Source organism: Shinella sp. OV683 (genome assembly GCF_057787725.1).
In genome coordinates this window covers 794,513-848,008 of sequence record NZ_CM173543.1, presented here as the reverse complement: position 1 = coordinate 848,008, position 53,496 = coordinate 794,513, and the positions used below count along the sequence as shown (strand labels likewise).

61 protein-coding genes and 2 tRNA genes (2 of these 63 only partly in view) are annotated in these 53,496 nt (G+C 59.6%); 29 read left to right on the top strand and 34 right to left on the bottom strand.

Annotated elements, in window-relative coordinates; translation table 11 throughout:
- The 3 genes from ACXHRN_RS04180 to ACXHRN_RS04170 form a co-directional block, all read right to left on the bottom strand.
- Window positions 1-91 carry the beginning of a Re/Si-specific NAD(P)(+) transhydrogenase subunit alpha gene (locus ACXHRN_RS04180; protein WP_488640085.1) on the bottom strand. 1,070 nt of this gene lie to the left of the window's left edge, so 91 of the gene's 1,161 nt are visible here — the first part of the coding sequence; its start codon is at window positions 89-91; its stop codon lies off the left edge, out of view.
- Window positions 92-185: 94 nt separating this feature from the next.
- Window positions 186-407 carry an aa3-type cytochrome c oxidase subunit IV gene (locus ACXHRN_RS04175; RefSeq protein ID WP_488640084.1) on the bottom strand — a complete coding sequence of 74 codons (222 nt, stop codon included), beginning with the start codon at window positions 405-407 and terminating at the stop codon, window positions 186-188.
- Window positions 408-647: 240 nt separating this feature from the next.
- On the bottom strand, window positions 648-1,754 hold the full coding sequence (locus tag ACXHRN_RS04170) for a TRAP transporter substrate-binding protein (protein WP_488640083.1): 1,107 nt from the start codon (window positions 1,752-1,754) through the stop codon (window positions 648-650).
- 358 nt (window positions 1,755-2,112) lie between these two features.
- Between ACXHRN_RS04170 and ACXHRN_RS04165 the strand changes: the two genes are divergently transcribed.
- Window positions 2,113-2,862 (top strand): gamma-glutamyl-gamma-aminobutyrate hydrolase family protein, encoded by a 750-nt coding sequence (locus tag ACXHRN_RS04165; protein WP_488640082.1) that lies wholly within the window; start codon window positions 2,113-2,115, stop codon window positions 2,860-2,862.
- Here ACXHRN_RS04165 and msrQ read toward each other — a convergent pair.
- The 8 genes from msrQ to ACXHRN_RS04125 all read right to left on the bottom strand — a co-directional run bounded on the left by msrQ (window position 2,844) and on the right by ACXHRN_RS04125 (window position 7,791).
- Window positions 2,844-3,497, bottom strand: coding sequence for a protein-methionine-sulfoxide reductase heme-binding subunit MsrQ (gene msrQ / locus ACXHRN_RS04160; RefSeq protein WP_488640081.1), 654 nt, complete (start codon window positions 3,495-3,497; stop codon window positions 2,844-2,846). The two genes, ACXHRN_RS04165 and msrQ, sit on opposite strands and share 19 nt — an antisense overlap.
- Window positions 3,497-4,447, bottom strand: coding sequence for a protein-methionine-sulfoxide reductase catalytic subunit MsrP (gene msrP, locus ACXHRN_RS04155; protein ID WP_488640080.1), 951 nt, complete (start codon window positions 4,445-4,447; stop codon window positions 3,497-3,499). Before msrP ends, msrQ begins: the two co-directional genes overlap by 1 nt.
- A 144-nt stretch (window positions 4,448-4,591) precedes the next feature.
- Window positions 4,592-4,795, bottom strand: a complete 204-nt coding sequence (locus tag ACXHRN_RS04150) for a hypothetical protein (RefSeq protein WP_488640079.1) — start codon at window positions 4,793-4,795, stop codon at window positions 4,592-4,594.
- A complete protein-coding gene (locus ACXHRN_RS04145; RefSeq protein WP_488640078.1) occupies window positions 4,792-5,484 on the bottom strand; it encodes a GNAT family N-acetyltransferase in 693 nt (230 codons plus the stop codon). The genes ACXHRN_RS04150 and ACXHRN_RS04145 overlap by 4 nt, the downstream gene beginning before the upstream one ends.
- An 85-nt stretch (window positions 5,485-5,569) precedes the next feature.
- A complete protein-coding gene (locus ACXHRN_RS04140; protein WP_488640077.1) occupies window positions 5,570-6,283 on the bottom strand; it encodes a tellurite resistance TerB family protein in 714 nt (237 codons plus the stop codon).
- Between the two features lie 93 nt (window positions 6,284-6,376).
- A complete protein-coding gene (locus tag ACXHRN_RS04135; RefSeq protein WP_488640076.1) occupies window positions 6,377-6,802 on the bottom strand; it encodes a PIN domain-containing protein in 426 nt (141 codons plus the stop codon).
- Window positions 6,799-7,089, bottom strand: coding sequence for a hypothetical protein (locus ACXHRN_RS04130; RefSeq protein WP_488640075.1), 291 nt, complete (start codon window positions 7,087-7,089; stop codon window positions 6,799-6,801). Before ACXHRN_RS04130 ends, ACXHRN_RS04135 begins: the two co-directional genes overlap by 4 nt.
- Before the next feature lie 63 nt (window positions 7,090-7,152).
- Window positions 7,153-7,791 carry a 2-dehydro-3-deoxy-phosphogluconate aldolase gene (locus ACXHRN_RS04125; protein WP_488640074.1) on the bottom strand — a complete coding sequence of 213 codons (639 nt, stop codon included), beginning with the start codon at window positions 7,789-7,791 and terminating at the stop codon, window positions 7,153-7,155.
- Between the two features lie 164 nt (window positions 7,792-7,955).
- On the opposite strand from ACXHRN_RS04125, the gene ACXHRN_RS04120 reads away from it, so the two are divergent.
- The 3 genes from ACXHRN_RS04120 to ACXHRN_RS04110 are packed head-to-tail and all read left to right on the top strand — an operon-like array spanning window position 7,956 to window position 9,511.
- The gene (locus tag ACXHRN_RS04120; protein ID WP_488640073.1) at window positions 7,956-8,663 is read left to right on the top strand and encodes a helix-turn-helix transcriptional regulator; all 708 of its coding nucleotides are present in this window, start codon (window positions 7,956-7,958) and stop codon (window positions 8,661-8,663) included.
- A gap of 60 nt (window positions 8,664-8,723) precedes the next feature.
- A complete protein-coding gene (locus ACXHRN_RS04115) occupies window positions 8,724-9,098 on the top strand; it encodes a VOC family protein (protein WP_488640072.1) in 375 nt (124 codons plus the stop codon).
- Entirely contained in the window at window positions 9,095-9,511 is a 417-nt protein-coding gene (locus tag ACXHRN_RS04110) for an EVE domain-containing protein (protein WP_488640071.1), read from the top strand. Before ACXHRN_RS04115 ends, ACXHRN_RS04110 begins: the two co-directional genes overlap by 4 nt.
- Window positions 9,512-9,538: 27 nt before the next feature.
- On the opposite strand, the gene ACXHRN_RS04105 is transcribed toward ACXHRN_RS04110, so the two are convergent.
- Window positions 9,539-9,988 carry an RrF2 family transcriptional regulator gene (locus tag ACXHRN_RS04105; RefSeq protein ID WP_488640070.1) on the bottom strand — a complete coding sequence of 150 codons (450 nt, stop codon included), beginning with the start codon at window positions 9,986-9,988 and terminating at the stop codon, window positions 9,539-9,541.
- Window positions 9,989-10,372: 384 nt separating this feature from the next.
- Window positions 10,373-10,447, bottom strand: a tRNA-Gly gene (locus ACXHRN_RS04100).
- 251 nt (window positions 10,448-10,698) lie between these two features.
- On the opposite strand from ACXHRN_RS04100, the gene ACXHRN_RS04095 reads away from it, so the two are divergent.
- Genes ACXHRN_RS04095 through ACXHRN_RS04080 form a run of 4 tightly spaced genes read left to right on the top strand, consistent with a single transcriptional unit; the run spans window position 10,699 to window position 13,132 of the window.
- Window positions 10,699-11,208 carry a prolyl-tRNA synthetase associated domain-containing protein gene (locus ACXHRN_RS04095; RefSeq protein WP_488640069.1) on the top strand — a complete coding sequence of 170 codons (510 nt, stop codon included), beginning with the start codon at window positions 10,699-10,701 and terminating at the stop codon, window positions 11,206-11,208.
- Window positions 11,209-11,247: 39 nt separating this feature from the next.
- The gene (trxA, locus tag ACXHRN_RS04090) at window positions 11,248-12,210 is read left to right on the top strand and encodes a thioredoxin (protein WP_488640068.1); all 963 of its coding nucleotides are present in this window, start codon (window positions 11,248-11,250) and stop codon (window positions 12,208-12,210) included.
- Window positions 12,211-12,255: 45 nt separating this feature from the next.
- Window positions 12,256-12,933, top strand: coding sequence for an LON peptidase substrate-binding domain-containing protein (locus tag ACXHRN_RS04085; protein ID WP_488640067.1), 678 nt, complete (start codon window positions 12,256-12,258; stop codon window positions 12,931-12,933).
- Between the two features lie 10 nt (window positions 12,934-12,943).
- Window positions 12,944-13,132 carry a Trm112 family protein gene (locus tag ACXHRN_RS04080; protein WP_488640066.1) on the top strand — a complete coding sequence of 63 codons (189 nt, stop codon included), beginning with the start codon at window positions 12,944-12,946 and terminating at the stop codon, window positions 13,130-13,132.
- On the opposite strand, the gene ACXHRN_RS04075 is transcribed toward ACXHRN_RS04080, so the two are convergent.
- From ACXHRN_RS04075 to obgE, 4 genes are read right to left on the bottom strand one after another with little or no spacing between them, the layout of a single operon-like run.
- Window positions 13,129-13,725, bottom strand: coding sequence for a nicotinate-nucleotide adenylyltransferase (locus ACXHRN_RS04075; protein ID WP_488641821.1), 597 nt, complete (start codon window positions 13,723-13,725; stop codon window positions 13,129-13,131). The genes ACXHRN_RS04080 and ACXHRN_RS04075 overlap by 4 nt on opposite strands.
- Before the next feature lie 44 nt (window positions 13,726-13,769).
- Window positions 13,770-15,047, bottom strand: a complete 1,278-nt coding sequence (locus ACXHRN_RS04070) for a glutamate-5-semialdehyde dehydrogenase (protein WP_488640065.1) — start codon at window positions 15,045-15,047, stop codon at window positions 13,770-13,772.
- Window positions 15,040-16,197, bottom strand: coding sequence for a glutamate 5-kinase (proB, locus tag ACXHRN_RS04065; protein WP_488640064.1), 1,158 nt, complete (start codon window positions 16,195-16,197; stop codon window positions 15,040-15,042). The genes ACXHRN_RS04070 and proB overlap by 8 nt, the downstream gene beginning before the upstream one ends.
- The gene (gene obgE, locus ACXHRN_RS04060) at window positions 16,187-17,290 is read right to left on the bottom strand and encodes a GTPase ObgE (protein ID WP_488640063.1); all 1,104 of its coding nucleotides are present in this window, start codon (window positions 17,288-17,290) and stop codon (window positions 16,187-16,189) included. The genes proB and obgE overlap by 11 nt, the downstream gene beginning before the upstream one ends.
- Before the next feature lie 87 nt (window positions 17,291-17,377).
- Between obgE and ACXHRN_RS04055 the strand changes: the two genes are divergently transcribed.
- Window positions 17,378-18,238 carry an endonuclease/exonuclease/phosphatase family protein gene (locus ACXHRN_RS04055; protein WP_488640062.1) on the top strand — a complete coding sequence of 287 codons (861 nt, stop codon included), beginning with the start codon at window positions 17,378-17,380 and terminating at the stop codon, window positions 18,236-18,238.
- A gap of 29 nt (window positions 18,239-18,267) precedes the next feature.
- On the opposite strand, the gene ACXHRN_RS04050 is transcribed toward ACXHRN_RS04055, so the two are convergent.
- The 4 genes from ACXHRN_RS04050 to rplU form a co-directional block, all read right to left on the bottom strand.
- The gene (locus tag ACXHRN_RS04050) at window positions 18,268-18,945 is read right to left on the bottom strand and encodes a GNAT family N-acetyltransferase (protein ID WP_488640061.1); all 678 of its coding nucleotides are present in this window, start codon (window positions 18,943-18,945) and stop codon (window positions 18,268-18,270) included.
- Window positions 18,942-19,577, bottom strand: a complete 636-nt coding sequence (locus ACXHRN_RS04045) for a GNAT family N-acetyltransferase (protein ID WP_488640060.1) — start codon at window positions 19,575-19,577, stop codon at window positions 18,942-18,944. Before ACXHRN_RS04045 ends, ACXHRN_RS04050 begins: the two co-directional genes overlap by 4 nt.
- A 134-nt stretch (window positions 19,578-19,711) precedes the next feature.
- Window positions 19,712-19,984, bottom strand: coding sequence for a 50S ribosomal protein L27 (rpmA, locus tag ACXHRN_RS04040; RefSeq protein WP_488640059.1), 273 nt, complete (start codon window positions 19,982-19,984; stop codon window positions 19,712-19,714).
- 31 nt (window positions 19,985-20,015) lie between these two features.
- Window positions 20,016-20,327, bottom strand: coding sequence for a 50S ribosomal protein L21 (gene rplU, locus ACXHRN_RS04035; protein WP_488640058.1), 312 nt, complete (start codon window positions 20,325-20,327; stop codon window positions 20,016-20,018).
- A gap of 327 nt (window positions 20,328-20,654) precedes the next feature.
- On the opposite strand from rplU, the gene ACXHRN_RS04030 reads away from it, so the two are divergent.
- A tRNA-Ser gene (locus ACXHRN_RS04030) sits at window positions 20,655-20,744 on the top strand.
- Between the two features lie 454 nt (window positions 20,745-21,198).
- The gene (locus tag ACXHRN_RS04025) at window positions 21,199-22,398 is read left to right on the top strand and encodes an IS256 family transposase (RefSeq protein ID WP_488638174.1); all 1,200 of its coding nucleotides are present in this window, start codon (window positions 21,199-21,201) and stop codon (window positions 22,396-22,398) included.
- A 67-nt stretch (window positions 22,399-22,465) separates the two neighbouring features.
- Here ACXHRN_RS04025 and ACXHRN_RS04020 read toward each other — a convergent pair whose 3' ends face one another.
- The 3 genes from ACXHRN_RS04020 to ACXHRN_RS04010 all read right to left on the bottom strand — a co-directional run bounded on the left by ACXHRN_RS04020 (window position 22,466) and on the right by ACXHRN_RS04010 (window position 23,999).
- Complete coding sequence (locus tag ACXHRN_RS04020) at window positions 22,466-22,918, bottom strand: hypothetical protein (protein ID WP_488640057.1); 453 nt, start codon at window positions 22,916-22,918, stop codon at window positions 22,466-22,468.
- A gap of 343 nt (window positions 22,919-23,261) precedes the next feature.
- The gene (locus ACXHRN_RS04015; RefSeq protein WP_488640056.1) at window positions 23,262-23,618 is read right to left on the bottom strand and encodes an Arm DNA-binding domain-containing protein; all 357 of its coding nucleotides are present in this window, start codon (window positions 23,616-23,618) and stop codon (window positions 23,262-23,264) included.
- 222 nt (window positions 23,619-23,840) lie between these two features.
- The gene (locus ACXHRN_RS04010; protein WP_488640055.1) at window positions 23,841-23,999 is read right to left on the bottom strand and encodes a hypothetical protein; all 159 of its coding nucleotides are present in this window, start codon (window positions 23,997-23,999) and stop codon (window positions 23,841-23,843) included.
- 202 nt (window positions 24,000-24,201) lie between these two features.
- Between ACXHRN_RS04010 and ACXHRN_RS04005 the strand changes: the two genes are divergently transcribed.
- The 3 genes from ACXHRN_RS04005 (at window position 24,202) to ACXHRN_RS03995 (ending at window position 25,725) form a co-directional block, all read left to right on the top strand.
- Window positions 24,202-24,618: a DUF982 domain-containing protein gene (locus tag ACXHRN_RS04005; protein WP_488640054.1), complete on the top strand. Its 417-nt coding sequence runs from the start codon at window positions 24,202-24,204 to the stop codon at window positions 24,616-24,618.
- A 124-nt stretch (window positions 24,619-24,742) separates the two neighbouring features.
- Window positions 24,743-24,991 carry a DUF2188 domain-containing protein gene (locus ACXHRN_RS04000; protein WP_488640053.1) on the top strand — a complete coding sequence of 83 codons (249 nt, stop codon included), beginning with the start codon at window positions 24,743-24,745 and terminating at the stop codon, window positions 24,989-24,991.
- Between the two features lie 5 nt (window positions 24,992-24,996).
- Window positions 24,997-25,725 carry a glutathione S-transferase gene (locus ACXHRN_RS03995; protein ID WP_488640052.1) on the top strand — a complete coding sequence of 243 codons (729 nt, stop codon included), beginning with the start codon at window positions 24,997-24,999 and terminating at the stop codon, window positions 25,723-25,725.
- A gap of 77 nt (window positions 25,726-25,802) precedes the next feature.
- On the opposite strand, the gene ACXHRN_RS03990 is transcribed toward ACXHRN_RS03995, so the two are convergent.
- Window positions 25,803-26,744, bottom strand: coding sequence for an aldo/keto reductase (locus ACXHRN_RS03990; protein ID WP_488640051.1), 942 nt, complete (start codon window positions 26,742-26,744; stop codon window positions 25,803-25,805).
- Between the two features lie 259 nt (window positions 26,745-27,003).
- Here ACXHRN_RS03990 and rsgA point away from each other — a divergent pair, with 259 nt between their 5' ends.
- Together rsgA and ACXHRN_RS03980 are read left to right on the top strand one after the other, a co-directional pair.
- Window positions 27,004-28,059, top strand: coding sequence for a ribosome small subunit-dependent GTPase A (rsgA, locus tag ACXHRN_RS03985; protein WP_488640050.1), 1,056 nt, complete (start codon window positions 27,004-27,006; stop codon window positions 28,057-28,059).
- 279 nt (window positions 28,060-28,338) lie between these two features.
- On the top strand, window positions 28,339-28,503 hold the full coding sequence (locus ACXHRN_RS03980) for a hypothetical protein (RefSeq protein ID WP_488640049.1): 165 nt from the start codon (window positions 28,339-28,341) through the stop codon (window positions 28,501-28,503).
- Window positions 28,504-28,589: 86 nt separating this feature from the next.
- Here the strand turns inward: ACXHRN_RS03980 and ACXHRN_RS03975 are convergent, their stop codons facing one another.
- On the bottom strand, window positions 28,590-28,979 hold the full coding sequence (locus ACXHRN_RS03975) for a sugar ABC transporter substrate-binding protein (protein ID WP_488640048.1): 390 nt from the start codon (window positions 28,977-28,979) through the stop codon (window positions 28,590-28,592).
- A gap of 280 nt (window positions 28,980-29,259) precedes the next feature.
- Between ACXHRN_RS03975 and ACXHRN_RS03970 the strand changes: the two genes are divergently transcribed.
- The 5 genes from ACXHRN_RS03970 to ACXHRN_RS03950 all read left to right on the top strand — a co-directional run bounded on the left by ACXHRN_RS03970 (window position 29,260) and on the right by ACXHRN_RS03950 (window position 34,044).
- Window positions 29,260-29,934, top strand: a complete 675-nt coding sequence (locus ACXHRN_RS03970; RefSeq protein ID WP_488640047.1) for a GntR family transcriptional regulator — start codon at window positions 29,260-29,262, stop codon at window positions 29,932-29,934.
- A 106-nt stretch (window positions 29,935-30,040) separates the two neighbouring features.
- The gene (locus tag ACXHRN_RS03965) at window positions 30,041-30,787 is read left to right on the top strand and encodes an SDR family NAD(P)-dependent oxidoreductase (protein WP_488640046.1); all 747 of its coding nucleotides are present in this window, start codon (window positions 30,041-30,043) and stop codon (window positions 30,785-30,787) included.
- A gap of 51 nt (window positions 30,788-30,838) precedes the next feature.
- Entirely contained in the window at window positions 30,839-32,350 is a 1,512-nt protein-coding gene (locus ACXHRN_RS03960) for a UxaA family hydrolase (protein ID WP_488640045.1), read from the top strand.
- 23 nt (window positions 32,351-32,373) lie between these two features.
- Window positions 32,374-32,703 (top strand): L-rhamnose mutarotase, encoded by a 330-nt coding sequence (locus ACXHRN_RS03955; RefSeq protein ID WP_488640044.1) that lies wholly within the window; start codon window positions 32,374-32,376, stop codon window positions 32,701-32,703.
- A 90-nt stretch (window positions 32,704-32,793) separates the two neighbouring features.
- Window positions 32,794-34,044, top strand: a complete 1,251-nt coding sequence (locus ACXHRN_RS03950; RefSeq protein ID WP_488640043.1) for an acyltransferase family protein — start codon at window positions 32,794-32,796, stop codon at window positions 34,042-34,044.
- Between the two features lie 82 nt (window positions 34,045-34,126).
- On the opposite strand, the gene ACXHRN_RS03945 is transcribed toward ACXHRN_RS03950, so the two are convergent.
- The 4 genes from ACXHRN_RS03945 to ACXHRN_RS03930 all read right to left on the bottom strand — a co-directional run bounded on the left by ACXHRN_RS03945 (window position 34,127) and on the right by ACXHRN_RS03930 (window position 40,504).
- Window positions 34,127-35,236, bottom strand: coding sequence for a DUF937 domain-containing protein (locus ACXHRN_RS03945; protein WP_488640042.1), 1,110 nt, complete (start codon window positions 35,234-35,236; stop codon window positions 34,127-34,129).
- A 255-nt stretch (window positions 35,237-35,491) separates the two neighbouring features.
- Window positions 35,492-36,568 (bottom strand): hypothetical protein, encoded by a 1,077-nt coding sequence (locus tag ACXHRN_RS03940; RefSeq protein ID WP_488640041.1) that lies wholly within the window; start codon window positions 36,566-36,568, stop codon window positions 35,492-35,494.
- A gap of 108 nt (window positions 36,569-36,676) precedes the next feature.
- On the bottom strand, window positions 36,677-39,745 hold the full coding sequence (locus tag ACXHRN_RS03935; RefSeq protein WP_488640040.1) for a hypothetical protein: 3,069 nt from the start codon (window positions 39,743-39,745) through the stop codon (window positions 36,677-36,679).
- Window positions 39,746-39,916: 171 nt separating this feature from the next.
- The gene (locus ACXHRN_RS03930) at window positions 39,917-40,504 is read right to left on the bottom strand and encodes an IMPACT family protein (protein ID WP_488640039.1); all 588 of its coding nucleotides are present in this window, start codon (window positions 40,502-40,504) and stop codon (window positions 39,917-39,919) included.
- Between the two features lie 245 nt (window positions 40,505-40,749).
- On the opposite strand from ACXHRN_RS03930, the gene ACXHRN_RS03925 reads away from it, so the two are divergent.
- The 7 genes from ACXHRN_RS03925 to ACXHRN_RS03895 all read left to right on the top strand — a co-directional run bounded on the left by ACXHRN_RS03925 (window position 40,750) and on the right by ACXHRN_RS03895 (window position 49,942).
- Complete coding sequence (locus tag ACXHRN_RS03925; protein ID WP_488640038.1) at window positions 40,750-40,842, top strand: potassium-transporting ATPase subunit F; 93 nt, start codon at window positions 40,750-40,752, stop codon at window positions 40,840-40,842.
- Window positions 40,843-40,926: 84 nt separating this feature from the next.
- The gene (kdpA, locus tag ACXHRN_RS03920; protein WP_488640037.1) at window positions 40,927-42,636 is read left to right on the top strand and encodes a potassium-transporting ATPase subunit KdpA; all 1,710 of its coding nucleotides are present in this window, start codon (window positions 40,927-40,929) and stop codon (window positions 42,634-42,636) included.
- A 15-nt stretch (window positions 42,637-42,651) separates the two neighbouring features.
- A complete protein-coding gene (kdpB, locus tag ACXHRN_RS03915; protein ID WP_488640036.1) occupies window positions 42,652-44,691 on the top strand; it encodes a potassium-transporting ATPase subunit KdpB in 2,040 nt (679 codons plus the stop codon).
- Between the two features lie 3 nt (window positions 44,692-44,694).
- Window positions 44,695-45,264 (top strand): potassium-transporting ATPase subunit KdpC, encoded by a 570-nt coding sequence (gene kdpC / locus ACXHRN_RS03910; RefSeq protein WP_488640035.1) that lies wholly within the window; start codon window positions 44,695-44,697, stop codon window positions 45,262-45,264.
- 15 nt (window positions 45,265-45,279) lie between these two features.
- Entirely contained in the window at window positions 45,280-47,973 is a 2,694-nt protein-coding gene (locus ACXHRN_RS03905; RefSeq protein ID WP_488640034.1) for an ATP-binding protein, read from the top strand.
- The gene (locus ACXHRN_RS03900) at window positions 47,970-48,662 is read left to right on the top strand and encodes a response regulator (protein ID WP_488640033.1); all 693 of its coding nucleotides are present in this window, start codon (window positions 47,970-47,972) and stop codon (window positions 48,660-48,662) included. The genes ACXHRN_RS03905 and ACXHRN_RS03900 overlap by 4 nt, the downstream gene beginning before the upstream one ends.
- Before the next feature lie 65 nt (window positions 48,663-48,727).
- On the top strand, window positions 48,728-49,942 hold the full coding sequence (locus ACXHRN_RS03895) for a TIGR03862 family flavoprotein (protein ID WP_488640032.1): 1,215 nt from the start codon (window positions 48,728-48,730) through the stop codon (window positions 49,940-49,942).
- On the opposite strand, the gene ACXHRN_RS03890 is transcribed toward ACXHRN_RS03895, so the two are convergent.
- From ACXHRN_RS03890 to ACXHRN_RS03875, 4 genes are all read right to left on the bottom strand, one after another.
- Entirely contained in the window at window positions 49,943-50,341 is a 399-nt protein-coding gene (locus ACXHRN_RS03890; protein ID WP_488640031.1) for a (R)-mandelonitrile lyase, read from the bottom strand. It lies immediately after the preceding gene.
- 18 nt (window positions 50,342-50,359) lie between these two features.
- Window positions 50,360-51,250, bottom strand: coding sequence for a DMT family transporter (locus ACXHRN_RS03885; RefSeq protein WP_488640030.1), 891 nt, complete (start codon window positions 51,248-51,250; stop codon window positions 50,360-50,362).
- A gap of 131 nt (window positions 51,251-51,381) precedes the next feature.
- Complete coding sequence (locus ACXHRN_RS03880; RefSeq protein WP_488640029.1) at window positions 51,382-52,086, bottom strand: DUF2270 domain-containing protein; 705 nt, start codon at window positions 52,084-52,086, stop codon at window positions 51,382-51,384.
- 110 nt (window positions 52,087-52,196) lie between these two features.
- Complete coding sequence (locus tag ACXHRN_RS03875; RefSeq protein WP_488640028.1) at window positions 52,197-52,577, bottom strand: DUF427 domain-containing protein; 381 nt, start codon at window positions 52,575-52,577, stop codon at window positions 52,197-52,199.
- A gap of 139 nt (window positions 52,578-52,716) precedes the next feature.
- Here ACXHRN_RS03875 and ggt point away from each other — a divergent pair, with 139 nt between their 5' ends.
- Window positions 52,717-53,496 carry the 5' portion of a gamma-glutamyltransferase gene (ggt, locus tag ACXHRN_RS03870; protein WP_488640027.1) on the top strand. Its footprint extends 966 nt past the window's final position, so the window shows 780 of its 1,746 coding nt (coding positions 1-780); the start codon lies at window positions 52,717-52,719; its stop codon lies off the right edge, out of view.

The window sequence follows — 53,496 nt, the reverse complement described above, 5'->3', positions numbered from 1 at the left end:
GTGCCTTCATTTTCTTGACCGTATCGGGCGAACCGGCAACGCGCGGCTCCTCCCCTTCGATCTCCTTGGCAATAAATACAATGCTGGTCACAAATATCTCCCCCGCACGATGAACTAGGCACGCGATTTCGCTTTCACGCTAGACCTCCGCAGCGTGAACGCAATCTCTCACAATGTATGCGACGTCAGAGGACGAAGAAGCCGGCGATGCTGAGAACGATGAACAGCAGTAAGGAAAACAGGAAACCTGCGCTGGTGAAGAAACCAGCCACCATGGCGATCAACAGGACCGCGATCAGCATCGAGCCGTATTTCGCCGCGTTGAGGAACCCGTTGTAGGTTTTCTCATGTTCGGCGTAATCCATTTCAGCGCCCAACTCGACCGGTCCCGAATGATGTTCAGCCATTGATGTCTCCCCAAGGCAATAACGGCACAGCGAAACTTGCTGCGCCGGATGCAGCTCCTAAAATGAAGGTCTCCCAAGCCGCTAAGCCCGGCCCCTCAATTTGGCTCTACACAATGAATTCACGAAGCGCAATGCGGTGATTCGGCCAAGAACGGCATCAAATCGATTATATGCGACAACGATTGAAAAAAGGCCCGGAAAGATATTTCACGGGCCTCTTTTGAGAGGTTTTGCCTGAGATTACAGCTTGCCGGAACGCTGCTGGATCATCATGAAGGTGTCGAACGTGTATTCGCCGATCTGCGCCCAGAGATAGGAGTCCTTCTTGAAGGCGAGCTGGTCATCGTAGATTTTCTTGAAATGCGGGCTTTTTTCGCGGAGCTCAGCATAGGTGGTGAGCGACGCCTCATAGGCCGCATTGAGGATTTCCTGGCTGTAGGGACGCAGCACTGCCCCGCCGCCGACGATCTCCTTTAGCGCGATCGCGTTTCTGGCGTCATATTTGCCGAGCATGTTGGAGTTAGCCGCAGCACAAGCATCGCCGAGGATCGCCTGGTAGTTTTTCGGCAACTCGTTCCACTTGGCGAGGTTGACCACCGCATGCACGACCGGGCCGCCTTCCCAGAAGCCGGGATAGTAGTAGTATTTAGCGACTTTGTTGAAACCAAGCTTGTTGTCGTCATAGGGACCGACCCATTCGGCCGCGTCGATCGTGCCCTTTTCCAGTGCTGGATAGATCTCGCCGCCGGGGAGTTGCTGCGGCACCACGCCGAGGCGCTCCATGACCTTGCCGGCCAGGCCACCGATGCGCATCTTGAGGCCTTTGAGGTCCTCGACCGTGTTGATCTCCTTGCGGAACCAACCGCCCATCTGCACGCCTGTATTGCCAGCGGGCATGCCGTAGAGGTTTTGAGTCGCCAGGAATTCATTTACCAGCGTGCCGCCGTTACCAGCCCAATACCATGCATTCTGCATGCGGGCGTTGAGGCCGAAGGGAATGGCAGAGCCGAGCGCATAGGTCGGCTCCTTGCCGTAATAGTAATAGAGCACGGTGTGGGCCATTTCGACCGTGCCGGCACCGCAGGCATTGGCCGCTTCGAGACCGGGAACGATTTCAGCTGCAGCAAACACCTGGATGTCGAATTTGCCATCGGTCGCGGCACGCACGCGGTCAGCGACATCGACACCGCCGCCATAGATCGTGTCCAGCCCCTTGGGGAAAGAAGAAGTCAGGCGCCAGGAAATCTTGGGATTTTCCTGGGCGATGGCCGGTGCGGCGAGCGCGGTTGCAGCAGCAGCGCCGGCGGCAGCCGTGCCAGCCTTCTTGAAGAATGTGCGACGATCCATTGATGTCCTCCCGGTTGAATTTCTGCGCGAGGTGGAGGCGCTCCTCATTTATGTGCCTTGCCTCCCCGCAGCACGCGCAGAGATAACCATGTTCAAACCGGCTGTACAAGCGCGAGGTGCCAAATTTATGCCGCAATATCATCGGGTAAGGGAGTGCTTACCGCCACTGGAGCGGATGATTTCAGGTCGATTCGACCTAAAATCTGAATCCGCTCTAGATTTAAGAATTAGAGCATGATGTCGTCCGAAAACCGCACATACGTTCGGCATCATGCTCTAACACGGTCGCGGTATTGACAGAGTTGCCCGGACCCGGCACTCAGGATGCACAGTGTTTGAAACGCCCTTGGAGACCATCATGCCCAGCCCAATCATCGCCATTCCCGCAGATACGCGCGAACTGGACGGCTATGGCTGGCATGCGACGCCCAACCAATATGTCAATGCAGTGGTCAAGGGCACGGGCGCCACGGCAATCATCGTTCCGGCCCTGCTAGAGGGCAATGACATCGATTCGATCCTCGATCGGGTCGATGGCGTGATGCTGTCGGGCTCGCGCTCCAACGTCCATCCATCGCTTTACGGCGGCGACGATTCTGAATTGAACGGCCCATACGACCGGCCACGTGACGCCACCAGCATGGCACTGATCCGCCGCGCCATCGAGCGCGGCATCCCGCTGCTCGCCATCTGCCGTGGGATCCAGGAGCTCAACGTTGCGCTTGGCGGTACGCTGGACACCGAGATCCAGGACAAGCCGGGCAATTGGGACCACCGTCGGCCCGACGTGCCCGAGCGCGACCGCATGTATGCGATCCGCCAGAAGGTGCATGTCAAGGAAGGCAGTTGCATCGCCGATGTGCTTGGCGCCGGCGAGTTCGACGTCAATTCTCTGCATCGCCAAGCGATCGGCAAAGCGGCACCGCGCCTCACCGTCGAGGCCGTCGCCGACGACGGCACTGTCGAGGCTGTGTCAGTGATCGACGCCAAGAACTTTGCCGTCGGCGTACAGTGGCATCCTGAATACTGGGTCGAGAGCGATGCCACATCCGCACGCCTGTTCAAGGCCTTTGGCGAAGCCGTGAAGGCCTATGCAGCCCGCCGCTGATCCCTGACGAAAACATACACTCGATAGAGCAGCAGAATGCCGATGCAGGTCGCGTAGAAGAACGGCCGCGGCGGCCAGCTTTTCACCGCCATGAAGAAATGGATCACGCCCAGCGTGGCGATGAGATAGACGAGCCGGTGCAGCCTGCCCCAGCCGCGTCCCATGGCACGGATCGCCCAGTTGTTGGACGTCACCGCAAGCGCGATCAGACAAAGAAACGCTGTCATGCCGACGATGATATAGGGTCGCTTGAACACATCCACGAAAATCACCGGTAGGTTCATCCCCCGATCAAGGATGAAGTAGGTGAGGAAGTGGAACAGCACATAATAGAATGTCATCAAGCCAAAGGCGCGGCGAAACCGGTAAAAGTTCACACGCGTCAGATCGCGGATCGGTGTCACCAGCAGGGTGGCGATCATGAAACGCAGCGCCCACTCTCCCAAGAGATGCTCGAAGGTCTGGATCGGATTGGCGCCGAGATCGTTGACGGCGCCAAGGTAGAAATACCAGACAGCCGGGATCAGGCCGATGCCATAGATCCACCAGGGTGAAATCTTGGCGAGCGTCTTGTTGATCTGCTTGGGATAATCCGTCTTGCGGACCTTTGTTGTGGATGTTGTCGCGATCGCCATCAGTAGTTCACCATCAGGTCCATGCTGGCATAGAGCGAGGCGACTTCATCGCCATAGCCGTTGAACTTCTCGGTGTCGCGCTTGCCGGTGCCGCCGAAGAAACCACCGCCCGCACCGAGCACCCGCTCCTGCGCCTGACTCCAGCGCGGATGGTCGCGCTCGGGATTGACGTTGGAATAGAAGCCGTACTCGTCAGGTGCGGAGACATTCCAGGCCGTAACCGGCTGCGTATCGACAAGGGTGATCTTCTCGATCGACTTGATGCTCTTGAAACCGTATTTCCACGGCACCACCAGCCGGATCGGCGCGCCATTCTGGTTCGGCAGGATGTCGCCATAGATGCCAACCGCCATGATCGTCAGCGGATGCATGGCTTCGTCGAGCCGCAGGCCTTCCTTGTATGGCCAGTCGAGAACCGGCGCAAAGCCGCCGACACCGGGCATTTCCTCGGGGCGTAGCGCCGTCTGGAAGGCGACGTATTTGGCACTGCCGAGCGGCTCGACCTGCTTGAGCAGATCCGAAAGCATGAATCCGGTCCAGGGCACGACCATCGACCACGCTTCGACGCAACGGAAGCGATAGATGCGCTCCTCGAGCGGCATCTTTGCGATCAGTTCCTGGACATCGAACTCCATCGGCTTCTTGACCATGCCGTCGATCTTGATCTTCCAGGGGAGCGGCTTGAAGTCGCCGGAATAGGCGGCCGGATCGCCCTTGCCGGTGCCGAACTCGTAGTAATTATTGTAGGTCGTCGCGTCTTCCTTCGGCGTGATCTTGTCGTTGACGATGTAGGCCGACTGCTTGGCATTGAGCGCCGCATGCGCCGAGGAAAACACCGAGCCGGCCAAACCGGCGGCAATCGCTGATGTCATGAATTGCCGACGCTTCATGAACAGGGACTTGGGCGTGATTTCCGATGACGGAATGGAAGGAAACTTGTAGGCCGGCATGACGATCCTCGATCCTGAACGATGCTTGGTTCGGATGAGTATACGTTACTCGCCGCCAAGAGTTTCACAACTCTTTGTCACATCGGTGTGAGAGATCGCGCGGCGCCCATCACGCTGATGTGCACCTCGCCATAAATTATTGATTTATTTCTTGAATTTAGAGCGCAGCCAGAAGATCACAAAGAAGGCGAGGATGATCAATATGCCTGCGGCAAAGCCGAGCACCGGGGAATAGGCTCCGATGCCGAGCACGATCTTCGGCATGAAATAAAGTGCTCCACCGGCTATCACGAGAATGAGAGCTGCGGCGATGGCATTGTTGCGCGTTTCGTGCTTTTCGTCGCTCATGCGCTTTTCGCTTTGGCAAGGTCTGCACGGATCGCCTGCAACTGGCGCTTCTGGCTACCGTCGGCATTGAAATTGGCGGGATCGAGCCACGCCTCGAAGGCAGCATTGGCCAGCGGCCATTCATCGTCGACGATCGAAAACCACGCGGTGTCGCGGTTGGTGCCGCGCGAAATCGCGTGCTTGCGAAACACGCCTTCGAAGGTGAAGCCGAGGCGCTCGGCAGTCACCTTGCTTGCCGCATTGCCATTGTTGCATTTCCACTCGTAGCGACGATAGCCGAGGTCCTCGAAGACATGCTTGGCCATCAGATAATGTACTTCCGTCGACAGAGGCGAGCGCGCCATGGCCGGACCATGCGCCACGCCACCGACCTCGGTGACGCCGTTGGCGGAATCGGTGCGCATGTAGTTGGCCATGCCGACGATCTTGCCGGTGGCGTTGTCGCGGAACACTTCCGTGACCCAGCCGGCTTTTGCGACCGTGCCCAGCCAGTCGCCAAAGGCAACGACATCGGCAAAATCGGGCGCGGCGAAATATTGCAGCAATTGATTGGTCGCGATACCGCCCAGCGCGTCCCAGAGCGCACTGAGATGCTCGGCCCTCTTGTAGGGCTCGACGGTGACATAGCGGCCCCTGAGAGTGACGGCCTCAACATTGGGGCGGGGCTTCCAGTTCTTCAGGTCTTCCATGGCCACTCTCTGAGATGTAAAACGGAGGCGATATTCATCGCCTCCGTCCTTGATATGCAAGTCAAATTTGTTGATGTGTTCCGCGTCACCCGACCTTGGCGCTGGCGACGGTCGCCTCGACATGGTCGATGAGCGCATCGGCTAGGCCCAGCCGGCCAGCCAGCAGATCGAGATAGCCGCGCTCGGCCCGGCTGTCTGGATCAATGGCGATGCGCGACGCCGTGTAGAGCTCGACCTTCTGGCTATCGGTCACGGCCGCCGCGATGATCGCGTCGAGATCGACGGGATTGGCAAGCTCGTCCTCAAGGAAGGCCTGCGCATCAGCACCAAGCCCAGCGAGCTTGACCTTGCCGAGGATCGCTTCACGCTCCGCATCATCGATGTGACCATCGGCACGGGCCGCAGCGATCATGGCACGAACGAGAATGAGCGCGAAATCAGCAGAATTGGCCGCATCTTGCGGATGGAAACCACTGTCGCTCGGGGGCGGCAACAATTCCGCATTACCAGCAGCCGTCGTCGATGCGTCCGCCGGCGGCACATCCTTACCGGCCTGCCAGTTCTTGTAGGCCTGGTAGCCGAGACCGGCAATCGCCGCGAGCCCGCCAAGCTTCAACGCCGAACCCGTCAACTGCCGGCCAGTGCCGGTACCCAACAGCACGGCCGCAATGGCACCGGTGGCGAGGGGATTGTCCTTGGCCATCTGGCCGAGCTGCCCTGCCCTGTCCCTCACCGTACCGCCGGCGCCTGGCACCTGGCTTCCAAGCAATTGATCCAAGAGCTGTTTCGGGTCGAACATATATTCCTCCTAGCGGGGTTGTAGCCAACAGACTTCAACATAGGAGTGTGACTGTGGTTTTGCAAAGGCAGTGCTGGGATCTGATTTCATGTTTCAGGAGAGAAAAGGATTGACGACATCGATCCCCCAAAAGTCCCGATCGTTGCCTGTCACAACAACACAATCGTTCACAACAGCTACGGCAGCTATGATCGTGTCCGGCACACCGCGTGCTCGCCCAACGCGACGACCTTCAAACATCAGTTCGGCCCAGACTTGTGCCGAACGCACGTCAAAATTCAGGATTCGCCCACTGAAAATCTGGAGCGGGCCACTTGGTCCCGAATACCATTTCTCCAGTTCATCGCGCTTCTTGCCATGCGGCGCCCGAAGAATTCCATGCCAGAGTTCAGCGATCGTCCAGCTCGCAACGAAAAGATCCGCACCACTCTTGTCGCTCATCCAAGTCTCTAGCGCCTTCGACGGCAAGGGCTTGGATGGATCGCTTATGACATTTGTGTCAAGCAGGTAGCGGGTCAAAAATCGACTATGCGCGGTTCGAATTCCACACGTTCGATTTCGGTTCTAGAAACCGCAAGCGGAGCCTTCCTGAGCGACTCCCAGATTTGACGCCCGGTCATTGCTGGGGCCGTTTTTGACTCTCCCGCGGCCGCACCGATCTCAGATGCCGAGATAAGCTGCTCTGCGAACGCCTTGACGCGTTCCTTATCTTTCTCGGGCACCACGACCTCGAGGCGCACCAGACCACGCTCGGCAAGGCGAGACCGGTATGTCGCATTGGCCTTTTTCTGCGCGGATGTGGACATTACGCACCTCGGGTAAATGTATACCCGGATATATAGCGCAAGACTACCTTCCCCGCAATCCGCTCAACCCCGCAGCGCTGCCGCTTCGGCCGCGAGCTTGGTGATACCAGCCCAATCGCCGGATTCGACCATCGCCTTCGGCGCCACCCACGAGCCGCCGACACAGATGACGTTGGAAAGGCTCAGATAGTCCTTGGCGTTCTTCAGCGACACGCCGCCGGTCGGGCAGAAACGAATGCCGGCAAGTGGCGAAGACAATGCGTTGAGATAAGACGCGCCGCCTGCCTGCTCGGCCGGGAAGAATTTCAGCACGCTGTAACCACGGTCACGCAGCATCATCACTTCGGTCGCTGTCACAGCCCCTGGCAGCAACGGCACATCGCTCTCATCTGCAGCTTCGAGCACCGAATTACCGGAGCCAGGCGACACGATGAAACGCGAGCCAGCCTTGATTGCCAGGTCCCACTGCCTGGCATCGAGCACGGTGCCGGCACCTGCAACCGCACCTTCAACTTCGTCGGCAACCGCCTTGATCGCGTCGAGCGCAGCAGCCGTGCGTAGCGTGATCTCGATGGCCTTCAAACCACCGGCGACCAGCGCGCGCGCCAGCGGCACAGCCGATTTCACGTCATCGATGACGATCACCGGCACGACCGGCTGCAGGCTCAATGTTGACACCAGGTTTTCGGTTTTGCTGCTCATCGGAGCCATTCCTTAAAACGTTTGAATTTCGCCGTTTTGATACCGGACAAGACCAGTTCTGTCGAGCCAAAATTGCCGTCTTAATACTGCCAGAAAATGACAGTAGAATGGAGCATAATCACTGGCTCGCAAACGCCCGACCGACAATTGCCGCCGAGAAATCCATGTCCCGTTCCGAACGCCTGCTCGACCTCATCCAGACACTGCGGCGACATCGCCGGCCCGTGAGCGGCCAGACGCTCGCCGACGAAACCAATGTCAGCCTCAGGACGCTCTATCGTGACATCGCCACGCTCCAGGCGCAAGGTGCCGATATCGAGGGCGAGCCGGGCATCGGCTATATATTGAAGCCCGGCTTCATGCTGCCGCCGATGATGTTTTCCGAAGACGAGATCGAGGCTCTGGTGCTCGGCGCCCGCTGGGTGGCAAGCCGTGCCGATGGCGAACTGAGCCTTGCCGCAGCCAATGCGCTGGCCAAGGTCGCCGCTGTTCTCCCCGCCGATATGAAGCCGCGGCTGGAAGGTGCTAACCTGATCATTGGGCCCGCGCCCGAGCCGCCGGAGGTCAATATCGATCTCGGCGGCATCCGCAAGGCCATCCGCCACGAGCACATGCTCGACATCGCCTATAGCGACGCGACCTCGGCAACCACCAACCGCCGCATCTGGCCGTTTGCGCTCTCCTATTTCGAGCGCGTCAGGATCATCGTTGCCTGGTGCGAATTGCGCAACGGTTTCCGCCACTTCCGCACCGATCGGATCGCGACGATGGAAATCACCGGCAAGCGCTATCCGCGCCGCAAGGCCGTGTTGCTGAAGGAATGGCGGGAGTCGCAAGGAATCAATCCCTTGCAATATACTGACACTATTTGACAGCATGTGCATTTATACCTTTCTCATCGGACCCGGATCGGGGTCGCAATTGGAAAGGTGATGGACATGAACGCCAACTACATCCTGCTCTATGTCGACAGCCCGGCAAAAAGCCGCGATTTCTATGAGACCCTGCTCGGCCAGAAGCCGGTCGAGGATTCCGCGACCTTCGTGCTTTTCGTCCTGCCCTCGGGCGTGAAATTCGGGCTTTGGGGCAAGAACGGCGTCGTTCCGGCTGCCAGCACACCCGGCGGCTGTGAAGTCGGTTTCCCGGTCGACACAGTGGATGCGGTCGACCGCATCGCTGGAGAATGGACGGATCGTGGCATCAGGATCATCCAGCAGCCGGAGGATGTGGATTTCGGCCGCACCTTCACCGCGCTCGATCCGGATGGACATCGCCTGCGGGTGCTTTGCGTGGACATGGCCCAATGAGCGCCTGGATCGCAGTGGCTTCGGCCGACCACGTCGCACGAGGCCGCCAAGGCGGCTTCATGCAGGTCTGCCACGGCAAAACGGGTCCGCTTTCGCGCGTCAAGCCGCAGGACACCGTGTTCTACTATTCTCCATCGACCGAGATGGGCGGCGGCGAAAAGCTGCAAGCCTTCACGGCTGTCGGCGTGGTTCGCGACGAGGAGCCCTACCCCTTCGATATGGGCAATGGCTTCGTGCCGACGCGGCGCAATGTGGACTGGTTTGTCGCACGGCAGACGCCGATCCGGTCGCTGTTGGACCGGCTGGAACTGACCAAGGGAAAATCCGGCTGGGGAAGCGTCTTCCGCTTCGGCGTGGTCAAGATCTCGGATGCCGATCGCGATTTGATCCTGGAAGCAATGGGCGCGAACTGATCGCGCCCATTCCACATCCGGTCACGATCAGGAAACCGCTTTTTCTTCTTCCGGTGGCTGCTTCTCGTTGTCGATGAACTGCGACAGGGTCATGTTGTCGAGGATCTCCGCCATGGCATCGCGCACTTCGGTCATCGACAGCCGCACGAGACAGCCCGCAGGATCACGGCAATCGTCGCATGCTTCGAATGCCGTGCGGCTCGCACAACGGATGGGCGCCAGCGGGCCGTCCAACGTACGGATGACCTGACCGATCTTGATTTCATCGGCGGTCTTGGACAGCGAATAGCCGCCACCCGGCCCCTTTTTGGAGCGCAGGATGCCCGCCTTGCGAAGCTCGAGCAGGATCGCATCGAGAAACTTCTTCGGGATGTTGTTGCGCGCGGCGATCTCGGTGATGAACGCGGTCTCGCCCGGCGGCAACTGAGCCAGGTCGGCGAGCGCCTTCAGTCCGTATTTGCCTTTTTTGGTGAGCATGTCTGCCTCTCAAGGGCCGGCTGAAACCCCGGCGCAAATGATTCATGCATTTATATTCTCGTTAGTCCATAAATTTAGTATAAATAATGGCATTTGCAAGGTTTTTACCGATTTTGCCACCAAAATCAGCCGACATTCTCCTATTTGTTCCGCCAATCGGGCGAAAATGCCACAACTCGCCGGGGCTTAGCTCACGGCAGCGCACGAGACAATGATGTCATGCCGAAGGTCGCCACGCGCCCTTCCCAAGCGCGAGCGAAGACCTGCAGCTTTGTCGCACCCGACAAATGCCGTCGTGATATGTCTAAACCCTGGAAAAAATCCGATATGCGAGAACAAAAAAACCTCGGAAAATCCGAGGCTTACATCTGTCCTGAAGAAAATTGGAGCGGGCGAAGGGGTTCGAACCCTCGACCCCGACCTTGGCAAGGTCGTGCTCTACCACTGAGCTACACCCGCTCACTATCAACGGCCCGTGGTAGATCGCTAGGCCGATGTTCGCTACCATCCGGCGGCGACGGGGGCTATATGGCCCAAGCCCTTTTGAAATGCAACAGGGAAATGACAATTTCCTGTAGAATTTTGGGCGATATCTTCTATGTCATTGAATAAAAACACTTTTGCAATCCACACCCAGATCAACCGGGCCATTGCGGGCGGCGAAAAACCATCGTATCACACGGGTCTTTCGATGTCAGGGAACGTGAATCATGAGTGATGTGCCGGCCAAGGGCGCCAGGGAATTGTTCCAATTTCTCGATGGTCTGGGAATTGCCCACAAGACCCTGCAGCACGAGCCGGTATTCACTGTCGCCGAATCCGTGGCGCTACGCGACGCGATTGCCGGTGGCCACACCAAGAACCTGTTTCTCAAGGACAAGAAGGACCAGTATTTCCTGCTGACCGTCGAGGAAAATGCCACGGTCGACTTGAAGACCGTCCATCAGTTGGTCGGTGGCACTTCGAAATTCTCTTTCGGCAGACCTGAGAAACTGATGGAGTATCTAGGCGTTATTCCAGGTGCGGTGACCGCTTTCGGCGTCATCAACGACGTCGATCAGAACGTCACCATTGTGCTCGACGCCGATTTGATGAAAAATGACATCATCAACTGCCATCCCCTCTCGAACGACGCAACCACGTCGATCGGGCGCGACGATCTGATCCGCTTCGTCGAGGCGACCGGCCATACCGCAAATGTCTTGAAAGTGACGGCCTGACATCCGACATAGGGCGCAATATTCGGGAGTATTTTTGAAATGACAGGCTACGACAATTCCTACGGCGCAAGCTTTGGCAACCAGATGTCGGCTTCGGCCACCGCAGCTGCTGCCCCAGCCAGCTTGATCAAGGACACCACGACGGCAGGCTTCCAGCGCGACGTCCTGGAAGAATCGACGAAGCAGCCTGTGCTGGTCGACTTCTGGGCACCGTGGTGCGGCCCTTGCAAGCAACTGACCCCGATCATCGAAAAGGTGGTCAACGAGGGTGCAGGCAAGGTCAAGCTGGTCAAGATGAACATCGACGACCATCCGTCGATCGCCGGCCAGCTGGGCATCCAGTCCATTCCCGCCGTCATCGCCTTTGTCGGCGGACGCCCGGTCGACGGCTTCATGGGCGCGCTGCCCGAAAGCCAGGTCCGAGACTTCATCAACAAGATCGCCGGCGCCGGCAGCGGTGCTGACGACCAGGCTGCCGAAATCGAAGCGGCGCTCACAGAAGCCGAGGCGTTGCTCGCCAATGGCGATGTGGCTGGCGCAGCCGACCTCTTCGGGGCGATCCTGCAGGCCGATCCGGAAAACCTCAAGGCGCTCGCCGGCATGGCCAACTGCATGGTCGCCGCAGGCCAGTGGGAGCGTGCCCGCGACCTGCTTGCAGGCCTTACCGACGAGCAGAAGAAAGACGCGAGCCTGACGGCCCTGACCACCAAGATCGCCCAGATCGAAGAAGCCCGCAAGCTTGGTGATCCGCGTGCGCTTGAACATGAACTCGCGCTCAATCCGGATCATCACGAGGCCCGCATCAAGCTCGCCAAGATCCTCAATGTCGAGGGTGACAGGGATGCAGCTGCAGAACACCTGTTCTATGTGATGAAGAAGGACCGCGCCTTCGATGAGGATGGCGCCCGCCGCCAGCTCGTGCAATTCTTCGAAGTCTGGGGCCCGAAAGATCCTGCAACCATATCGGCACGCCGGAAGTTATCCTCCATATTGTTTTCTTGATGCCGGCGCAGGTCGGTTGTCGTTGACGCGTCGGAGACTGAAGTCATGCAAGTGGGAAACGCCCGATATCTAACCGAGTCGGATCTGCCGGAAACACTCGCACTGTTTCCGTTGTCGGGCGTCCTGCTGCTGTCGGGCGGCCATCTGCCGCTCAACATTTTCGAGCCGCGCTATCTCGCACTCATTGATGACGCGCTGAAGGGCAACCGCCTGATCGGCATCATACAGCCGGTGTTCAGCGAGACGACCGAAAGCCCGGAAGGCACGCCCGAGCTCTGCAAGGTTGGCACGATCGGCCGCATCACCACCTTTGGCGAGACCGGCGATGGACGCTATGTCATCGATCTCTCCGGCGTCTGTCGCTTCCGGCTGATGAACGAGGTCAGCCCCTCGCACCACCCTTATCGGCGCGCCCATATCACCCCGTTCATGAGCGACCTCAGCGAGGCGGAGGACGATCCGTCCGTCAATCGCGATGCTCTGCTGGGCGCGTTCCGCAGCTACCTCGATGCCAACAAGCTGGAGGTCGATTGGGAGGCGGTGACCAAGACTTCGAACCGCACGCTGGTCAACTCGCTATCGATGATGGCCCCGTTCGGCGCACGCGAGAAGCAGGCGCTGCTGGAAGCGTTCGATCTCAAGACCCGCGCCGAAACCCTGGTCGCCATGACCGAGATGGTGCTGGCCCGCGCCTTCGGCGACGCCGCCAAGACGTTGCAGTAGCGGTGCGATCATGGACCAGAACGTCTCCCGACCCGACCCGAAAATGCTGGAACTGCTGGTCTGCCCGGTCACCAAGGGTCGCCTGAGCTACGACCGCGAGAAGAATGAACTCATTTCGGAAAGAGCGCGGCTCGCCTATCCCATCCGCGATGGCATCCCGATCATGCTGGAATCGGAAGCCCGGAAGATCGAGGATTAGCTCTTCGCCTGCCCGTTCGCCCTGCGGATCGCCGTGGAGCTCAATGTCGAGCGGGGGCCGTGGATAAAAGTCCAGGCGGGTGCAGGCGTTCGGCCCAGAGTATTGGCGTCATCCTCATCAAGACGGGCGTAGTCGAAGGTCTTGGCCATCGTTGAAGACAAAAACGCCAGAGTTGCGCCCGGCCGGTCGATCACCGCAATCGGATAGGTCCGGGCGATTTTCTGCCAGTTCTGCCAGCGATGGAAATCACGGAGATTGTCCGCACCCATGATCCAGATGAACCGGACGCGCGGATGGCGCGCCTTGATGCGATCAAGCACCTGCGCGGTATAATTCAGCCCGAGGGCTTTTTCAAACGCAGTGACGCGGATTTTCGGGTCGGCCGCGAGCTTTTCGGAAAGCTCCAGCCGCTCGGCCAGCGGCGCCAGATAGCGCTTCGATTTCAATGGATTGCCTGGCGTCACCATCCACCAGAGTTGATCAAGCCCGAGCCGGCGAATGGCGATCTCGGCCACCAGCCGGTGCCCTTCATGCGGAGGATTGAACGAACCACCGAACAGGCCGACCACCATGCCGTCTTCGACATGCGGCATCACCAGGTATCGGCGCGCAATCCCCTCCCCCAACGACACGTCTCTTAGGGCCTTGTCTGGCCGCTGCCGCGGACCCTGTATTTGAAAGAGGTGAGCTGCTCGACACCGACAGGCCCGCGCGCATGCATCTTGCCCGTGGCGATGCCGATCTCGCCGCCCATGCCGAACTCGCCGCCATCGGCAAACTGCGTCGAGGCGTTGTGGACCAGGATGGCGGAATCGATTTCGTTGAAGAAGCGTTCGACGCTTTTGGAGTTCTCGGAGATGATCGCCTCGGTGTGATGCGAGGAATAGCGGTTGATATGCGCAATCGCGCCGCCGACACCATCAACGATGGCAACCGAGATGATGGCATCGAGATATTCGGTAGACCAATCCTCGTCCGTTGCCGGCTTGAAGCCCGGAAACACCTTGAGCACGGCCGCCGAGGCACGGATTTCGCAACCGGCTTCCGTCAGCGCTTCGAGCAGTGGCATCAGGTGGGTGCCAATCGCTGAACTATCGACCAGCAACGTCTCGGCCGCGCCGCAGACGCCGGTGCGCCGCATCTTGGCATTGACGACGATCTTTTTCGCCATGTCGAGATCGGCCGAGGCATCGACATAGATGTGGCAGATACCTTCGAGATGCGCGAACACCGGTACGCGCGCTTCCGATTGCACGCGGCCGACGAGGCTCTTGCCACCGCGCGGAACGATGACGTCGATCGTGCCGTTCAGGCCGCTCAGCATGGCGCCCACGGCCGCGCGGTCGGTTGTGGGCACATACTGGACCGCGTCTTCCGGCAGGCCGCCGTCTCTCAAGCCCTTCACAAGGCATTCGTGAATGGCGCGCGACGAATGCACTGAATCCGAGCCACCACGCAGAATGACGGCGTTACCGGCCTTCAGGCACAGCGCGCCGGCATCGGCCGTCACATTCGGGCGGCTTTCATAGATCACGCCGATGACGCCGAGCGGCGTGCGCACGCGCTCGATATGCAGGCCGTTCGGACGATCCCATTCGGCGATGATATCGCCAACAGGATCGCGCAGTTCGGCGATCGTGCGGATGCCATCTGCGATGCCGCGAATGCGGGCTTCGTTGAGCGTCAGGCGATCGATCAGCGCCGGTGTCACGTCGGCGGCGCGGGCATTTTCAAGATCGATTGCGTTGGCAGCAAGGATGGCATCCTTGCGCGCCAGGATTTCGGCAGCCATGGACACCAGCGCCGCATGCTTGCGTTCGGCCGAAGCGATGGCAAGCGGCTGGGCCGCTGCACGGGCGCGCGCGCCGATATCCAGCATCAGCGACTGAATGTCTTCCTTCACCACATCAAGCATCGGCATTTTCCCTGGCCTTGGCACTTTTTCCGGACGTCATGACGAGATCGTCGCGATGAACCATCGCCGACCGCCCGGCATAGCCGAGGATGGCCGAGATCTCGATCGACTTCTTGCCAGCGATCTGCCTCGCTTCGTGCGCATCGTAGCCGGCAAGCCCGCGTGCAATCTCAATACCCGCAAGGCTCATGACGGCGATCGTGTCGCCGCGCGAGAACTCACCGGTTACCGCGCGCACGCCAGCGGGCAGCAGGCTCTTACCGGAATGAAGCGCTCGCTCGGCGCCCTCGTCCACGGTGATGCGGCCAGCGGGCAACAACTGCCCGGCAATCCACGTCTTGCGTGCCGTCACCGGCTCGGACGACGCGGTAAACCAGCTGTGGCGTGCGCCTTCTGCAATTGCCTTCAGCGGATGATCGACCTTGCCTGAGGCGATGATCATCGCGCAGCCGGCAGAGGTAGCGATCTTGCCTGCATCGATCTTGGTGCGCATGCCGCCACGCGACAGCTCGGACGCGGCACCACCGGCCATCGCCTCGATTTCCGGCGTGATGGCAGCGATGTGTTCGAGAAACTTCGCGTTGGGGTCGAGATGCGGCGGTGCCGTGTAGAGCCCATCGATATCCGACAGCAGTACGAGCAGGTCGGCGCCGACCATGGTGGCGACCCGCGCCGCCAGCCGGTCATTGTCGCCGTAGCGGATTTCTGTGGTGGCGACCGTATCGTTTTCGTTGATGACCGGCACCGCCTTCAGTTTCATCAACTGGGAAATCGTCGCGCGCGCGTTGAGATACCGGCGGCGTTCCTCGGTATCGCCGAGTGTGAGCAGGATCTGGCCGGCAACGATCTCATGCTTCGACAGGCTTTCGGACCAGGCCCGCGCCAGCGCGATCTGGCCGACAGCCGCAGCCGCCTGGCTTTCCTCGAGCTTCAACGCGCCGGAAGGCAGATCGAGCACCGTGCGGCCCATGGCAATCGCGCCGGACGAAACCACCAGCACCTCGACGCCTCTCGCGGCAAAAGCGGCAATATCCTCGCACATCGCATCGAGCCAGGCCTTCTTCAGCCCCGACTTGCGATCGACAAGCAACGCCGAGCCGATCTTGATGACGACCCTGCGGCAGCCAGCGAGATTGCTCTTAGGCGTCATCGACCGACTCATCCCAGTCTTCTTCATCCTCCATCGGCGCCATCTTCAGCTTGCGATTGAGGTTGATGGCGCTCTCTGCCTTTGGCAGGCTCGGATCCTCGGCCTTGCTCGTATCGATCACCGAGGCAAGGGCGCGCAACACATCCGGCATACCCTTGCCGATGACGGCAGAGATAGCGAAAGGCGTCTGGCCGGAGGCGCGCTTCAGCGCAGCCTTCTTCTTCTTCAGCGTTTCGGCATCGATCGTGTCGATCTGCGACAGTGCGACGATTTCCGTCTTGTCCTCGAGCCCGGCCCCATAGGCATCGAGTTCGGCGCGCACGGTCTTGTAGGCCTGGGCGACATTCTCTTCCTGCGCCGAGACGAGATGCAGCAGCACGCGGGTACGCTCGACGTGGCCGAGGAAGCGGTCGCCGAGGCCGATGCCTTCATGCGCGCCTTCGATCAGGCCGGGAATGTCGGCAAGAATATATTCCCGGGCGTCCACGGTCGCGACGCCCAGATTGGGATGCAGCGTGGTGAAGGGATAGTTGGCGATCTTCGGCCTCGCCCTGGTGCAGGTTGCAAGGAAGGTCGACTTGCCGGCATTTGGCAGGCCGACAAGGCCGGCATCGGCAATCAGCTTCAGGCGAAGCCAGATGTTCTTTTCCTCGCCATCCTGGCCGGGATTCGCCCAATCAGGCGCCTGGTTGGTCGAACTGCGGAAATAGGCGTTGCCGAAGCCGCCATTGCCGCCCTTGGCGATGCGATACTTCTGGCCGACTTCCGTGAGGTCGCAGATCAGCGTCTCGCCATCTTCCTCGAACACCTGCGTGCCCGCCGGCACCTTCAGGACGACGCTGTCGCCCTTGGCGCCGTGGCGATTGCGGCCACTGCCATGCACGCCGGTCTGCGCCTTGAAATGCTGCTGGTAGCGATAGTCGATCAGGGTATTGAGGCCGTTGACGCTCTCGATCCAGACATCGCCGCCGCGACCGCCGTCGCCGCCATCCGGACCACCGAATTCGATGAATTTCTCACGCCGAAACGAGACGGCGCCACCTCCGCCATCACCGGACCGAATAAATACTTTGCACTGATCGAGAAACTTCATCTGCCTGCCGTGGGTTGGATTGCGGATTGCCAAATGGCCGCACGCGTGTTCGATATAGCTGCTAACCCCCAAAGGTCAAAGAATATCATGAAATTTATCAGCTTTAACATCCAATTTGGCTTCGGTTTGGACGGCCGATATAGCCCCGAACGCATTGCAACGGCTCTTGAGGGTGCCGATATCGTCGCTTTGCAGGAAGTCACACGCAATTTCCCCAAAAATAGTCAGGCCGATCTTCCGGCGGTTTTCGCCGATCTGATGGGCCAGTATTTCCATGTTTTCGGCCCTGGAACGGACACCGATGCCGGCTCTGCGATCAAGGACGGAAAGGTGCATATGCGCCGCCTGCAATTCGGCAATATGATCCTGTCGCGCTATCCCATTCTCTCCACGCGCAACATCCTGCTGCCGCGCACCCGCACCTATGACAAGCTCAACCTGCAGCGCTCGGCGCTCGAAGCCGTCATATCAACGCCGGGCGGCGCACTGCGCGTCTACTCCGTCCATCTCGACCATCGCGATCCCTCAGAGCGCATCCAGCAGATCAACTTCATCAAGGACCGCGCCATCCACTACGCCATCGAAGGCGGCGCGGTGACCGGCGGAACAGAATTCGGTTTTGCCGAAATCCCGAATGCCGACGACTATGTCATCATGGGCGATTTCAACATGCTGCCCGAAAGCCCCGAATACATCGCCATGATGGGGCCGAAGGACATCTATTATGGCCGCACGGCCCGCGCCACTGGCCCGGTCGACGCCCACGCCCATCTCGGCGGCAATGGGCCGGATGCCTATACCTGGGAGGAGCCGGGCAAACCCGAAATCCGCCAGTATCTCGACTATTGCTTCGTCAGCGCCTCGCTCGCCGGCCGGGTCAAATCCGCCGGCATCGACGAAGCCTGCATCGCCTCCGACCACAAGCCGGTGTGGGTGGAGATCGGATAAGGGCGAATTTCTCCGCCCTCACCCCCATCTTAGAGAGGCATGTAGCTGCCGAATGTCAGCTCGGTTGTGATCAGCCGGACCTGTTCGGCACGCGAGACGCAATAGACAGCCTCGACACCTGATATGTCGAAGCCGAGCTTCTTCTGGATGCGCAGCGATGCCGCGTTCTCGGCGATTGCGCCCGAGAAGATGGTCTCGCCCATGAAGCCGTGGAAGAATCTGGCGAGGGCGGCATTGACCGCCTCTGTCATGATCCCCTTGCCCCAATGTGGCTCATCCAGCCAGTAGCCGAGCTGCCAGCCTTCCTGCCCATGCCGGCCATGCCAGTGGATGCCGACGACGCCGATCAGCCGGTCGTCATCGTTGGCAACCTCATCCAGCCCGTCCAGCAGGATCCGGCGCAGGCCGCCTGATGTGATCGCAAACACCCAGTCCGGCTTGCCCGCAGCATTGATGTCGGCCAGCCAATCCTCGGCATCATCCCGATGATAGGGCTGCGGCACGGGAACCAGCATCCTGGCAACCCGGTGATTGCCAAGAGCCTTGGCGATTGCTTCGGCATCCCGTGCTTCGGGCCGTCTCAATGTCAGCCGGCCGGTGCGGATCAGCGGCTGGTTTGCAGCCGACAATCCACTCGACGTGGGGGCGGGATCGTAGGCCTGAACCTGGACCTGCGGCAGATCGAAAGCGTGGTTGAGCGCGTTCATCTCGTCCCTCCCCAAGCCCGAAGCGAACCCCAGGTCTTGCGATCGAGCCGGAACCATTCAACCGCGACCATGCCCCCGAGCGCGAGGCTCGGCGCCATGCCGGTGCCCTGGAACTGGAAGCCGGATTTCTGCAGCACCCGCCGCGATCCGATGTTCATCACCCGGACGCGTCCGTCGATGAAATCGGTATCGAAATGCCGGAAGCCGAAGTCGATCAGGGTCTGCACGGCTTCCGTCGCAAAACCCTTGTTCCAATAGGGCTCGCCCAGCCAGTAGCCGATCTCAAGCCCGTTTCCTTCTTCCTGCGCTTGCAGACCGCAGCAACCGATGAAATCACGCGTTTCATTGCGAGTGATGGCATAAACGCATTTGCCCATCGCGCCCGAGTCAACGCGGGCTACAAAAGCTTCGGCGTCCTTATCCGTGTAGGGGTGCGGCATGCGCGACACTTTGGACGCGACATTGATGTTGTTGGCGAGATGGGCAATTGCGTTGATATCGGTCGTGTCGGGCGCGCGCAGCAACAGCCGCTCCGAAACCAGCAATGGCGTTTGTAACTCCTGCGGCAAGAGCCGCTTCTCGCTTGGAAAGCCGCTTTGACTTTGGCTTTCCCTTAGTAGTTGGCTTTGCATGACTGCCTCCTGGGTTGAAAACGAAAAGGGAAGATGGGCATTACCCCATCTTCCCTTTTGAAACCCTGGAGGTCTTTTGTGACCTGAAGTGCCAGCCGGGCCGATGAGGCGCCGGCTGTTTAAAGAGCTCCGGCTTACTCTGCTGCTGCCGCCGTTTTCGGCATGACGGACACGTACACTCGGCCATTGGCTTTCGTACGGTACGCAACAGTGCCTTCGGTGGTCGCAAAAATCGTATGGTCGGTACCGAGGCCGACATTGGCACCGGGATGCCACTGTGTGCCGCGCTGGCGCAGGATGATGTTTCCAGAAATCACGGCTTCGCCGCCGAACTTCTTGACGCCAAGACGCTTGGAATTGGAATCGCGACCGTTGCGCGACGAACCGCCAGCTTTTTTGTGTGCCATTTTAGTTCTCCTTAGTCCTCTTTAACTCAGATCAGGCTGCAATCGCGATGATGCGAACCTTGGTGAAATGCTGGCGATGGCCCTTCTTGCGCTTGGAATTCTGACGGCGGCGCTTGACGAAAGAAATGGTCTTCCGTGTACGACCCTGCTCGACGACTTCCGCAGTCACGACGGCACCTGCAACAAAAGGCGCGCCGATCTTGGCACTGGCACCCTCGCCAACAACGAGGACTTCCGTAAATTCGATCTTGGTACCGGCTTCGCCTTCGAGCTTTTCGATCGAAATGACGTCGTCTGCAGCAACCTGGTACTGCTTACCGCCGGTCTTGATGACTGCGAACATTTTTTATCCTTTCATGTTCTTTGAACGGGCCTCGAAAATCCTGGGATCGCCGGGCCGTCTTTTTGTCAGTCGATTGGTATGGCGGAAAATCCGCCGGTGGAATGCCTGCCTCTCGGCAAACACTTTTACGGGCCGAAGATATAGATATCCGCAGCTTCATGGGTATCGCGTGTACGTGAGGGCAGAGAGTCTGTCAAGGCAAGGGGCGATGAAGAAAGACAATTTCATTGCTTTTCTGACTTGCACTGGCCATTTTTCAACGCTATATCGCCGCCATGCTTCGCTTGGCAAGGGCACCACACCCGTTCAGTCACGCGCGGTTTCTGCGGAGAGGTGGCAGAGTGGTTGAATGTACCGCACTCGAAATGCGGCGTACCTGCAAGGGTACCGTGGGTTCAAATCCCACCCTCTCCGCCATATCCTTCTGTATTTGTTAAGTTATTTTCTCAATCGGAGAATGCGGGCCCACTTGCAGGCCCACTTTCGTTGTGACTTTTCGTAACTCCCTGAACGTTCTGCCCAAATTACAGGAGGGAACGTCCCCGTCCCTGACTACTCGCTCCACTGAAACACATCGAAGTGAGCATACCGCCGGGCCAGCCAATATATACCACTGAGGGGGCGTGCACCATCGGAAGGGTACCACGATCTTTTCAAGGAAAAAAAGGTGTTGCGGGCTTCATAGGGCAAGAGAAACTCGGGGACGTTTCCTGTTTTCTAGAGTGCTATCATATCCTCCGGCAGGAATTATAGAACAGGATTTTGGAAGGCCGGGGATCGTGTCCCCGCGCGTGGTGTAGCTGGGTTTCATAGCCATCGGTGAATTCCGGTAGGGTCGGGTTGCTTAGAGCCAACCTGAAGGACACCACCGATGACCGACGAGATGATGAACCTGCGTTTGCTTGTTGAGAAGAGCGCCGACAGCGATTTGTTGCGCGAGATGATAGGCTTCACGGCCCAACGCCTGATGGAGTTGGAGGTCGGCCATACGACGGGTGCTGCGCATGGAGAGAAGACGCCACTCAGGCTCGCCCAGCGCAATGGCTATCGCGACCGTGATTGGGAAACACGGGCTGGAACGGTGGAGCTTCGCATTCCCAAGCTGCGGACGGGCAGCTATTTCCCGAGCTTCCTGGAGCCGCGCCGAATGGCCGAGAAAGCTCTGACGGCGGTTATCCAGGAAGCCTATATCCAGGGTATCTCGACGCGCTCGGTCGATGACTTGGTCAAAGCCATGGGCATGGGTGGCATCTCCAAAAGCCAGGTGTCACGGCTTTGCGAGGAAATCGATGTCAGGGTCAAGGCTTTCCTCGATCGACCCATCGAAGGCGAATGGCCCTACATCTGGATCGACGCCACCTATCTCAAGGTCCGGCGCGGCGGTCGCATCGTTTCTGTCGCCGTGATTATCGCCGTCGGCGTCAACACCGATGGACGCCGTGAAGTGCTTGGGCTGGAGATCGGCACATCCGAGGCCGAGCCGATCTGGACAGAGTTCCTGCGCAAGCTGACCCGCCGGGGTTTGAGGGGTGTGAAGCTGGTCGTCTCGGATGCCCATGAAAGCATCAAGACCGCCGTCGGCAAGGTGCTCAACGCGACCTGGCAGCGTTGCCGGGTGCACTTCATGCGCAATGCCCTGGCCCATGCCGGAAAGAGCGGGCGGCGCGTCGTATCCGCCTTCATCGCCACGGCGTTCGCTCAGGAGACGCCGGAGGCCGCCAGCACGCAATGGCGCAGCGTCGCCGACCAGATCAGGCCGAAAGTGCCAAAGCTTGCCGCGCTCATGGACGATGCCGAGAACGATGTGCTGGCCTACATGACCTTTCCAAAGCAGCATTGGGCCAAGCTGCATTCGACCAATCCCATCGAGCGCCTCAATGGCGAAATCAAGCGACGAACCGAGGTCGTCGGTATTTTCCCCAACGACGACGCCATCGTCCGTCTCGTCGGTGCGCTATTGCTGGAGCAGAACGACGAATGGGCCGTCCAGCGATCAAGATACATGACACTGGAAACCATCGCCCAAATGAGCGATGATCCACTCATCAACTTGCCTGCCGTGGCACGTTGATATTCCCTCCGGCCCAGACCGGAAGACACCGTGGTTGTCAAAAGCTACACCACGCTACGGGACACGATCAGGCCGGGCACTTCGACAGCCTCTCAACGCTGATGAGCATGCTGTTCAATTCACTCTGGACCGTATTGAACCGTTGCACGATCAAGCGCAAATCCGTCATATAGTCATGGTCGGCGCTCGGCGCGGGCTCAGACGAGAAATCGATGGATTTCACCCAATCAAGAAACTCATCTGTGTACTTGTAGAAACCCCTTTTGAGCACAATTTCGGCACCCGTAGTCGACAAGGCTTTTCGATTGCTGCCAGGGCCGCAGTTTTCAGGGTTAACATTGCGAACCAGTTTGGCATGCATCAACCCATAAAGCTTGTTGACTTGCCTCTGTGGACCACCGGTAAGCTCACGTACATCAGTCGCAAGGAACCAGATCTCACCTTCAATTTGTGTAATACGCAAGGTCTGTCCGCGGAATGTTACGTTGCGGAAGATATGTGGAATCTTTTGTTTTGACATGTTTTCTCCATTGATCGAAATCGCGAAACAGCAGTTCGCCAGCCTCTTTTGATCGCAATGTGTTCGTATGTCATCGGAGGAACTTGCCGAGTAGGACCTACCGGAGCCATTCAACCAGAAGCAGCAAAAAAGAGATGCAATTGCTAAAATTGTCGCATTAGTCCTCAGGGTCCCCGACATCTCTTTTATATTACTTAAGTATTTCCTAATCTCGAAGAGAAAAGAGAAATAGAAATATATATAAAGACTATAACTATATTAAATAGTTCGGTGGAGGCTTGCCACATCGGCTGTCAATTCCCCACACCTATGGTGACCTCCCTCAACATCACCTCAGCCTGAGCTAGCACCGTCTGCACGGCCTCCTGCTCCAGATCGGGCGGATAGGTATGCATCGGAGAGGCTCTTTCGCTGGTGCGTAGCCATCACTTGCAGTCTTGAGCTTCGGGGCGTTGCCTTCACGAATATGGACCATCATCTCATCGCGACGCTGCCGGGCCGCTGCCAGAGTTAACTGATCAGATGCTTGGCCATACGGGCCTACAGTCCATTCACGTTGCCTTCTGTCGGCAGTTACCTTCAAGATGAAACTCTTGAAACCCGTATCCCGCACCCGGAGATAGAGGTTCCCGCCATCAGGGTAATTTCCAGGTTGTTTGGTAGATTGAATGCGTTTGTCTGTTAGTCGGTTAATTGCCATCTGTCGCTCTTAGGCCCAATCGCGGCCCACTTTCTCGCTGGAACAACAGGATATGTGGTGGACGCCCCTGAAACAGACAACAGCTCAAGTGATTGAAAATAAATCACTTTAAACCACTGTGAACGATCCTGAAACAGGGGCTAGGCTGACACCCTCTCCGCCAAGTAATTTAGCCAAACATCTAAAAATCGCTGAAGAAACGATCACCCTTTGAAGCTCATCTCACTTAGTGATGATGACGATCTTCTGTTTCTTGCTCTTGTCGTCGATCGCTGCGCCTGCAATCAGTCCAGCCGCATCGGTTACAGCGCCGCGCGCAAGGCCGGCGATCTCTGAGCCGTCGCAATCGCGCCGGAGCCGCAAAGGCAGCAAGGGCGTCATAACAACCTACATTTCGTTTCCATCTGCACCAAGCAGTCGTAAAGAATATTCCGCTGGTTTTCACTGGAAACAGACAGCCGCTTCAGCACTGGAATACAGCCGTTGACGACGCTTTGCCAGCTTTCGCTAACGTGCACAACCTCTGATAAATCCAGCCTCGCGCAAGCCAGAGCGTTCACTCGTGCCGCAGCATGAGCATGTGATGGATATGGAAAACAGTCGTTTTGACAGGGTTGTCGGGATCAAGTTGGGCCAGGATTGGCATCTCATTGAGAATGCAACCGATGCACTGGCGTATCTTCGCGAACGCTGGCCTCAGCCCGACGGCCCATGCTGCATGCGTGCGATTGCCAACTGTGAAGCCTTACTTTCGGGGCCGGGCTCGGTTGAGGCCGCGAGAGCATCCTTCGTTGTCGCCGCGATGGAGGCTGGCCTGCAATTTGAGGTGCACGAGGACGAATTTGAGTTTCTCGAACTCCAGGTGGCCATGGTTGCCGAGGATATGGCACGGTCGGAAGATGGCAACTCCCCTCAAGACCCGGCAGATAGCGCGCCGTCTGAAGGTGATCCTACGTCGCTTCAGCATGCCCCGCAGACGCGATTCGCAAAGCGCTCATAGCGCCGCAACCACGCTCCCTTGTAAAATCCTGACCCGCACCGGATACTGACGGAACGATCAACCGTTGGTCGCCGTCGTGCCCATGCGCGACAGCAACTTGGCCATCCGTCGCCGGGAGCATTTCATGACCAAAGTCACCTACCAAATCGTTCAACACGACGGCGGCTGGGCCTACAAGCTGGGAGACGTGTTTTCCGAAACCTTCGCCACCCATGAGCAGGCGCTCAAACGCGCCCGCAGCGTTGCGCTTGAGCAGCAGGTAGGCGGCGAACCCGCCGAGATCTCTTATCAGCTCCAGAACGGCGAATGGCACTACGAACATTCCGACGGAGGCGATCGCCCCGAAGTCGACGTCGAAGACAAGGCTGGATAGCAGGCATGGCATACGAACTCTATTACTGGAATGGCATCCAGGGACGCGGCGAATTCGTGCGCCTCGCTCTGGAAGAGGCCCAGGCGGACTATATCGACACGACCCGTGGGTCCGGTCCTGGCAAGGGCACCGGCGCGATGATGGATCTCATGAAGAGTTCCAAGGAAATAAATCTCCCCTTCGCGCCACCATTCCTGAGGGATGGCGACCTGATCGTTTCCCATGTCGCCAATATTCTTTTGTATCTAGGCCCCAAGCTTGGCCTGGCGCCGAAAGACGAAAAGCTGCGATACGTTGCGAATGGGCTTCAGCTGACAATCACCGATTTCGTCGCTGAGGTCCATGACACCCATCATCCCATCGGCGTTTCACTCTACTATGAGGATCAAAAAGCCGAAGCCAAGGCGCGGTCCGCCGATTTCATCAAGGAGCGCATCCCCAAATTCCTCGGCTACTTCGAGCGCGTGCTGGCCCGCAATCCCAAGGGATCACAACATGTTGTCGGTGACGCCCTCAGCTACGTCGATCTGTCATTGTTCCAGATGATGGAAGGCCTGTCCTATGCCTTCCCCAAGGCCATGGCGGGCTCCAACAGCAAGTATCCGTTGCTGACAGCCCTGCACGCCTCCGTCAAAAGCCGGCCAAACATTGTGGCCTACCTGAAGTCGCCGCGGCGCCTGGCTTTCAATGAAGACGGAATTTTCCGCCACTATCCCGAACTTGACAGCGAATAGGCGTTCTGGGCCTACCCGGCGATCAGACTACCCACGCCTGACGGCATCAGGCGTGGGTAGCAGCTATCGGACGGCTATCAGACGTCGAGCTTGGCAAGATCATCCGCAGAAAGCGTCAACTGCGCCGCCTTGGCGAAGCTCTCCACGTGCCGGCGGCTGGTGGCGCTGGCGATAGGCGCGGCCACGCCCTTCGCCGCCATCACCCAGGCCAGGGCGATTTCGGCCGGCTTTGCCGAATGGCGCTCGGAGACCTCATCGAGCGCTGCAAGAATTTTGTTGCCCCGCGCATCGAGATACCTGGCCACGTCTTCGCCGCGGGCGCTCTTTGCTAGGTCATCCGTCGACCGGTATTTGCCCGACAAAAAGCCTGACGCGAGGCTGTAATAGGTCACGACGCCCAGGTCGTTCGCGACGCAGAGATCTCGCAAGTCGCCCTCGAAATCGGAGCGATCATAGAGATTGTATTCCGGCTGCAGCACCTGGTAGGTGGGAAGCTCCCTATCCTCTGCGACCTTCAGCGCCTCACCCAATTGCGCAGCATTGAGGTTTGAGGCGCCGATCGAGCGGATCTTGCCTGCCTTCAGCAGCTTGTCGTAAGCGCCCAGCGTTTCCTCGTAAGGTGTAGCGTCTGGCCAATGAGAGAAATAGAGATCGATGTCATCGACGCCGAGACGAGCAAGCGATTCGTCGACGGCCTGGGTGATCCACTTCTCCGACAGACCTTTCTTTCCCGGCATGCCGAGGTCCGAACCAACCTTGGTAAAAATGGCCACCTTCTCGCGCATGCCTGGACGGCTTTTCAGCCAGTTGCCGATAATGGTCTCGGATTCGCCACCCTTGTTGCCGTCAGCCCAGGACGAATAGACGTCGGCGGTATCGATGGCATTGAAGCCATGATCGACAAACGCGTCGAGAACGTCGAAGCTGGTCTTTTCGTCGATCGTCCAGCCAAAAACATTGCCGCCCAGCACGAGCGGCGAGATGCTCAGTCCGGTTTTTCCCAGAGGCCGTTTGTCCATTATAGCTTTCCTTCTTTGCTGCTTCCAGCCAGCAAGCTCCTGGCCCGCTGCCGCCGACACAAACTGTCGAGAAGATGATATAAGTATCCGGCACGATTCTACGACCCGAACCGCAACATTTTCGACGTGCGGATAGTCGACGAATCCGCACTCCAAGCCAAGTCCGCGACGTGCTCACCGACCTGCGGAATCGTTTGCTGTTTTGCCATTCTATCCGCTACAAGCGCTTCAAGTATGTTGCCAGGAAACGAGCTTATGAATGCACTGCGAACTCTTGGATCGATCTGTGACGGATGATTTGACCACCCCTTCCCTTGCGCTTGCACGGCTCGGCTGGTCCGATTTCTTTGCTTCGCAGATCGAGCCCGAAGAAGCCGGCCTGGCGCCAAGGCGCATCGCCGCGGTTCACCGGGCACGGATCACCGCGGTTGACGCCAACGGACCGGTGGCGCTCGATTTGCCCGTCAATGCCAACACTTCCCATTATGCCGTCGGAGACTGGGTGCTTGCCGATCCCGACACCGACATGTTCGTCCGGCGCCTCGAACGTAAGACGGTGCTGCAGCGCCGCACCGAGGGCCGGGATGGCCAGCAGCTGGCGGCCGCCAATGTCGATACGCTGTTCATCGTCACCTCCTGCAATGATGATTTCAACCCCGCCAGGCTGGAGCGCTATCTGGCGCTCGCCAATCAGGCGGAAACCAATCCGGTCATCGTGCTGACCAAGGCGGACAAAACAGCCGATGCCGATGCCTATGAACAACAGGCGCGCGCCCTGCAGCGCGATCTGCCGGTCGTTGTCCTGAACGCCAAGACAGCGGATGCGGCGAAGGCGTTGGCTCCCTGGTGCGGTCCCGGCCAGACTGTGGCGCTGGTCGGTTCCTCCGGCGTCGGCAAGTCGACGCTGGTCAATACATTGGCCGGCATGGACGATGAAAGCGGACAAAAGACCGGCGAAATCCGCGAGCATGATGCCAAGGGCCGCCATACGACGACATCGAGATCGCTGCATTCGATCGCCGGCGGCGGCTGGGTGATCGACACGCCGGGAATGCGGACGCTCTATGTCAGCGATGCCACGGACGGCATCGATACGCTGTTTGCCGAGATCACCGATCTGGCGCCGCTGTGCAAATTCCGCAACTGCACCCACGCCCATGAACCTGGATGTGCGGTACAGGCTGCCGTGGCCGCCGGCACGCTTCCTGCCGAGCGTCTTGCCCGCTGGCGGACTATGCTTGAAGAAAACCGCAGCAAAACTCCGGTCCTGGTCGGTGCACGCGGCAATAAAAGCGTCCGCAAAAATAAATATTGAGCAAGTGAACGTCTGTCACCAGTTGACGCCGTGCCGGCAGGCCGCAAGCAACCGGAACACCGATGGGTGATTGCCCTGCCGCGATAATTAGTGTTTATCGCGGCAATTGCTTCATTCCATTGAAACAGCGCCTTACGAAACCTAAATAAAATGCAGTGTCGAAGCGGCCATTCACTGCGATTTTGACGAAATCGCCAGCCAGTGTTCTTCAGCACTCATCCCCGTTTCAATCACGTCCGGTTCAGCAGCATGCTGAGGCCGCTATCCCGGGAGATACCCATGTCTGAGAAAAAAGATACCAAGACGACCACCGAACAACCTTACGAGCCGATCGCCTTTGCCAAGAAGCATCGCATATCGGTCGAGGACGCACAGGCCATCATCAAGAAATATGGCACGGACCGCAAATCGGCCGACAAGGAAGCCCGACGCGTCGCCGTCTAATTGTCGATCGTAAGAGCGAACAATCCTGTTTAGAAACAAATAGCCCCGCCAAAAGCGGGGCTATGGTTTTTTGAGGCCGGTGCAGATCAGAACGCCGGCTGGACGCTGTCGACATTGTCCTTGGTAACCACGGTCAGCGGGATCGGCAGGCGTGTCTTGACGTCCTTGCCGTCGAGGATTTCTGCCATCGTGTTGATGGCGAGCTTGCCATCTTCATCCGGCGACTGGACGATCGTCGAATACATCTCGCCCGAACGGATCGACTCGAAGGCGTCCTTCTGGCCGTTGATGCCAACGATCGGCGGAGTCGGCTTACCCGGATTCGCCTCCTTCCAAGCATCGATGAAGCCGCGTGCCATCGTGTCGTCGTTTGAGTAGACGCCAGTGATCTTGTCGCCGAAGCGGGTGATCAGGTCGCGGCTATCGCCCCGCCCCTCACGCCGACATGCCGATGTGACAGTCGTTGCGCATCGCAAGAAGTGAGATAACGAATTGAACCTGCTTCATCTTCCGCCCTGAATCTTGCCGCTAGACGTGAACGGCACCTATGAAAAGGCCCGGCCGACGCGGCTCTCATACCCTCCCGAGGCCGCAGCGAAAAACTCATTACACTAGTATAACAGTGTCCGCAAGCGTGATTTCAGAACTGCGCCGATTCCCCGCAAACACCTTGTCATTGGTCGGCCTGCGTTGACATTCTAGTATAATTATTTCATCGTGACCCACCAATCACTCACCCTTGCAGCAGAAGCGACGATGGCCACGGACGCACCAAATCTCAATCGCACGCTTCCGCTGCGCGAGCAGATTTATCAATATATTCGGGGACTTATCGTTAGCGGACAAATGCGGCCGGGCGACGCGATCAATGAAGTGGCCATTGCCGAGCAGCTGGGCGTGTCCCGCACACCTGTGCGCGAAGCCGTCAAGCGCATCAGCGATGAGGGCCTGGTCAACGTGTTTGCGCAGACGGGAACCTTCGTGGCACCGATCAGCCTCAAGGAACTGGAAGAGGCCTATGTCATTCGCAGTGCGCTTGAAATGGAAAGTGCCAAGCGCGCTGCCACCAAACTGACCACCCATCACGCCGAATTGCTTGAGGATAATATCGCTGCTCATGAGCTGGCGATCTCACGTGCGAAATACGCTGAAGCCATTCGTCTCGACGACATCTTCCATCGCACCATTGCCGAGATCAACGACTTCCAGATGCTGTGGAGAGCGGTGGATATCTCGAAGGCGCAGATGGATCGCGGCCGCTATATGTCGATCCCCAAGCCGGGCTACGGCGAGATCACCATTCAACAGCACAAGCTGATCCTCAAGGCGCTGCAGCGTCATGATGGCGCCGCTGCGGCTGCGGCGATGCGCGAGCACCTCAACACCTCGCTACGCAACGCGCTTGAGGTTGCCGCCGTCACAATGGAATAGCAAAAACTCAGTCTTGCAGCCGGTCGTACAATCATCTTGATCCGGCCGTTACACTAATATAACGGTGACTCCGATTTGGCTTCAGACTGCATACGAGGAGACGTGCATGAACAGGATTGATCTCGACGGCCAGCACGCCGTGGTAACCGGCGGTGCACAGGGTCTGGGCTTTGCCATGGCCAAGCGGTTTGTCGCTTCCGGCGCGACGGTGACGCTCTGGGACATGGATGCCGCCCAGCTGGCGACGGCAAAGGAGGCATTGGGGTCTGCCGCGACCACCATCGTCGTCGATATCTCCGACTGGGATCAGGTCGATGCCGCCCGCCAGAAGACCGAGGAGATTGCCGCACCTGCCTCGATCCTGGTCAATTCGGCCGGCATTGCCGGCGCCAATGGGCCGGTCGACAGCTACGACATCGACATGTGGAAGAAGATCATCGACATCAATGTCAACGGCACCTTCTATGTCAATCGCGCCCTGGTGCCTGCTATGAAGGAGCGCAACTACGGTCGCATCGTCAACATCGCCTCGGTCGCCGGCAAGGAAGGCAATCCGAACGCCGCCGCCTATTCGGCCTCGAAGGCTGCGGTGATGGGCTTTACCAAATCGCTGGGCAAGGAGCTTGCGGGCTTCGACATCGCGGTCAACTGCATCACGCCCGCCACCGCTCAGACCCGCATTCTCGAACAACTCAAGCCGGAATTCATCGAATATATGCGCGGCAAGATCCCACGCGGCCGCTTCCTCGAAGTCGACGAAGCCGCCTCGATGGTCGCCTGGCTGGTGTCGAAGGAAAACAGCTTCACCACCGCGGCAACCTTCGACCTCTCCGGTGGACGCACGACGTACTGATCTTTCACGCCACCAATGATCCTCCACGACAACCCATCCCGAATAGGCACCATGGCTAGATTCATCAAGCTTACCAACACAGACAACATCGTGCTGGCCGTCGATCCCTTCAATCCCGGCGACCGCGCGGAAGCTGTTGCCGCCAAGGTTCGCATCCCCCGCGGCCACAAGATGGCAATCCAGTCGATTGCGGAGGGTGCGCCGGTGGTGAAATATGGGCAGGTCATCGGCTTTGCCGGCACCCCGATCGAACCCGGCGAGTGGGTGCATGAGCACAATGTCTATGTGCATGAATTCGAACGCGAATATGTGTTCGGAGATCGCCTGAAGGAAACGTCCTTCGTTGCGGATGCCGTTCGCGCGACATTCCAGGGTTTTAGGCGTGAGAGCGGCAAGTTCGGCACTCGCAACTATATCGCAGTACTGACTTCGGTGAACTGTTCGGCGAGCGCTGCGCGCTTCATAGCCGAACAGGTCAATCACTCCGGAATGCTCGACGACTATCCGAATGTCGATGGCGTTATCTCGCTGGTGCACGGCACCGGTTGCGGGCTCGATGTCAACGGCCCTGCCTATGACCTGCTGAAGAAGACCCAATGGGGCTTCGCCATCAATCCCAATGTCGGTGGCGTACTCATGGTCGGGCTCGGCTGCGAGGCGTTCCAGATCCCGCGCTGGATGAAATCCTATGGTGTCGAGGAAAGCGCGACGTTCCGCACCCTGACCATCCAGGAAGCCGGCGGCACCCGCAAGACGGTAGAAGCCGGTGTCGAAGCGATCAAGGCGATGCTGCCGCAGGTCAATGCCGCAAGCCGCACGACTGCGCCCGCCTCGGAACTGATGTTGGCGCTGCAATGCGGCGGCTCGGACGGCTATTCCGGCATTACGGCCAATCCCGCTCTGGGTGCAGCCGTCGATATGCTGGTCGCCCAGGGCGGCACCGCCATTCTCTCGGAGACGCCGGAGATCTACGGCGCCGAGCATCTATTGACGCGGCGCGCCCGATCTCGCTCGGTCGGCGAGAAGCTCGTCGAACGTATCCGCTGGTGGGAGGACTATACCGCGCGGCACAATATGGAGATGAACAACAATCCTTCGCCTGGCAACAAGCTAGGCGGGCTGACGACGATTTTGGAGAAATCGCTCGGCGCTTCGGCCAAGGGTGGCTCGACCAATCTCATGGCCGTCTATGAATATGCCGAGCTCGTGGACCAGACCGGCCTAGTGTTCATGGATACGCCGGGCTACGACCCCGTATCGGCCACGGGCCAGATCGCCGGCGGCGCCAATGTGCTCTGTTTCACCACCGGCCGCGGTTCGGCCTTCGGCTGCAAGCCGACACCGTCGATCAAGCTCGCCTCCAACTCGTTCATTTACGAACAGATGAACGAGGACATGGACATCAATTGCGGTGATGTGCTCGACGGCGTCTCGCTGGAAGCCAAGGGCCGCGAGATATTCGCCGAGATACTGCGTGTCGCCTCCGGCGCAAAGACGAAATCGGAAATGCTCGGCTACGGCGACAATGAATTCGTACCCTGGAGCGTCGGCGCCACCATGTAGCGCCTGAAAATTGGGATCTGGACATGCAGCGCATAGGACTATGCATCGGGCTGAAACCCGACCTCATCGAGAAATACAAGGAACTCCACGCCGCCGTTTGGCCCGACGTGCTGGCTGTTATCACCAAGGCAAACATCCGCAACTATTCGATCTTCCTGCGCGAACCGGAAAACCTGCTGTTCGCCTATTGGGAATATCACGGCAGCGATTTCACCGCCGATGCGGCCGAGATGGGCAAGGCGCCTGCCATGCGGGAGTGGTGGAAGATTTGCGATCCATTGCAGGAGCCTCTCGCAACCCGCAAGGAAGGCGAATGGTGGGCCGAGATGGCGAAGGTTTTCCACCTCGACTAGTCGCGCTGCTGGTGGCAGACGGGATCGGCCGCCGCGGAGGTCAACCAGCCAATGTGCGGTCTATTAAAGTGGGCGTAAGGATATCGGCCTATGCTTGCCGCATCGGGCCGGCCTGCGCTGCCCATAAGCAGATGGGTTACAGCCATGTCGTCCCAGCGGCGCTTTGTCGTGCTTGATAGTTGGCGGGGTATCTGCGCCGTGCTGGTCGCCGTGTTCCACTTCAGCACGGTTGGCCGTGTCATCCAGTATGATTTCATCAGGCATAGCTGGATATTCGTGGATTTCTTCTTCGTTCTCAGCGGCTTCGTGATCACACACACCTACGCCGACAAGCTGGCCAGCCTGCAGGATCTGGCCGTTTTTGCCGTTCGGCGACTAGGCAGAATCTGGCCGCTGCACATCTTCATCCTCGGCCTTTTTCTGGTTCTCCAACTGGTAAAAGCAGCGACGCTTGGCACTGCGGCAGCCAATCCGGCGGCGTCCGTCCAAGGTCTTTTGAGCACGGTGCTGTTTCTGCATTCCACGCCTTTGTGGCCACATCCGTCTCTTAACGGACCATCGTGGAGCATTTCGGTGGAATACTGGACCTATATCCTCTTTGGTTCGACGCTACTGCTCGCCTCCCTGCCCGCTTTTTCAAGGATATCCCGATCGACACTGCTGCTTGCTTTGTGGTTGGCAGCGCTGGTGGCACTCCTGGTCGGTCCGGGCAGAATGGAAACCTACGCCGCCTATGCCACCGCCCGCTGCCTGTTCGGGTTCATGGCCGGGTGTCTTGTCTATGGCCTGTGGCAGAGATTGCAGCAGTTCCCGCAGCCGCGATCCCGCTTGTTGTCGAGCAGCCTGGAAATCATGGTGGTTGGGATTATTGCGGCTTTCGTCACCGCCTATGCCCACACACCACTGCAATTCCTCTCACCCCTGATCTTCGGCACCGCGATCCTGATCTTTGCGTTCGAAGCAGGGATCGTTTCAAATCTGCTGTCGTTCAGGCCATTCGTGTTGTTGGGAGAACTGTCGTTTTCGATCTACATGACGCACAGCCTTTTGCGCGAAGTGTTGCGATGGGGCCTGGCGCTGCTGGATCGGCAGGCCTCGATCGTTCTTGTGCGGCCCGCCTACCTGCCGCCGATGTCGATTCCCAATCCGCGGATCGTCACGGGCGGCGAGATGTCGGCCGTGTTGCTGTTATTGCTGTTTCTCACAACGACATTGCTGTTTTCGCTCTTCACTCGTCGGGTGATCGAGCGGCCGGGCCAAGTCTTGTTTGGCCGCATCGCAAACGGCGTCCGATGGAACCCGACACCGCTCGGCCTTCCAGCGCCGGACAAGGCAAACTAGCGGCTTCTTCGGCAATAATCTGACATCAAGGAATTGGAACATCGCCGGCCCCGGAAGCCGGCGATTTGGCTAGCCGTCCTGCTTAGGCGGCCAAGGCTGAAAGCTTCGCCTTCAGGGAATCCACAGTCGGCTTGAGGACATCGGACACTCCCGGAATGGCGAGGATCTTGTCGAGCAGGCCGTTCAGCGTTGCCACCATGGGTTTGACGGTCGTCACAAGCGCCGTCTTCTGCTCGGCACTCAACGCGCCGATCGTCGCCTGCAGCTTGCCGATTTCGCCTTCGGCTGCCTGCAGCTTGGGCAGGGCGGCGTTAGCGGAGGCGGCATCGGTGATTCCAGTTACAGTCGTTTGCAAGCCAGCGAGCGTGTCGCTGAGTTGCTTGCCCACATCTGCCGCCCCGGTGGTCGTTTCCTGCACGGCCGGGGTTGTGGCGGCCGGCGCGGTGGGCTGTTCTGCTCGGCGTCCGAGAACGAAATAGAGTATTGCCAAGACTGCTAATGCCGCGATCAGCCAATAGAGCCAGCGGTAGGAGTTCGAGGCCACATCCGCTGCGGTCCGCTGACTCGCATTGGAAATGGACGAAACCGTCGCACTGGTGCGGGCAGCCGTTTGGCTTGCTGCCGTGGTCGCCGAACGCATGGACCCACTCAGCGTGCCCAGCAGGCCTGTCCCCGCAAGCATGTCGCCGATGCCCGAAGGCAGGGCGGCGGCGATATTGTCCTTCTGGCCGGCCAGCAGGCCAGAAAGATTGCCGGGGCTGAGATCGCCCTCGCTCTGGTCGGCAAGACCGCCGAGCACTAGCGGTGTGAGCATTCCAAGCAGCGAGTTCCCGGTTGTCTTGTCAAGGCCGGCGAAGCTGCCGACGGCATTTGCCAGCACGCCGCTGTTTCCGCTGCCGAACAGCGAAGAGAGGAGTGTCGAGCCAGTCTGGGCAAGCGACGCCTGGTTGCCGGAGGTCAGCATTCCCGCAAGCTCACCCAGGGACGCACTTTGCTGTCCGACGGCATCAGCAATCTTTTCAGCACCACCCGGCTGCGTGGCAACGCCGCCGAGACCGGCTAACAGCGCCGGTACTGCAGCGCCGATGGCGCTTTGCACCTTGGCTGCATCCAGCCCAAGCGCCCCCGCCAAGCGCCCGATCAGGTCTGGCGTCAGCATTTGCATGATGTAGGAAACGAGATTGTTGGCCATTGAATTGGTCCTCCGCAGTTAAGAATCGCAAACGGCATGAATGAAGTCGCGGTCTAACAGGTGGTGTCGTCGATAGTAGCCAGCATAGCGGTCCGACATTTGCGCCTTGGGTTCAAGTCGCTGATATCGGCCCATGACAACAGGAGGTGAAACTGAACCTCCGAACAATAACATAACATTAGCATTCAGCGATATGATTGGCTAGTTGTAAGTTGCATTCCGCGGCGGCACGCATGACCAGCAGGTGTAAGGGTGCTACTGCTTGCTGTCGGCAGCCGGCGGCTCCTTGTCGTCGTCGGGAGGCTGGCCATTGTTGTCTTCGCCGTCATTTGCGCCGAGATCTGCAAACGAAAAGCAACGGTAATAGACCGGCAGGGCCTCGCTCGCGGCACATGCAGAAATATCACCGAGCTCGCGCTCCTGCTCATATTGCATATAGGGGGCGATCAAATAGCGCGTCTCGCCATCCGGCGAATTGCCGAAGCGGTCGATCTGGCCCTTCATTTCCGGGCTTGCTGTGAGGATTGCCGTCCTCAAAGTCTCGCCCACGAGAAAATTGTCCGGAAGCTGGTCGAAGGGACCGTCGAGATAGTTGTTGATCGACGTGTTGAACTGGTTGACCCCCACCAGGATTTTCCGCTTGGCGAAACGGTCGGCATAGAAGGCGAAGCCGGTGCGGATGCCGATGGTGATGCGATCAGCGCTCGCGGCCGCGTTGAACTGGTCGGCGACCGGTTGGGTCTCATCGAGAATATACATGAAGATCTTCTCCCTAGCGTCGAACACGAGGAAGAAACGCATGCCGGATTCGTCGAAGACCGGGCCGATATAGGTCTCGCCCTTCTGCACGGCGTCGGCGGGCGGCTTGACGCCGGAGAGATCGTTGAGATCGAAGCGCACACGCTTGCCCTTGAATTCGAGGTCATAGGCCAGCTTGCCGGCAGCCTTGAGGCTCACACCATCCTTCTCGCCGTAGAGGGTACTGAAGCCCGTCTCATCGCGCTGCCAGTTGGTGAAATCCTTGAAATAGTTGAAGTGTACGAAGCCCTTGTCGCGGTCCGCCGCATCGAAGCGGAGGTTGCCGCCATAGCGGATGCCTTTGTAATGGAAATAGAAATAGTAGTAATTTTCAGTCGGATAGACCTTCACCTTTTCCGGCAGGCTGCCGAGCACCAGTTCCAGCACCGCCTTCATATCCGCGATGTCGAAATCAGGCGTGTTCTGCGCCTCTTCGATATAGGCCTGGTTGGTGAAAACCTCGGTCTTGCCGGCGAGTGCCGGCTGGGAGATGAGAAGGACGGCGCCGAGAGCAATCAGACGCAAAATCAGCATGTTAGGCTTCGGCACAGGCGCGATCCTCTGGGTATTGCAAACTGGTGTGCGAAGGTGGATGCCGTAGATTGCCTCCGGCATCCATGGACGATCTTGCGCAAGGCTGCGTCATTCGCCATTCTCAAGCAACAGTTTCTGGCGGTTCCGGCGCAGCTGCATATCGTTGTTGTCGTCACCGTTGTTCTGCTTGTGCAGACGCCGCGGCTGCTGGTCCTGATTGTCAGCGTTTTTCCGCTTGATGCGCGACGGCGTACCGTCGTCGCCCTGACTGTTGCTGCGGAGATGGCGTGGCTTCTGATCCTGGTTGTTGTTCTGCACCGCGTTGCTGCGTTGCCTGGAGTGCTGGTTGTCGTTGCTGTCGGCCCGGCTGCGGCTCTTCAGATGCGTCGGCGTGTTGTCCTGGTTGTTGTTATGCGCGGCATTACTGCGCCGCCTGGAATGCTGGTTGTCGTTGCTGTCGGCCCGACTGCGGCTCTTGAGATGCTGCGGTTTGTTATCCTGATTGTTGTTGTTCTGCGCGGCATCACTGCGGCGCTTGAAGTGCTGCTGGCTGTCGTCGCTCCGGCTCTTGAGATGCGTCGGCTTGCTGTCATTCTTTGCGGCGTCGCTGCGCCGCTTGGAATGTTGCTGGTTGTCATCACTCCGGCTCCGGCTCTTCAGATGGGTCGGGTTGTCGTTTCCCGCTGCATCGCTTCGGCGTTTGCTGTGGGTTGGATTGCCGTCGCCAGCCCAGCTACGGCCTTTGACATGCGCGGAACGGCCCTTCTGGTGCGTGGGATTGTCGTCGCTACCCCAGCTTCTATTCCTCACATGCTGGGAGCGACCCTTGACATGGTCATTGCCCCAACTGCGGCCGCGGTCATGGAATGACCTGCCCTTCTGGTGGTCGTTGTCCCAGCTTCGCGCCCTGTCGTGGAAGGACCGGCCCTTCCGGTGATCATTGCCCCAGCTGCGGGCTCTGTCGTGATAGGAGCGATCCCTCTGATGGCCGTCCCAGCTCCGTTGTTTCATGTGCCATGAACGCTGGCGATCGTGCCATGAACCGTTGCGACGATGCCAGGACCGATTGGAGTCGTGCCATGAGCCGCCGCGCCAATGCCATGAACGGTTGGCGCTGTGCCACGATCCTTCACGCCAGTGCCACGAACGGTCGGCCTGATGCCAGGAGCCTTCGCGCCAATGCCAGGACTGCCGCACACGGTGGCCGGACGAAGCCCATTTCGCATGGCTCATATTGACGGTGTGAACAGGAATAACCACCGGCGGCTCGATCGGCGGGAAGATCTCCTCCGTTCTATCTTCGCCCGGTACATCGATGATCGGCAGCGGCGGTGCCCCGCAGACCTGATAGGTGGCGACATCGCCGATCTTGGTGGCATCGTTGCGGGCAAGTTCATTGGCAATCGGAGCGCCCTTGTCATCGATATTGAGGTCGGTGTCGATCATGTAGGACCGCAGTAGCGCGTCCGGCGTCGGCTTGCTGATCGACTCTACCGGAACGAACGCGTCGCCGGGCATGCCCTGCAGACCGTGAACCTCGCTGGTATCGGCGCCGGCGCCCCTATCCTTGTCGGTGCAGCCGCCGAGCGGCGAGCAGAGGCCATCGCCGGTCATCCAGACCGATTGCGATGGCTTGGACAGGTCGAGATTGCCGTTCTCGCTGATGCGGTAATTGAAATCCACGCCGCCGGCCGCATTGGCAAACAGCAGCGGGTCGCCTTCCCTGAGGCTGCGGTCGTGGAAGCCGACATCGTAGCGGCCGGTGGGTCGCCAGATATTGTCTTCGCTAAGCTCGTATCGCACGACGCGAGACTCATAAGGCCGGGTAAATGGCTCCGGTTTGGAGAGCCCGAGATTGCGCATGCCACCACGCTCTGCGACCAGCATGACATTCTGTGCGCCGCATTCCGGGAATGTGATGTCGGAGACCGCGTTGCTGTTGCCAGCCTTATCGCCCAGCGACGGCTCGCTCGGCCAGAACGCAGGCAGGAAGAATTCGCGACGCACCGATTTCGCGTCGAACAGCCCGTCCCCGGTGATCGCCACCGACCAGACGGCGTTGCGCCGGTCATCGCCGGCCTGCGGCCAGTCGGCATTGCCAAACGCGTCGCTGCCCCAGACTGAGTAGTAGAGCCGCACCGCGCCGGTCTTGTCACCATGCACTTTCAGCCCCCAGACGCGGCGGCGGAAATCGGCGATGTTCCAGCATTCCGGCGTCTTGCTGAAATCGGCGCCGCATGTGTCGATCTGGGCCGATGTCGCGGGGTCGAAGACCACGGGGTCGAGCGAGTCTTGTTTATCACTCCACACATCGAGAAAGTCGACGCGGCCCATCGTGCCGTGGTCAAATCTTCCCATATCCTTGCCGGTTTCGGCATCGAGGCTATGGATCATGCCCGTTTCGAGATCGGAGACGAAAAGCCGGCCGTGCCATTTGTCATAGGCAATGTTGCCAAGCGAAGCGCCGCTATTGTCGCGGCCATCGAGCGTAACATCGGCAAATTTCTCGGCCTTGTAGCCGTTTTGAGCGCTGATGCGATAGATGCTGCCCGGGCCGGCATCCGGCCCCCATTGGCCCGCCATCCATTCCGGCTTTCCGTCTCCGGCTTCGATCATATGCAGGCCATAGGCCGAGGTCGCCGACAGGAAGATATCGGGCGTCTCGCCATCCTTGTTGGCGATGGTCACGCCGAAGACTTGTCCGACCTCGCCGGCAGTCACGAACATCCGCTGCGGCTCGTCGATCCAGTGTTGCCCATAGGGCGGTTCGGGGGGATTGCGGACATCGAGGATGCTGGCGCTGATGCCGTTGATATCGATGACCTTGATCGGCTTGCCCTTGCCGTCGACGCCATCCGTCGTCAGCGAAAACCGTGTGACCACCGCCTCGCCGGGATTGGGCGGCTCTATATCGGGATTGTCGAACGGCGACTGGTTGCTGGCATCGTCGGTGGGGGCAGCTCCTGAATCGTCCGGTGCATCCGAATTCTGGTCGTCGGGCGCCGCGGCGTCATCCTGCTGTGCATTGGCAGTGCCGATATCCCACAGTCCGGCAAACCCGATCGGCATCACCGACAGCAGACCGCCGGCGACGAGGCTCAAAAACAGCATTTTCAAGGGAAAGGCCTGACGCGGAGGACGGATGCCGGCAAATTCAGCAGAAGATATGCTCAACATACCCTTGGCTCCTCCCAGAAGCTCATCAGAATAGGCGCATTTCAGAGGGCTGCAAGTCCATACATGGTGCATGCAAGCTGCCCGTCAATTACTACGTCTTGACAATGACCTTGGATCTCGCCGCGATCCCGAGACCCGGAATTGGCCAGCAGTCTTGGTCAGTGCAGACGCCTAATCCGCGAACCGCATCGCGGATCGTCCGCTGGTGATATCGGCAACCATGCGCGCGGCATCCTCCGCATCCGCCTCGGGAAGAACAAGCGTCAGTTCCGCACCGTTCGCGCCGAATGTTTCGCTTGCGATGCGCAAGCCGGGCCGTGCCAGAAGTCTCGCCTTGACCAATGCCAGGTCGGAAAATCCGCATTGCAGCGTCACCGTGACCTCGGCAACAAATTCGATCTTCTCGGCAGCCCTGAGGCATAAAGCTGCGGTGCCGCCGTAGGCGCGGATCAAGCCACCGCTGCCCAGCAATATGCCGCCGAACCAGCGGATGACGACGACCGCAACATGGTCAAGCGCTTGGCCATCGATAGCTTGCAGGATCGGCTTTCCGGCCGTGCCGCTCGGTTCGCCGGCATCGGTGAAACGGTAGGCCTGGCCGATCCGCCAGGCCCAGCAATTGTGGTTGGCGGTCGCATCGGAGTGCGTTGCGATGAAAGCCTTGGCTTCATGCTCATCTGCGACTGGGCCGGCAATCGCGATGAACCGGCTCTTCTTGATTTCCTGCTCTGACGTCTCGATGCCGGCCAGCCTGAACATATCACCCTCTGCAATCTCGCTGTGTCATAGCGAGGCGGATGCAGCACCGCCAGCCCGGTCCTTATGATTTCCTTACATGGCACATCCACCTTCCCAATCGAGATTTGATGATCATCAGGCGCATGGTGCACGCCTGATCAATCCCAGGAGCTTGATATGTCAGATTTGATATTCCTAGCCATCGGCCTCGCGGCCTTTGGCCTTTTTGCCGTTTATGCCCGCCTGCTCGGGCGCATCTGAGGAGAATGGCAATGTTTGAAGTCCTAATCGGCCTCGCCGTGGCGCTGGCGCTCTGCGCCTATCTTGTCGTCACGCTGATCCTCCCCGAGCGGTTCTAGACGTATTTCCAGGCGAAGTGTGAAGCGGTTCGCCGTCCGGAAATACGCAAGAAAAAACGCTCGATCCTCATTTGGAGAACCACCATGTCTCTTATCGGATGGCTGCAGATCGGCCTCCTCTTTCTTATCGTCCTCGTCCTGATCAAGCCGCTCGGCGTCTATATGGCGCGCGTCTTCTCGGGTGAGAAAACCTTTCTTTCACCCGTATTGCGTCCCGTCGAATCCGTGTTCTATCGGGTCGCCGGCGCCAGGCCGGAGCATGAATCGGGCTGGCTTGCCTATACATTCGGTATGCTCGCCTTCAATGCATTGGGCTTCGTGCTGCTCTACGCGATCCTGAGACTGCAGGGCGTTTTGCCCTTCAATCCGCAGGGCTTTGGCGCGGTTGCACCAGACCTGGCCTTCAACACCGCTGTCAGCTTCGTGACCAACACCAATTGGCAGTCCTATGGCGGCGAAACCACCATGACCCATTTCAGCCAGATGGCTGGTCTGACGGTACAGAACTTCCTTTCGGCCGCAACCGGCATGGCGGTGGCGATCGCCGTCACCCGCGCCTTTGCCCGCTCGACCGCATCGACCATCGGCAATTTCTGGGTCGATATGACCAGGGCCACACTCTATGTGCTGCTGCCGCTCGCCATCATCGTGGCACTGGCCTTCGTTGCTATGGGCCTGCCGCAGACATTGGATGGTTCGATCGTTGCGACCACATTGGAAGGCGCCAAGCAGACGATCTCGCTCGGTCCGATCGCCTCGCAGGAAGCGATCAAGCAGCTCGGCACCAATGGCGGTGGTTTCCTCAACGTCAATGCAGCCCATCCGTTTGAGAACCCCAATGCGTTCTCGAACTATCTCAACATCGTGGCGATGCTATCGCTCTCGGCCGCCCTTCTCTACACCTTCGGCCAATTGGTCGGTGACCGCAAACAGGGCTGGGCATTCGTTGCCACCACAGCCTTTTTCCTGATCATCGGCAGCGGCCTCATCTATTGGGCGGAAAGTGCGGGTAATCCCATCCTCACCTCGCTCGGTCTCGATGGCGCACTTGGCAACATGGAAGGCAAGGAAGTCCGCTTCGGTCAGGCAATGACCGCTGTCTATGCAGCGGTCACGACTGGTCTTTCCGATGGCGGCGTCAACGGCATGCATGGTTCCTTCACCGGCCTTGGCGGCCTGGTGCCGATGTTCCTGATCCAGCTTGGCGAAGTGCTGCCCGGCGGCGTCGGTTCGGGCCTCTACGGCCTTGTGGTCTTCGCCATACTCGCCGTCTTCGTTGCTGGCCTGATGGTCGGTCGCACGCCGGAATTCCTCGGCAAGAAGATCGAGAGCCGCGAGATGAAATACGCCATGCTGGCCGTCCTCATCCTGCCGCTGGCGATCCTCGGCTTCTCGGCCGTCTCGGCAATCCTGCCGTTTGCCGTCGCCTCAATCTCGACGCCCGGACCGCATGGCCTGTCGGAAATCCTCTACGCCTATACGTCGGCTGCGGGTAACAACGGCTCGGCCTTCGGTGGCCTGACCGCCAACACGCCATGGTACAATACCACGCTCGGCATCTCGATGCTGCTCGGCCGCTTTGCCTACATGGTTCCCGTGCTCGCGATTGCCGGTTCTGTCGCAGCCAAGACGCGAATCTCGGCGTCCAAGGGCACCTTCCCGACCGACACGCCGCTGTTTGTCGGCCTGCTGGTTGGCATCATCCTCATTCTCGGCGGGCTTGGATACTTCCCTGCCCTCGCCCTTGGTCCGATTGTCGAGCATCTGCTGATGCTTGCCGGCCAGACATTCTAAAAAAGGCTTATTCCAATGAGTAGAAAAACCAAAACGCATCTCTTGGATCGTGCCATTATCGTCCCGGCATTCCGCCAGGCCTTCGTGAAGCTCGATCCGCGTGTGCTCTCCAAAAACCCGGTCATGTTCGTGACCGAAGTGGTCGCGGCCGTCGTGACCCTGTTCTTCCTCCGGGACCTCGTCACAAAGCCCGCCGACGCCATCTTCTCCGGGCAGATCGCCGCCTGGCTCTGGTTCACGGTGCTGTTTGCGACCTTCGCTGAAGCCGTGGCCGAAGGCCGCGGCAAGGCGCAGGCCGAAAGCCTGAAGCGCGCCAAGACCGATCTCGTGGCCGTTCGCCTGTCGAAAGGCGGCGAGGGCCTGAAAGAAGTCGTACCGGCAGCCAGCCTTAAGGTCGGCGATATCGTCATTGTCGAAGCCGGTGAACTCATCCCTGGCGACGGCGAAGTCATCGAAGGTGTCGCCTCGGTTAATGAAAGCGCCATTACCGGCGAATCTGCACCGGTCATCCGCGAAGCCGGCGGCGACCGCTCGGCTGTCACCGGCGGCACGCAGGTGCTGTCCGACTCCATCAAGGTTAAGATCACCGTGCCGCCGGGCGGCACCTTCCTCGACCGCATGATCGCCCTGATCGAAGGTGCCGAACGCCAGCGCACACCCAATGAAATCGCGCTGTCGATCCTGCTCTCGGGCCTGACGCTGATCTTCCTGATCGCCGTCGTCACCCTTGGCGGCCTAGCCTTCTATTCCGGCACCATCCTGTCGGTCACCGTGCTCTCGGCGCTTCTGGTCACCCTTATCCCGACCACGATCGGCGGCTTGCTGTCGGCCATCGGCATCGCCGGCATGGACCGGCTTGTGCGTTTCAACGTCATCGCCATATCCGGCCGCGCGGTCGAAGCTGCGGGCGACGTCGATACCTTGCTGCTCGACAAGACAGGCACGATCACCTTCGGCAATCGCATGGCAACCGAGTTCATTCCGCTCTCAGGCATCAGCGCCCAGGAACTGGCCGAAGCCGCGATGCTGTCGAGCCAGGCGGACGAAACGCCGGAAGGCCGCTCGATCGTAGCACTCGCCAAAAGTGATTTCGGAGCGAAGGAGCCTGCGGGCAAGGTCGATGCGATCATTCCCTTCGCCGCAGAGACCCGTATTTCCGGTGTCGATATATCAGGCAAGGCCTATCGCAAGGGCGCGGTGGATTCGATCCTCAAATTCGCCGGCCTTGACGACGCCTCGGCGCCGCAGGGCTTCCGCCAGAGCGTCGAGAAGATCGCCCGCACCGGCGGCACGCCGCTCGCGGTCGCCGAAGGCTCACGCATCCTCGGCGTCATTCATCTGAAGGACGTGGTAAAGCCCGATATCAAGGAGCGCTTCGCCGAGTTGCGTTCGATGGGCATCCGCACCGTCATGGTCACCGGCGACAACCCGATCACGGCAGCAGCCATTGCGTCTGAAGCCGGCGTCGACGACTTTCTCGCCGAAGCCACGCCTGAGGACAAGCTGGCCTTTATCCGCGGCGAGCAGAAAGGTGGCAAGCTGATCGCCATGTGCGGCGACGGCACCAACGACGCCCCTGCCCTCGCACAGGCTGACGTTGGCGTGGCGATGCAGACCGGCACGCAGGCTGCCCGGGAAGCCGCCAACATGGTCGACCTCGACTCCAGCCCCACAAAGCTGATCGAGATCGTCGAAATCGGCAAGCAGTTGCTGATGACACGCGGCGCACTGACGACGTTCTCGATCGCCAACGACGTCGCCAAATACTTCGCGATCATCCCGGCGCTGTTCCTTGCCACATACCCGGCGCTCGGTGTTCTCAACATCATGGACCTGGGCTCGCCGCGCTCGGCAATCCTGTCGGCGGTGATCTTCAATGCGTTGATCATCGTGGCACTGATTCCGCTCGCGCTGAAAGGTGTCTCCTATCGCCCGGTCGGTGCAGCCGCCCTGCTGCGCCGCAACCTCACTGTTTACGGTCTCGGCGGAATATTGCTGCCTTTCGCGGGCATCAAGGTCGTCGACATCATCGTAAACGCTTTGCATCTGGTGTAAATCATGACCAAAATTCTTCGTCCCGCCTTCACACTGCTCGTGCTGTTCACCTTGCTGACGGGCCTGGCCTATCCGCTGTCGATCACCGGTATTTCTGTCGCGCTGATGCCAACCACCGCCAAGGGCAGTATGATCGTCAAGGACGGCAAAGTCATCGGCTCCTCGCTGATCGGCCAGGCCTTCACCTCTGACCGCTACTTCTGGCCGCGTCCTTCGGCGACAGCTGAAACGCCCTATAATGCTGCGGCCTCGTCGGGCACCAATCTCGGCCCGACCTCCCAGAAGCTGAAAGACATGGTCAAGGCCGAGGTCGACCGGCTGCATGCAACCGGCCTGACCGGCAACCTGCCGATCGATGCGGTCACAGCTTCGGGCTCGGGTCTCGACCCGCATATCTCGCCTGCCTATGCCAACGAGCAGATCGCTCGCGTTGCCAAGGCAAGAAACGTCGATGTGGCTAAGGTGACGGCACTTGTCGCCGGCAACACGGAAGGCCGCAGCCTCGGCATCATTGGCGAGCCGCGCGTCAATGTGCTCGCGCTCAATATGGCTCTCGATTCTCTTCAGCCTTGAGGCTAGAAGAATCGCATGGCCGAACGTGACCGAGACATATTAGCCCGCCCCGATCCGGACGCCCTGCTTGCGCTTGCAGGCCGGGGCGGCCGCGGCAAGCTGACGATCTTTCTCGGTGCGGCCCCCGGTGTCGGCAAGACCTATGCAATGCTCGCGCGCGCCCGCAGCCTCAAGGCTGCGGGCGCCGATATCGTTATCGGCTATGTCGAGACCCATGGCCGCAGCGAAACCGCCGAACTGCTCACCGGCCTTGACGTCTTGCCGCGCCGCCAGATCGACTATCGCGGCAAGATGATGGAAGAGTTCGACCTCGATGCCGCGCTTGCCCGCAAACCGGCGATCATCGTCGTCGATGAACTCGCCCACACCAATGCGGAAGGGACGCGCCACCCCAAGCGCCATCAGGATATCGAGGAACTGCTCGAAGCCGGCATCGACGTCTGGACCGCGCTCAACATCCAGCATCTCGACAGCCTTTCGGATGTCGTCGCCCGCATCGCCGGCGTTACCGTGCGCGAGATCGTGCCCGACAGCGTTGTCAACGAAGCCGATGAGGTTGTCCTCATCGACCTGCCACCTGTCGAGCTGATCGAGCGGCTCAACCAGGGCAAGATCTACCTGCCGGACAATGCCCGCCGCGCTACAGAGAAATTCTTCCGGCTCGGCAACCTGACGGCTTTGCGCGAAATGGCGCTGCGCCGCACGGCCAACCGCGTCGACGACCAAATGGTCGACTATCTCCGGCAGAATGCCATCGAGGGCCCATGGCAGACCGCCGAGCGCCTGATCGTCTGCATCGCCGCCGATGGCCTGGCGGAAAAGGTCATTCGCACCGCCAGTCGCCTGGCGCTCAGCCTCAATGCGCCATGGATCGTGCTGCATGTCGAGCGCCCCGACAGGGCGATCGAAGGCGAAGCCACCCGCAATCTCGACGAGGCCTTCCGGCTTGCTGAACGGCTGGGCGCCGAAACCCGCCGGCTGCGCGGCCAGGATTTCGTCGCCGAGATCCTCAAGCTCGCCCGCAAGGAGCACGCGACCCAGATCGTCATCGGCCGTCCGCAGAGTCGCGGCTGGCTTGGCCGCTACAGGCTGTCGCTGGCAGATGCGCTGACTCGCAGGGTCGATGGCATTGCCATTCATCTCGTCACCGACAGTTCGACCAAACCACCGGCGCGCGCGCCACTCGCGGATTGGCGATGGAAGCCGCTTGCAACGGAACTCGCACCGGCAGCCATCACGGTTGCGGCAGCGACCTTTCTCGGTTTTATCCTGAACCAGATCCTGCCGGTGCCCAGCGTATCGCTGCTCTACCTTCTCGCCGTGATGATCTCAGCCATCCGCGGTGGCTATCGCGCCGCCTTCGCCGCCGCGGTGCTTTCGGCGCTTGCCTACAATTTCTCCTTCATCGACCCGATCGGCACGCTGACGATCGCAGCACCACACGAGGTCTTCGCCTTCGCGATCTTTATCGTCACAGCGATTTTCGCGGGTGGCATCGCCTCGCGCATCCGCGACCAGGCGGCGGTGGCCGGCGAACGGGCACGGTTGACCGAAGCACTCTATGATCTCTCAAGCAAGTTGTCGGGAACAGCGCGTGCCGATGACGTGGTCTGGGCGACGGTGTCGCAGTTGCAGGGTTTCCTGAAACGCCAGATCGTCATCAGCCTGCCGGTCGACGGCGAGTTGCAGACCGCCGCCACCTGGCCGCCGGATTCGGTGCTCGAAGTCGTCGATCTCGCCGCTGCCCGCTGGACCTACGAGAAGGATGAGCCTGCTGGCGCCGGTACCGGCACCCTACCCTCCAGCGCCTTTCAGTTCCGTCCGCTGACCAGCCCGCAGGGGGTGATCGGCGTCTGCGGCTTCCAATACAACAAGCTACCGCTTGATAGCGGCGAGGAGCGCGTGTTCGGCGCAACCATCCATCAGGCGGCCATCGCCATCGACCGCGCCCGGCTCTCCAAGGAGGCGATGGAGCAGACCGCGCGGCTGGCGGGCGAGCGTTTCCGCTCAGCGCTACTCTCGTCGATCTCCCATGACCTGAAGACGCCGCTGGCCACCATCACCGGCTCGGTCACCAGCCTCCGCCAATATGGCGACCGGATGTCGCCTGAAAGCCGTGACGACCTGCTGATCTCGATCGAGGAAGAAGGCAACCGCCTCTCTCGCTTCGTCGCCAACCTGCTCGACATGACCCGCATCGAGGCCGGCACCGTCAATGCGAAACACGATTGGGTGGATCTCGCCGACGTCATTCGCGACACCACCGAGCGTGCACGCAAATACTTCCCGGACAGCGAGATCGAGACCAGCATCGCCACGGATATGCCGCTGGTGCATGGTGACAGTGTGCTGATGGGACAGGTACTGTTCAACCTCATAGACAACGCTGTGAAGTATGGCGGCGACGAGCCGGTGGCAATCTATGCCAGGCGCGACGGCGCCAGTGCCATCGTCTCGGTCACCGATCTCGGCAGAGGCATTCCGGAAAAAGACCTTGAGCGCATCTTCGAAAAGTTCTTCCGCCGGGGCGGCAAGGCCGATGGCGGCAAATCCGGTACCGGGCTGGGGCTTGCAATCGCGCGTGGTTTCGTGGAAGCCATGGGCGGTTCTATCAAGGCGGAAAGCCCTGCCGTCAAAAAGCGCGGATCCCGCTTCGTGCTGCGCTTTCCGGTGCCCGAACAGCCCAAACTCGAGGATATGAACGCATGAGCGGCCACCGCGTACTGATCGTCGACGACGAACCACAGATCCTGCGCTTCCTGCGACCCGCGCTTGATGCTGCCGGCTACGACGTCATCGAGGCAGAAAACGGGGCAGCCGCGATCCGCGATGTCGCCACGCGTGCCCCGGACATCGTGATCCTCGACTTGGGCCTGCCCGACATGGATGGCAAGGAGGTCATCACCCGGCTGCGCGGCTGGTCGGAAATTCCGATCATCATCCTGTCCGCCCGAGATCGCGAGAGCGAAAAGATCGCCGCCCTCGATCTCGGCGCCGACGACTATATCGAAAAACCATTCAGCATCGGCGAACTGACGGCCCGCATCCGCACCGCACTCCGCCACAAGCTCAAGACCGAGGCGGGCAATGACAAGGTCCAGTCAGACGGCCTGACCATCGATATGGTGCTTCGGCGTGTGGAGCGCGATAGTGCGGCCATCAAGCTGACGCCCAAGGAATATGACCTGCTGGCGCTGCTGGCCCATCACGCCGGCAAGGTGGTGACCCACAAGACGCTGCTGACCTCAGTTTGGGGGCCGGCGCATGCCGAAGACATGCAGTATCTCCGCGTCTTCATCGGCCAGCTCCGCGCCAAGGTCGAGCGCGATCCGGCCGAGCCCAGGATCATCACCACCGAACCGGGCGTGGGCTACCGGTTCATCGAAATCGAAGCCTGAACGTATCAGGATTGCGATCGCCAGAGCGCTTGCTTTGCCCCTCCACAGAGGTGAAGACTGTCCGGATGGGGAATCACAAAAAAACAATCGCCATTATTGGCGGTGGACCGGCAGGCTTGATGGCGGCTGAAATGCTGTCTCGTGTGGGCCACGCCGTGACAATTTATGAAGCGATGCCGACCGTTGGCCGCAAGTTCATGCTTGCCGGAAAATCCGGACTTAACATCACACATTCTGAAGATTTTTCGCGCTTTGCGACGCGTTTCGGCGAAGCGTCGAAGCGGCTGCGGCCTGCTCTCGATGCCTTCACGCCGAGTGACGTAAGGTCGTGGGCGGAAGGGCTCGGCACGGAGACTTTCATCGGCACGTCGGGCCGGGTCTTTCCGAAAGTGATGAAAGCCTCGCCGCTGCTGCGCGCCTGGCTCAGGCGGCTAGAGGAGCAAGGCGTCGAGATCCTCACGCGCCGCTGCTGGATAGGCTTTGACGGCGCGGCACTCTCCTTCGAAACACCCGAGGGCCGCCAAACCGTAGCGCCCGATGCCACCCTCCTCGCCCTTGGTGGCGCAAGCTGGCCGAAGCTCGGGTCGGATGCGGGTTGGGTCGATTGGCTCACCGGCAAAGACGTAGAGTTCAGCGCCTTCCGCCCGGCCAACTGCGGCTTCGATGTTGTCTGGAGCGATATCTTCGTCGAGCGCTTTGCGGGCGCGCCGATCAAGGCGGTTACGGCAACATCTGGTGCTGGAACGTTCCCCGGTGAATTCGTCATCTCGAAACACGGCATCGAGGGTAGCCTCGTCTACGCCCATTCCGCCAGCCTGCGCGACGAGTTGGAAAGCGAAGGCAGCGCGCGACTGATCCTCGACCTGATGCCGGGCCGCACCGTTGAGCGCATCGCCAGGGATCTTGCGCGCCAGCCCACCAAGGCCAGCTTCAGCAACCGACTGCGCAAGGGCGTGGGGATCGAGGGCGTGAAAGCCGCGCTTCTCAGGGAATGTGCGCCGGATATTCAGCATGCCGGGGCCGAAGCAGTCTCCAATCTGATCAAGACCTTGCCTGTTTCGGTCATCCGACCGCGGCCGATCGAGGAGGCCATCTCATCCGCCGGCGGCGTTGCCTGGAACGGCATCGACGAGGGCTACATGCTGAAAGCGCTGCCGGGCACGTTCGTGGCGGGGGAGATGATCGATTGGGAAGCGCCGACCGGCGGCTACCTGCTGACTGCCTGTCTGGCAACCGGCCGAGCCGCAGCGCAGGGCATCGAGGCATGGCTTAGCAGCTGATCAGCCGCCGGCATACTGTTTGTCGGTGACATGTTCCAGCCAGTCTACCGTCTTGCCGTCCAGCGATTCCTGGATGGCGATATGTGTCATGGCGGAAATGGCGCTCGCACCATGCCAATGCTTTTCCCCCGGTGCGAACCAGACGGTGTCGCCGGCGCGGATCTCCTGCATCGGCTCGCCCCAGATCTGCACGAGGCCGGCGCCGCTGGTAACATAGAGCGTCTGGCCCAGCGGATGTGTGTGCCACGCGGTCCGCGCACCCGGCTCGAACGTCACACTGAGCGCGCGGACACGCGCAGGCGCAGGCGTCTCGATGATCGGGTCCTGCCGGACATTGCCGGCAAAGTAATCCGGCGAGGGCTTGGTCGACGGTCGGGAACCATTGCGCTTGATATCCATCTACGATCTCCTAGCAAATCAGGTGGCGGCGGGCGGCAGAGTCGGGCCGCGCATAAACCGTTCGCCAAACAGGATAACGATACCGGCGGCAAAAATCAGCCCCGCACCGAGAAAGACATTGTGCTTCGGCAAATCGCCCCAAATCAGGAAACCCAAGCCAAAGGCCCAGATCAGCGACGAATATTCGAACGGTGCCAACACCGAGACCGGCGCCCTGCGCATGCCTTCGAACAGCGCAAATTGGGCAATGCCCGCAAACAACCCGGTACTGGCCATCAGCACGAAGTCCATCAGCGAGATCGGCGTCCAGTAGACCAGCATTGCCAGTCCGCACAGGATGAGAAAAAAGCCGCTGGAGATGGTCATCTGCACCAGCGTCTTTTCATGCAACGCCGTCTTTCGGAGAAGCACCGTGGAAAACGCCCAAAACACTGCCGCCATCAGCGCCAGGCAGACCGGTGTCGATAATTGGAAGCCCTTGTCAAGCGGATTGCAGGCGATCAGCACGCCGATGAAGCCCATGATCACCGCCACCCACCGCAGCAGCGGCACTTCTTCCTTGAGGATCGGCACGGCAAGAATGGTGATAATGACAGGCGAGGCGTAGTAGATCGTCGTCAACTCGGCCAGGCCGAGATACTTCGCCGCGGAGTAATAGGATAGCCAAGCCGCCAGCAGGAGCAGATTGCGGATGAAAAGCGGCTTCAGCACTGGCGAGTTGAGCGAGCTTGCGATCAGCGGCCCGCGGCCATAGGCAATGCAAAGCGTGAAGATGACGACGCTGCGGATGAACAGGATCTGGAATACCGGCAGTGTGGTAACCAGCCACTTGACCGAGGCATCCTGGAGCGAAAAAAGGAAATAGGAAAAGATTGTCAGCAAGACGCCTGACAGCACAGTCTTGTTCATTGGGAAACTCCGCAAGACCGCAAGGGAGCGACTCTGTGTCCCCGCAAGCCTGCCACATCCATATCCCTCCTGCCGGGATTTGCAATCCATTCAAGTAACTTGCCTGTCAGGCAATATTGACGCAGCCTCAGTCACACATGCACGTCGCCAAAGGCGAGTTCGCCCTCGTCGTCCGGCGTGAAGTAGGCCACGAAAACCAGGATTGCATAGAACACTGCAACCAGCGCCACGACGATATAGCCCGGCAAAGGTCCGAGATTGGCATTGCCGACCGCCTCGATCAAGGAGTTGGCGAAGGTTCGCTTGATGCTCGTGCCCTGCAGATTGGGTGTGGAGATCTTCAGCACCCACGCCAGCAACAAGATGAGGAACATGTAGAAGTAGTTCCGCCTCAGCCGTCGGGCAAAGGCTGCTCGCTGGGAGATCAGAAACTTGGGCGAGCGCAGGGTTTCGCCAAGCACCAGCAGCCAGTTGGAGGCATAGTCCGGCTGCGGCGAGAATATCTGGGCGAAATAGTAGCGCTCGAACTGCCGCACCCGCGCACGATAGACATCGAAGAAGCGGTATCGCCGTGCTTCAATCCTCAGCAGCAGCAGCATCAGCAGCATGGCAAACAACACCACGCCATGATGCGAGTTCGGCGTCGACAATGACACCGACAGCATGGCGGCGGCTACCGTCAGCGCCCAGTTGGTCGTGCGATCGAGCCGATCACGCCAGCCGGCCATGCGGGCGATCTCGGCGCGATGATAGTGCGACATCGTGGTGACGAACTCATTCGATGTGAGCGGCGCGGCAGGCCGATTGCCTGCCGGTAAGATGGGTGCGTCCGGCATGGTCCACCTCCGGTCCATTGCCTGCAATTGCCTTGCAGCAACTATAGCAATATTCGGGACAAAGACGGAGGACAGATTTTGGTTCCCGCCAGACCAGCGTTAGCCGCGACTTACTCGTCGCGGGCTTCGATACTGTCGACGCGATCAGGATAGAACGCCAAGTGATCCTTGATCTCGCTGACAGCGGCGTAGGGGTTTTCGTAGGTCCATATGGCATTGATGGAGCGCTCGCCGCCCAGTGGAATGCTGTAATAGGAGGCGTCGCCCTTATAGGGGCAATAGGTCGAATGATCTGTCCGCTGCAAGAGCGACATATCGACATCTGCACGCGGAATGTAGCTGACAGGCGGATAGTTCGCCTCCTGCAAGGTCAGTGAGCCATCAGTCTCGGCGATGGTCCTGCCGTTGAGACGGACGACGACTCGCGCGGGGTTGGGCGTGATGGTGATCGGGTGATCCGGTCCTGGAATCTTGACGGGCTTGTCGAGCATAAGAATTCCTTCGTTTTGGATGGCATCCATTAGACATAGGACGTCTAGCCATCCGATCAACGGCCGACGCAGCGATTTGTTCTAGACAGAAGAACTGAGCGGTCTACTCTGCCGCCGATCGCAACGATGGGAGACCGCCATGACCAGCCGGATCAAGTCCAGCCTTTGCGCCGCGCTTATTCTTTCTCTCTCGCTTTTGCCGCTGAATGCGGCCCGCGCCGCCGCACCACAACCCATCGCCGCCGAGCATGGCATGGTGGTCACAGCCCATCGGCTGGCCTCCGCCGCCGGCGTCGAGGTCCTGAAAAATGGCGGCAATGCCGTCGATGCCGCAGTCGCCGTCGGCTACGTGCTGGCGGTGGTCTACCCGGTTGCTGGCAATATCGGCGGTGGCGGGTTCATGACCGTGCGGCTGCAGGATGGCAAGACTGCCTTTCTCGATTTCCGCGAGCGCGCGCCGCTGGCTTCGACCAAGGCCATGTATCTCGATGCCAAGGGCGACGCGGTCAAGGGCGCCAGCACCAACGGCTATCTCGCCGTTGGCGTGCCGGGATCGGTCATGGGGCTGGAAACTGCGCGCGAGAAGTTCGGAACGAAATCCCGGCAGGAGCTGATGGCCACAGCCATCAAATTCGCCAAAGACGGTTTCACGCTGGAACAGGGTGATGTCGCCTCGCTCGGTTCGGGCTTCAAGAAACTGTCCAAGGACAAGGCATCCGCAGCAATCTTCCTCAAGGCAGACGGCAAGCCGTTTGAAATCGGCGACATGCTGAAGCAGCCCGATTTGGCTGCCAGCCTTGAAGCGATCTCCAAGGACGGCCCGGACGCCTTCTACAAGGGCTCGATATCGGACAAGATCGTCGCGGCAAGCACATCCACGGGCGGTATCCTCGCCAAGGCAGACTTCGAGCAATATTCG

Excerpts from the sequence above, each read along its gene's own strand:
- ACXHRN_RS03990 (WP_488640051.1), bottom strand. The coding sequence starts at position 26,744 with ATGGACAAACGGCCTCTGGGAAAAACCGGACTGAGCATCTCGCCGCTC.
- ACXHRN_RS04130 (WP_488640075.1), bottom strand. The coding sequence starts at position 7,089 with ATGTCCACATCCGCGCAGAAAAAGGCCAATGCGACATACCGGTCTCGC.
- ACXHRN_RS04005 (WP_488640054.1), top strand. The coding sequence starts at position 24,202 with ATGGATATGGAAAACAGTCGTTTTGACAGGGTTGTCGGGATCAAGTTG.
- ACXHRN_RS03980 (WP_488640049.1), top strand. The coding sequence starts at position 28,339 with ATGTCTGAGAAAAAAGATACCAAGACGACCACCGAACAACCTTACGAG.
- kdpB (WP_488640036.1), top strand. The coding sequence starts at position 42,652 with ATGAGTAGAAAAACCAAAACGCATCTCTTGGATCGTGCCATTATCGTC.
- ACXHRN_RS03970 (WP_488640047.1), top strand. The coding sequence starts at position 29,260 with ATGGCCACGGACGCACCAAATCTCAATCGCACGCTTCCGCTGCGCGAG.
- ACXHRN_RS04115 (WP_488640072.1), top strand. The coding sequence starts at position 8,724 with ATGGACATGAACGCCAACTACATCCTGCTCTATGTCGACAGCCCGGCA.
- ACXHRN_RS03905 (WP_488640034.1), top strand. The coding sequence starts at position 45,280 with ATGGCCGAACGTGACCGAGACATATTAGCCCGCCCCGATCCGGACGCC.
- ACXHRN_RS03900 (WP_488640033.1), top strand. The coding sequence starts at position 47,970 with ATGAGCGGCCACCGCGTACTGATCGTCGACGACGAACCACAGATCCTG.
- ACXHRN_RS03880 (WP_488640029.1), bottom strand. The coding sequence starts at position 52,086 with ATGCCGGACGCACCCATCTTACCGGCAGGCAATCGGCCTGCCGCGCCG.
- ACXHRN_RS03875 (WP_488640028.1), bottom strand. The coding sequence starts at position 52,577 with ATGCTCGACAAGCCCGTCAAGATTCCAGGACCGGATCACCCGATCACC.
- ACXHRN_RS03935 (WP_488640040.1), bottom strand. The coding sequence starts at position 39,745 with ATGTTGAGCATATCTTCTGCTGAATTTGCCGGCATCCGTCCTCCGCGT.
- msrP (WP_488640080.1), bottom strand. The coding sequence starts at position 4,447 with ATGCCGGCCTACAAGTTTCCTTCCATTCCGTCATCGGAAATCACGCCC.
- ACXHRN_RS04025 (WP_488638174.1), top strand. The coding sequence starts at position 21,199 with ATGACCGACGAGATGATGAACCTGCGTTTGCTTGTTGAGAAGAGCGCC.
- ACXHRN_RS03885 (WP_488640030.1), bottom strand. The coding sequence starts at position 51,250 with ATGAACAAGACTGTGCTGTCAGGCGTCTTGCTGACAATCTTTTCCTAT.
- ACXHRN_RS03945 (WP_488640042.1), bottom strand. The coding sequence starts at position 35,236 with ATGGCCAACAATCTCGTTTCCTACATCATGCAAATGCTGACGCCAGAC.
- ACXHRN_RS04020 (WP_488640057.1), bottom strand. The coding sequence starts at position 22,918 with ATGTCAAAACAAAAGATTCCACATATCTTCCGCAACGTAACATTCCGC.
- ACXHRN_RS04150 (WP_488640079.1), bottom strand. The coding sequence starts at position 4,795 with ATGAGCGACGAAAAGCACGAAACGCGCAACAATGCCATCGCCGCAGCT.
- kdpA (WP_488640037.1), top strand. The coding sequence starts at position 40,927 with ATGTCTCTTATCGGATGGCTGCAGATCGGCCTCCTCTTTCTTATCGTC.
- ACXHRN_RS04045 (WP_488640060.1), bottom strand. The coding sequence starts at position 19,577 with ATGCAAAGCCAACTACTAAGGGAAAGCCAAAGTCAAAGCGGCTTTCCA.
- ACXHRN_RS04080 (WP_488640066.1), top strand. The coding sequence starts at position 12,944 with ATGGACCAGAACGTCTCCCGACCCGACCCGAAAATGCTGGAACTGCTG.
- ACXHRN_RS03940 (WP_488640041.1), bottom strand. The coding sequence starts at position 36,568 with ATGCTGATTTTGCGTCTGATTGCTCTCGGCGCCGTCCTTCTCATCTCC.
- ACXHRN_RS04070 (WP_488640065.1), bottom strand. The coding sequence starts at position 15,047 with ATGCTTGATGTGGTGAAGGAAGACATTCAGTCGCTGATGCTGGATATC.
- ACXHRN_RS03925 (WP_488640038.1), top strand. The coding sequence starts at position 40,750 with ATGGCAATGTTTGAAGTCCTAATCGGCCTCGCCGTGGCGCTGGCGCTC.
- ACXHRN_RS04105 (WP_488640070.1), bottom strand. The coding sequence starts at position 9,988 with ATGCTCACCAAAAAAGGCAAATACGGACTGAAGGCGCTCGCCGACCTG.
- ACXHRN_RS03930 (WP_488640039.1), bottom strand. The coding sequence starts at position 40,504 with ATGTTCAGGCTGGCCGGCATCGAGACGTCAGAGCAGGAAATCAAGAAG.
- trxA (WP_488640068.1), top strand. The coding sequence starts at position 11,248 with ATGACAGGCTACGACAATTCCTACGGCGCAAGCTTTGGCAACCAGATG.
- ACXHRN_RS04085 (WP_488640067.1), top strand. The coding sequence starts at position 12,256 with ATGCAAGTGGGAAACGCCCGATATCTAACCGAGTCGGATCTGCCGGAA.
- ACXHRN_RS03965 (WP_488640046.1), top strand. The coding sequence starts at position 30,041 with ATGAACAGGATTGATCTCGACGGCCAGCACGCCGTGGTAACCGGCGGT.
- ACXHRN_RS04120 (WP_488640073.1), top strand. The coding sequence starts at position 7,956 with ATGTCCCGTTCCGAACGCCTGCTCGACCTCATCCAGACACTGCGGCGA.
- ACXHRN_RS03895 (WP_488640032.1), top strand. The coding sequence starts at position 48,728 with ATGGGGAATCACAAAAAAACAATCGCCATTATTGGCGGTGGACCGGCA.
- ACXHRN_RS03955 (WP_488640044.1), top strand. The coding sequence starts at position 32,374 with ATGCAGCGCATAGGACTATGCATCGGGCTGAAACCCGACCTCATCGAG.
- ACXHRN_RS04175 (WP_488640084.1), bottom strand. The coding sequence starts at position 407 with ATGGCTGAACATCATTCGGGACCGGTCGAGTTGGGCGCTGAAATGGAT.
- obgE (WP_488640063.1), bottom strand. The coding sequence starts at position 17,290 with ATGAAGTTTCTCGATCAGTGCAAAGTATTTATTCGGTCCGGTGATGGC.
- ACXHRN_RS04075 (WP_488641821.1), bottom strand. The coding sequence starts at position 13,725 with ATGCCGCATGTCGAAGACGGCATGGTGGTCGGCCTGTTCGGTGGTTCG.
- ACXHRN_RS04095 (WP_488640069.1), top strand. The coding sequence starts at position 10,699 with ATGAGTGATGTGCCGGCCAAGGGCGCCAGGGAATTGTTCCAATTTCTC.
- msrQ (WP_488640081.1), bottom strand. The coding sequence starts at position 3,497 with ATGGCGATCGCGACAACATCCACAACAAAGGTCCGCAAGACGGATTAT.
- ACXHRN_RS03950 (WP_488640043.1), top strand. The coding sequence starts at position 32,794 with ATGCTTGCCGCATCGGGCCGGCCTGCGCTGCCCATAAGCAGATGGGTT.
- kdpC (WP_488640035.1), top strand. The coding sequence starts at position 44,695 with ATGACCAAAATTCTTCGTCCCGCCTTCACACTGCTCGTGCTGTTCACC.
- rplU (WP_488640058.1), bottom strand. The coding sequence starts at position 20,327 with ATGTTCGCAGTCATCAAGACCGGCGGTAAGCAGTACCAGGTTGCTGCA.
- ACXHRN_RS04050 (WP_488640061.1), bottom strand. The coding sequence starts at position 18,945 with ATGAACGCGCTCAACCACGCTTTCGATCTGCCGCAGGTCCAGGTTCAG.
- ACXHRN_RS04015 (WP_488640056.1), bottom strand. The coding sequence starts at position 23,618 with ATGGCAATTAACCGACTAACAGACAAACGCATTCAATCTACCAAACAA.
- ACXHRN_RS04125 (WP_488640074.1), bottom strand. The coding sequence starts at position 7,791 with ATGAGCAGCAAAACCGAAAACCTGGTGTCAACATTGAGCCTGCAGCCG.
- ACXHRN_RS03890 (WP_488640031.1), bottom strand. The coding sequence starts at position 50,341 with ATGGATATCAAGCGCAATGGTTCCCGACCGTCGACCAAGCCCTCGCCG.
- proB (WP_488640064.1), bottom strand. The coding sequence starts at position 16,197 with ATGACGCCTAAGAGCAATCTCGCTGGCTGCCGCAGGGTCGTCATCAAG.
- ACXHRN_RS03960 (WP_488640045.1), top strand. The coding sequence starts at position 30,839 with ATGGCTAGATTCATCAAGCTTACCAACACAGACAACATCGTGCTGGCC.
- ACXHRN_RS03995 (WP_488640052.1), top strand. The coding sequence starts at position 24,997 with ATGGCATACGAACTCTATTACTGGAATGGCATCCAGGGACGCGGCGAA.
- ACXHRN_RS04165 (WP_488640082.1), top strand. The coding sequence starts at position 2,113 with ATGCCCAGCCCAATCATCGCCATTCCCGCAGATACGCGCGAACTGGAC.
- rsgA (WP_488640050.1), top strand. The coding sequence starts at position 27,004 with ATGCACTGCGAACTCTTGGATCGATCTGTGACGGATGATTTGACCACC.
- ACXHRN_RS04010 (WP_488640055.1), bottom strand. The coding sequence starts at position 23,999 with ATGACGCCCTTGCTGCCTTTGCGGCTCCGGCGCGATTGCGACGGCTCA.
- ACXHRN_RS04000 (WP_488640053.1), top strand. The coding sequence starts at position 24,743 with ATGACCAAAGTCACCTACCAAATCGTTCAACACGACGGCGGCTGGGCC.
- ACXHRN_RS04110 (WP_488640071.1), top strand. The coding sequence starts at position 9,095 with ATGAGCGCCTGGATCGCAGTGGCTTCGGCCGACCACGTCGCACGAGGC.
- ACXHRN_RS04140 (WP_488640077.1), bottom strand. The coding sequence starts at position 6,283 with ATGTTCGACCCGAAACAGCTCTTGGATCAATTGCTTGGAAGCCAGGTG.
- ACXHRN_RS04055 (WP_488640062.1), top strand. The coding sequence starts at position 17,378 with ATGAAATTTATCAGCTTTAACATCCAATTTGGCTTCGGTTTGGACGGC.
- rpmA (WP_488640059.1), bottom strand. The coding sequence starts at position 19,984 with ATGGCACACAAAAAAGCTGGCGGTTCGTCGCGCAACGGTCGCGATTCC.
- ACXHRN_RS04145 (WP_488640078.1), bottom strand. The coding sequence starts at position 5,484 with ATGGAAGACCTGAAGAACTGGAAGCCCCGCCCCAATGTTGAGGCCGTC.
- ACXHRN_RS04170 (WP_488640083.1), bottom strand. The coding sequence starts at position 1,754 with ATGGATCGTCGCACATTCTTCAAGAAGGCTGGCACGGCTGCCGCCGGC.